The sequence below is a fragment of the Polaromonas sp. P5_D5 genome, assembly GCF_054049435.1.
The window spans coordinates 57672-100000 of the sequence record NZ_JBFUMJ010000008.1 but is presented as its reverse complement, the minus strand read 5'-3'; the positions used below and the strand labels follow the sequence as shown (position 1 = coordinate 100000).

Annotated in this window: 36 protein-coding genes and 1 pseudogene (2 of these 37 cut by a window edge); 16 read left to right on the top strand and 21 right to left on the bottom strand. The window is 62.7% G+C overall.

Going from position 1 to position 42329, the window contains the following annotated elements:
- Positions 1-817, bottom strand: the 5' end (the start) of a protein-coding gene (locus ACXJKE_RS21920) for a molybdopterin cofactor-binding domain-containing protein (protein WP_457282700.1). The gene continues 1493 nt to the left of window position 1, outside the view; the window shows 817 of its 2310 coding nt (coding positions 1-817); the start codon lies at positions 815-817; its stop codon lies off the left edge, out of view.
- Positions 818-954: 137 nt separating this feature from the next.
- A pseudogene (locus ACXJKE_RS21915) lies at positions 955-1392 on the bottom strand ((2Fe-2S)-binding protein); the annotation flags it as partial.
- A gap of 208 nt (positions 1393-1600) precedes the next feature.
- Between ACXJKE_RS21915 and ACXJKE_RS21910 the strand changes: the two are divergent.
- A complete protein-coding gene (locus ACXJKE_RS21910; RefSeq protein WP_457282699.1) occupies positions 1601-3529 on the top strand; it encodes an ATP-binding cassette domain-containing protein in 1929 nt (642 codons plus the stop codon).
- 126 nt (positions 3530-3655) lie between these two features.
- Complete coding sequence (locus ACXJKE_RS21905) at positions 3656-5353, top strand: phospholipase D-like domain-containing protein (protein WP_457282698.1); 1698 nt, start codon at positions 3656-3658, stop codon at positions 5351-5353.
- Between the two features lie 19 nt (positions 5354-5372).
- On the opposite strand, the gene ACXJKE_RS21900 is transcribed toward ACXJKE_RS21905, so the two are convergent.
- The gene (locus ACXJKE_RS21900) at positions 5373-6980 is read right to left on the bottom strand and encodes a B12-binding domain-containing radical SAM protein (protein ID WP_457282697.1); all 1608 of its coding nucleotides are present in this window, start codon (positions 6978-6980) and stop codon (positions 5373-5375) included.
- A 146-nt stretch (positions 6981-7126) separates the two neighbouring features.
- Here ACXJKE_RS21900 and ACXJKE_RS21895 point away from each other — a divergent pair, with 146 nt between their 5' ends.
- The 5 genes from ACXJKE_RS21895 to ACXJKE_RS21875 all read left to right on the top strand — a co-directional run bounded on the left by ACXJKE_RS21895 (position 7127) and on the right by ACXJKE_RS21875 (position 12850).
- On the top strand, positions 7127-9307 hold the full coding sequence (locus tag ACXJKE_RS21895; protein ID WP_457282696.1) for a thioredoxin family protein: 2181 nt from the start codon (positions 7127-7129) through the stop codon (positions 9305-9307).
- 50 nt (positions 9308-9357) lie between these two features.
- Positions 9358-10011 (top strand): thioredoxin family protein, encoded by a 654-nt coding sequence (locus ACXJKE_RS21890; RefSeq protein WP_457282695.1) that lies wholly within the window; start codon positions 9358-9360, stop codon positions 10009-10011.
- Between the two features lie 7 nt (positions 10012-10018).
- Positions 10019-10483, top strand: coding sequence for a CoA-binding protein (locus tag ACXJKE_RS21885; protein ID WP_457282694.1), 465 nt, complete (start codon positions 10019-10021; stop codon positions 10481-10483).
- Between the two features lie 74 nt (positions 10484-10557).
- Positions 10558-11340, top strand: a complete 783-nt coding sequence (locus ACXJKE_RS21880; RefSeq protein WP_457282693.1) for a hypothetical protein — start codon at positions 10558-10560, stop codon at positions 11338-11340.
- Between the two features lie 175 nt (positions 11341-11515).
- Positions 11516-12850, top strand: coding sequence for a class I SAM-dependent methyltransferase (locus tag ACXJKE_RS21875; protein ID WP_457282692.1), 1335 nt, complete (start codon positions 11516-11518; stop codon positions 12848-12850).
- A 31-nt stretch (positions 12851-12881) separates the two neighbouring features.
- Here ACXJKE_RS21875 and ACXJKE_RS21870 read toward each other — a convergent pair whose 3' ends face one another.
- A complete protein-coding gene (locus tag ACXJKE_RS21870; protein WP_457282691.1) occupies positions 12882-13106 on the bottom strand; it encodes a hypothetical protein in 225 nt (74 codons plus the stop codon).
- A 351-nt stretch (positions 13107-13457) separates the two neighbouring features.
- On the opposite strand from ACXJKE_RS21870, the gene ACXJKE_RS21865 reads away from it, so the two are divergent.
- Positions 13458-16043, top strand: a complete 2586-nt coding sequence (locus ACXJKE_RS21865; RefSeq protein ID WP_457282690.1) for a putative bifunctional diguanylate cyclase/phosphodiesterase — start codon at positions 13458-13460, stop codon at positions 16041-16043.
- Here ACXJKE_RS21865 and ACXJKE_RS21860 read toward each other — a convergent pair.
- Positions 16024-16392 carry an aminoacyl-tRNA synthetase gene (locus ACXJKE_RS21860; RefSeq protein WP_457282689.1) on the bottom strand — a complete coding sequence of 123 codons (369 nt, stop codon included), beginning with the start codon at positions 16390-16392 and terminating at the stop codon, positions 16024-16026. The two genes, ACXJKE_RS21865 and ACXJKE_RS21860, sit on opposite strands and share 20 nt — an antisense overlap.
- A 123-nt stretch (positions 16393-16515) precedes the next feature.
- On the opposite strand from ACXJKE_RS21860, the gene hemE reads away from it, so the two are divergent.
- From hemE to priA, 3 genes are read left to right on the top strand one after another with little or no spacing between them, the layout of a single operon-like run.
- Positions 16516-17625: a uroporphyrinogen decarboxylase gene (hemE, locus tag ACXJKE_RS21855; protein WP_457282688.1), complete on the top strand. Its 1110-nt coding sequence runs from the start codon at positions 16516-16518 to the stop codon at positions 17623-17625.
- Positions 17626-17661: 36 nt separating this feature from the next.
- The gene (locus ACXJKE_RS21850) at positions 17662-18003 is read left to right on the top strand and encodes a hypothetical protein (protein ID WP_457282687.1); all 342 of its coding nucleotides are present in this window, start codon (positions 17662-17664) and stop codon (positions 18001-18003) included.
- Positions 18000-20201, top strand: coding sequence for a replication restart helicase PriA (priA, locus tag ACXJKE_RS21845; protein ID WP_457282686.1), 2202 nt, complete (start codon positions 18000-18002; stop codon positions 20199-20201). Before ACXJKE_RS21850 ends, priA begins: the two co-directional genes overlap by 4 nt.
- Before the next feature lie 30 nt (positions 20202-20231).
- On the opposite strand, the gene ACXJKE_RS21840 is transcribed toward priA, so the two are convergent.
- From ACXJKE_RS21840 to ACXJKE_RS21825, 4 genes are all read right to left on the bottom strand, one after another.
- Positions 20232-20777 carry a hypothetical protein gene (locus tag ACXJKE_RS21840; RefSeq protein WP_457282685.1) on the bottom strand — a complete coding sequence of 182 codons (546 nt, stop codon included), beginning with the start codon at positions 20775-20777 and terminating at the stop codon, positions 20232-20234.
- Positions 20778-20912: 135 nt separating this feature from the next.
- On the bottom strand, positions 20913-21455 hold the full coding sequence (locus tag ACXJKE_RS21835) for a hypothetical protein (protein ID WP_457282684.1): 543 nt from the start codon (positions 21453-21455) through the stop codon (positions 20913-20915).
- A 191-nt stretch (positions 21456-21646) separates the two neighbouring features.
- On the bottom strand, positions 21647-22045 hold the full coding sequence (locus tag ACXJKE_RS21830) for a pentapeptide repeat-containing protein (RefSeq protein WP_457282683.1): 399 nt from the start codon (positions 22043-22045) through the stop codon (positions 21647-21649).
- An 84-nt stretch (positions 22046-22129) separates the two neighbouring features.
- Complete coding sequence (locus ACXJKE_RS21825) at positions 22130-22894, bottom strand: ArsR/SmtB family transcription factor (protein ID WP_457282705.1); 765 nt, start codon at positions 22892-22894, stop codon at positions 22130-22132.
- A gap of 141 nt (positions 22895-23035) precedes the next feature.
- Here ACXJKE_RS21825 and ACXJKE_RS21820 point away from each other — a divergent pair, with 141 nt between their 5' ends.
- The gene (locus ACXJKE_RS21820; RefSeq protein ID WP_457282682.1) at positions 23036-24322 is read left to right on the top strand and encodes an MFS transporter; all 1287 of its coding nucleotides are present in this window, start codon (positions 23036-23038) and stop codon (positions 24320-24322) included.
- A 5-nt stretch (positions 24323-24327) separates the two neighbouring features.
- Here the strand turns inward: ACXJKE_RS21820 and ACXJKE_RS21815 are convergent, their stop codons facing one another.
- From ACXJKE_RS21815 to ACXJKE_RS21760, 12 genes are all read right to left on the bottom strand, one after another.
- Positions 24328-25626, bottom strand: a complete 1299-nt coding sequence (locus ACXJKE_RS21815) for an RNA polymerase sigma factor (RefSeq protein WP_457282681.1) — start codon at positions 25624-25626, stop codon at positions 24328-24330.
- A gap of 6 nt (positions 25627-25632) precedes the next feature.
- Complete coding sequence (locus ACXJKE_RS21810) at positions 25633-26082, bottom strand: YciI family protein (protein WP_457282680.1); 450 nt, start codon at positions 26080-26082, stop codon at positions 25633-25635.
- 37 nt (positions 26083-26119) lie between these two features.
- Complete coding sequence (locus ACXJKE_RS21805) at positions 26120-26656, bottom strand: SRPBCC family protein (RefSeq protein ID WP_457282679.1); 537 nt, start codon at positions 26654-26656, stop codon at positions 26120-26122.
- 174 nt (positions 26657-26830) lie between these two features.
- Positions 26831-27604: a YciI family protein gene (locus ACXJKE_RS21800; protein ID WP_457282678.1), complete on the bottom strand. Its 774-nt coding sequence runs from the start codon at positions 27602-27604 to the stop codon at positions 26831-26833.
- A gap of 65 nt (positions 27605-27669) precedes the next feature.
- Positions 27670-28107: a YciI family protein gene (locus tag ACXJKE_RS21795; protein WP_457282677.1), complete on the bottom strand. Its 438-nt coding sequence runs from the start codon at positions 28105-28107 to the stop codon at positions 27670-27672.
- 173 nt (positions 28108-28280) lie between these two features.
- Complete coding sequence (locus ACXJKE_RS21790; protein WP_457282676.1) at positions 28281-29234, bottom strand: AEC family transporter; 954 nt, start codon at positions 29232-29234, stop codon at positions 28281-28283.
- A 223-nt stretch (positions 29235-29457) separates the two neighbouring features.
- Positions 29458-30519 carry a porin gene (locus ACXJKE_RS21785; RefSeq protein ID WP_457282675.1) on the bottom strand — a complete coding sequence of 354 codons (1062 nt, stop codon included), beginning with the start codon at positions 30517-30519 and terminating at the stop codon, positions 29458-29460.
- Positions 30520-30713: 194 nt separating this feature from the next.
- Positions 30714-31496: an L-fucose dehydrogenase gene (locus ACXJKE_RS21780; protein ID WP_457282674.1), complete on the bottom strand. Its 783-nt coding sequence runs from the start codon at positions 31494-31496 to the stop codon at positions 30714-30716.
- A 61-nt stretch (positions 31497-31557) separates the two neighbouring features.
- Complete coding sequence (locus ACXJKE_RS21775) at positions 31558-32838, bottom strand: L-fuconate dehydratase (RefSeq protein ID WP_457282673.1); 1281 nt, start codon at positions 32836-32838, stop codon at positions 31558-31560.
- A 75-nt stretch (positions 32839-32913) separates the two neighbouring features.
- On the bottom strand, positions 32914-33858 hold the full coding sequence (locus ACXJKE_RS21770; RefSeq protein WP_457282704.1) for a substrate-binding domain-containing protein: 945 nt from the start codon (positions 33856-33858) through the stop codon (positions 32914-32916).
- Positions 33859-33995: 137 nt separating this feature from the next.
- Positions 33996-34991, bottom strand: a complete 996-nt coding sequence (locus ACXJKE_RS21765; protein ID WP_457282672.1) for an ABC transporter permease — start codon at positions 34989-34991, stop codon at positions 33996-33998.
- Between the two features lie 20 nt (positions 34992-35011).
- Complete coding sequence (locus tag ACXJKE_RS21760; protein WP_457282671.1) at positions 35012-36550, bottom strand: sugar ABC transporter ATP-binding protein; 1539 nt, start codon at positions 36548-36550, stop codon at positions 35012-35014.
- 541 nt (positions 36551-37091) lie between these two features.
- On the opposite strand from ACXJKE_RS21760, the gene ACXJKE_RS21755 reads away from it, so the two are divergent.
- From ACXJKE_RS21755 to ACXJKE_RS21740, 4 genes are all read left to right on the top strand, one after another.
- Entirely contained in the window at positions 37092-37955 is an 864-nt protein-coding gene (locus tag ACXJKE_RS21755) for an IclR family transcriptional regulator (protein WP_457282670.1), read from the top strand.
- Positions 37956-38226: 271 nt separating this feature from the next.
- Entirely contained in the window at positions 38227-40317 is a 2091-nt protein-coding gene (locus tag ACXJKE_RS21750; RefSeq protein ID WP_457282669.1) for an ATP-dependent helicase, read from the top strand.
- Between the two features lie 408 nt (positions 40318-40725).
- Positions 40726-41112 (top strand): hypothetical protein, encoded by a 387-nt coding sequence (locus tag ACXJKE_RS21745; protein ID WP_457282668.1) that lies wholly within the window; start codon positions 40726-40728, stop codon positions 41110-41112.
- Positions 41113-41137: 25 nt separating this feature from the next.
- Positions 41138-42329, top strand: the 5' portion of a protein-coding gene (locus tag ACXJKE_RS21740) for a phospholipase A (protein ID WP_457282667.1). 14 nt of this gene lie beyond the right edge of the window; the window shows 1192 of its 1206 coding nt (coding positions 1-1192); it begins with the start codon at positions 41138-41140; its stop codon lies off the right edge, out of view.

Below are 42329 nucleotides of genomic sequence, written 5' to 3'. Positions count from 1 at the left end.
GCCGGATCGCCGCATACACCATGCCCGGCAACCGGACATCGAGGCCAAAAACAGCCGTGCCATTGACCTTGGCAGGTAAATCCAGCCGCGGGGCGCTGCGCCCTATCAGCTTCCAGTCCCCGCGGCTTTTGAGTGTCACGTCGCCCGGCGGAGTCGCTGCGGCAAATTTCGCCAGTTCACCGTAGTGGGATGAGGGACCTGAAGGGTGCGAAATCACGCCGTTTTTGACTGTGAGCTCATCCACCGGCAATTTCCAGTCCAGCGAGGCGGCCCCCAGCAGGGATGCCCTGGCCGTGGCAGCGGCCAGCCGCACCACGTCCCAGGCATCCGCCAGGCTTGAGGAACCCCCTGTCGCGTTGATGCCGAGCTCACGGGCGACCTTGCCCATCATCCACTCGCCGATCCTGACCGGAGTAGGGCGAACCCTGGGGGCGCCTTCTTTGGCAAAGTCATCGACGTCCAGTGGGTGAAAAGGCAGGCTGCCCACCAGCATCGCGACATTACCGTAAATGGCATCAGAACCCGCCTGCGCCACGGTCACCCGCTGCAGCGGCACGTCAAGCTCTTCGGCCACCAGCATGGCCAGCGCCGTGTGCACGCCCTGGCCCATCTCGCTGCGCGGCATGGCCAGCACCACACCGCCGTCCGCCCGTATCTTGACCCAGCCATTGAACACCGCGCCATCAAGCTCGGGAATGCTCGCAGGCCAGGGCTTGGCCGGGCTGCCCAGCCGGGAGCGCGCCGGCAACAGGCTCCAGCCCACCAGCAATGCGCCTGCCGCACCGGTTGCACTGAGCAGCCAGGCTCTTCTCTTCATGAGGACGTGGCCCCCACGCTTTTCGCTTCGCGTAAGGCGCTGCCCCTTTTTTGCATATTCCGGGGCTCGTTTCCTTGGGGCGGCCCGGCGGAAAATTGAGCCCTAGGTGTTGGGCCCTTGCCGCCGGGCGCCATGCCGGCCGCGCGCTTGATGGCCACCCGGATCCGCTGGTAAGTGCCGCAGCGGCAGATATTGGTCATGGTGGCATCGATGTCCGCATCTGTCGGCTTGGGGATTTTGTCGAGCAGGGCGGCGGCCGCCATCAGCATGCCCGACTGACAATAGCCGCATTGGGGCACCTGTTCGGCAATCCAGGCGACCTGCAGGGCGTGGGGCTTGTCCGGCGCACCCAGCGCTTCAATGGTCTGAATGCGCTTGCCCACCACGGCGGACACCGGGACGACGCAGGACCGCACCGCTTCGCCGTCCACCCGCACCGTGCAGGCGCCGCACGCGGCCACGCCGCATCCGAACTTGGTGCCCGTCATGTTCAGCACGTCGCGCAGCAGCCAGAGCAAGGGCATGCCGGGGTCGGCGTCGGCCTGAACGGCCCGGCCATTGATTTGCAGTTCCAAGGTCCCTCCTTCAGCGATCGAATCGCCGGAACGGACGACTATATCGGCGAGGCGTGGCAAGCGATAGGGCGCAGATGCGACACCGGCCACCCACGTAATAACTTGTATTTAACGGATGGCACGTATGTGGCCAAGGGCGGGCTTGCGGGGCCGATGAAGAGCCTATAAAGAAACCGCGTCACGGCAGGGGCGGATAATCTGCCCCCTTATGGCACTTATTACCTTACTGGACGCCCAACTCGCTTTTGGGCACGTCGCACTGCTGGATCACGCAGATTTTTCCCTTGAAACCAACCAGCGCATCGGCCTGATCGGACGCAACGGCACGGGCAAGTCGTCCCTGCTGAAAATTCTCGCCGGCCTCGAAAAACCCGATGACGGCACGCTGCAACTGCAGCAGAACCTGCGTATTGCCTACGTGCCGCAGGAACCCAGCCTGGACCCGCATGCTACGGTTTTTATAGCTGCCAGCGCAGGACTGGCGCGCACAAGGCATGTAGTTGAGCAATATCTCGCAGCCGACGAAAACACCGACCTGGACGCCCTGCAGTCGGAAATCGAGGCGCTGGACGGCTGGACCTGGGAGCAGCGGGTCGAGGAAACCCTGCACCGCCTGCACCTGGACAAGGACGCCATCGTCGGCTCGCTCTCGGGCGGTACCAAAAAACGCGTGGCGCTGGCCCAGGCGCTGGTCGCCAAACCCGACGTGCTGCTGCTCGACGAGCCGACCAACCATCTGGACCTCGATTCCATCGCCTGGCTGGAGGACCTGCTTGTCAATTTCAACGGCAGCATCATCACCATCACGCATGACCGGGCCTTCCTGGACCAGGTCGCCACCGTCATCGTCGAGCTCGACCGCGGCAAACTGAACAGCTACCCCGGCAATTTTGCCCAGTACCTGGTGCAAAAAGAAGAGCAGATGGCCCAGGAAGCCGTCATCAATGCCAAGGCCGACAAGCTGCTGGCGCAGGAAGAGGTGTGGATCCGCAAAGGTGTCGAAGCGCGCCGCACCCGCAGCGTGGCCCGCATTGGGCGCCTCGAAGCCCTGCGCGACAACCGTGCCGCACGGCGTGATGCGGTGGGCCGCGTCAACCTGGATGTCTCCAGCGGCGAGAAGAGCGGCAAGATCGTCGCCGAGCTCACCGACGTGAGCAAGAGCTTCGGCCATCCCGGTTCGGAAAAGCTCATCGTCAACAAGTTCACCGGCACGCTGCTGCGCGGCGACAAGGTCGGCCTGCTCGGACCCAACGGCGCCGGCAAGACCACGCTGCTCAAGCTCATCCTGGGCGAGCTGCAGCCCGACGTGACGAATCCGCCCGGCAAGATTCGCCAGGGTGCCAACCTGCAGGTCGCGTACTTTGACCAGATGCGCGACAGCCTGGACCTGGACGCCACCCTGGAAGACTTCATCAGCCCCGGCAGCGAGTGGGTCGAAATCAACGGCCAGAAAAAACACGTCAAGAGCTATTTGACCGACTTCCTGTTCTCGCCCCAGCGCGCAAATTCACCGGTGCGCACCCTGTCAGGCGGCGAGCGCAACCGGCTGCTGCTGGCGCGCCTGTTCGCGCGGCCGGCCAACGTGCTCGTGCTCGATGAGCCCACCAACGACCTGGACATCGACACCCTCGAATTGCTGGAAGACCTGTTGCAAAACTACGAAGGCACGGTGTTCCTGGTCAGCCACGACAGGCGCTTCCTGGACAACGTGGTCACCAGCACCATTGCCTATGAAGGTACGCCCGAGAACCCGGGCTTCTGGCGTGAGTACGAAGGCGGCGTGACGGACTGGATCACGCAATCCAAACGCGCAGCGCAGATCACCGGTGCCAACAAGCCCGCCAGCAGCCCCGCCGGCAGCAAAACTTCAAGCAAAACAAGCCCGCAGCCCAATAAGGACGAGCGCGAGCCGCTATCAAAAAAGAAGCTGAGCTACAAGGAGCAGCGCGAGCTCGACGGCCTGCCGGCGCTGATCCAGCAATTGGAGTCGCAGCAAAAAGCCATCGGGCAGGAGCTCTATGACGGAACGCTCTACACCACGAATGCCAAACGGGCGGCGGAACTCAACGCGCGCAACAGCAAGATCGAGGAAGAGCTGATGGCCGCACTGCAGCGTTGGGAAACGCTGTCGTCTTAACGCGCCGGCTTCGCGTGTTTCCGGCGCGGTCAGTGTAGTCAAGCCTCGCGCCTACAAGAAAAATAGGCGCGAACGCAGGGACCGGCGGCACCAAATACATCTCCTTACGCTAAAGTGGCCTGCACCATGCAGACCACTTCCCGCGCCCTTCCCGGCATCCGCTTGATCCCGCACACAGGCTGGCGCGCGTTGCGGGGGCTGGCCATGGCCTTCGCCGCTCTTTGGATAGCGGGTTGCGCCTCGCTACCCAGCGAGGTCGACCGCCCGGTTTCCACCGCGCTGGCCAACCCGGCCGAAACGCGCCTGGGCAGCCTGGTGGCAGCCCGTGCGGCCAAGGCCGGCACGCGAAACGATTCGGGGTTTGCGCTGGTCGGCGACGCAGAACTGGCTTTCACCAGCCGCATGACGCTGATCAAGGCGGCGCAAAAGACACTGGATATCCAGTACTACGCCATCTTTGCCGACGAAACCACCGAACGCATGTTTGAGGCGCTGCGCGAAGCAGCGGGCCGTGGCGTGCGGATTCGCATCCTGCTGGACGACTTCAACACCTCGGGTAAAAACGCGCAGGTGCTGAAGCTGGCGTTTGAAAAAAACATCGAGCTGCGCCTCTTCAACCCCCTGCCGGGCGGCCGTGGCTCGCTGATGTTCCGAATCCTGGGCAACCTCAAGGACACGGCGCGCATGCAGCGGCGCATGCACAACAAGATTTTTGTGGCGGACAACGCGGTGGCCATTACCGGCGGACGCAACCTGGGCGAAACCTACTTCGGCCAAAGCACCGGTACCAATTTTGTGGACATCGACGTGTTGGCGGCCGGCCGCATCGCGCAAGATCTGTCGCGCAGCTTTGACCAGTACTGGAACAACCCGCTGGCATACCCGGTGCAGTCGCTGATGACCGAAAAGGAAATCGACGCACTCAAGCGCAAGCCGCCGGCCCCTGAAAACCGTTCTTCTCCCGCAGGCACGGCACAGGCCGCTACCCTCCAGGCGGGTGACGGCGCGGTACCCCCCTCAACCCGGCCGGAACGGGCGACCTCTGCATTGCCGACGCTGCCGGATTCGACCGACCTGCGGCTCTTAACCTGGACCTGGGCACCCTCGGTGCTGCTGGTGGACAAGGCGTCCAAGATCGCCGCCGACGCCGACACCACTGAAGAATCGCAGGACACCACGGTCGACGGGCTGCTGCAACTGATGTCGCAGGCCAAAAACAACCTGCTGATCGTTTCGCCGTACTTCGTGCCCGGCGAACGCATGATGAAGCAGTTTGCCGACCTCCGGCAACGCGGTATTCGTGTGCGGGTGCTCACCAACTCACTGGCATCCAACGACGCGCCGGCTGCCCACGTCGGTTACGCGCGCTACCGCAAGGCCTTGCTGGAGATGGGCATCGAGATTTACGAAATGCGCGCCGAGCAGGAAGGCTCTTTCAGCAGCTTCGGCTCGGCAGCGATCGCGGGGGGATCCACGGGCGGTTCCACCGGCGGCTCACGTGCCAGCCTGCATTCCAAGGTCGTCGTCATGGACGACCGGATGCTGGTCGTGGGCTCCATGAACCTGGACCTGCGCTCGCAGCTGCAAAACAGCGAAGTGGCCATCGTCATCCGCAACCGCGCAATCTCGGCCGAAGCCACGCGGCTGATCGAACCTACGCTGGCGTCGGGCGCCTACCGGGTCGAGCTGGAGAACAGCCGGCTGGTCTGGCGCGCGCCGCAGGGCTCGCCCCTCAAGGACTCCATGATCGAGCCGGATGCCAGTTGGGGACTGCAACTGATGCTCAAGCTGATCGGGCCCTTTGCGCCGGAAGAGATGCTTTAAAGATCGGGGCTTTGGCTCATCAAGCGGCCGCTGCAGCCTTTTGAATGGCTTCCCGGTGGGCGCCCGACTCGTCCTGAAACCCTGATTTCTGGTTTACATGACGCCCCTGCCGCGCTGCGCCCTGTCTTCCGGCGTGCAGCGGCGCAGCCGGCCGGGCGGCACCCAGCAGATCGGCCAGGCAATTGGGGCGGCCGCGTGCGCCGCTGGCCAGGTAGTCGGCCAACAGTGCGCTGAGCACCTCTGCGCTGACCAGGCCCCGCACTGCGGTGAGATGCTCAAACAGCAAATCCACCAGTTTCTCAGGTGCGAACTCATGGGTTTTACCGGTGCTGGCCCAGAGCCAGTCGCTGAAATGCAGAAAATGGCCGAATGCCGAGCCCGGTGCCAGGAGCAGCTGGAGCCCCCGTGCAAAACGCCCTGAGTTGGCCAGCATTTCCCAATACCGTGCGAAGCGGTTGATGCGCTGCATGGTGACAAAGTCAATCGTGGAGCTCTGCAAAATCGTGTACGGCGTCTGCGGGTCATACGCCATGGCGAACTCCGCCGTGTGCCGGGTAATCGGAGTGCCGCGCAAGCGCTTCAGGATGCCGAACTGGATTTCATGCGGCGCCAGTTCATGCAGGCGATCAAAACCCTCGGCGAAGCTCTCCAGCGTCTCGCCGGGCAAACCGAAGATCAGGTCTGCGTGCACATGGGCCTGGCTTTCGTTCACCAGCCAGCGCAGGTTGTCCGCGGTCCTGGCGTTGTCCTGCTTGCGCGAAATGCGCTGCTGCACCTCGGGGTTGAAGCTCTGGATACCGACTTCAAACTGCAGCGAACCTGCCGGGAACTGTGCAATCAGCACTTTGAGCCGGTCGGGCAGGCTGTCGGGCACCACTTCAAAATGCACGAACAGGTCAGGCGCCATCCGGTCCAGGAAAAACTGCAGGATGCGCACCGAGTTCTCGACCTTCAGGTTGAACGTGCGGTCCACAAACTTGAAGTTGCGTGCGCCGCGCCGGTAGAGCGCGTCCATCCCGGCCATAAACGCGTCCAGATCGAAAGCCCAGGCGGTCTTGTCGAGCGAGCTCAGGCAGAACTCGCACTTGAAGGGGCAGCCGCGCGAGGCTTCGACATACAGCAACCGTTTGGCCAGGTCTTCGTCGGTGTATTCGCCATAAGGCAGGGCCAGCGCCTCCAGTGCCGGCTGCTCCCCCGCAACGACCTTCATCAGCGGTTGCGGGCCCTCGAGCAAGGCACGGCAGAGCTTGGGAAAACTCACATCGCCCCAGCCGGTCACCACATGGTCGGCCAGGCGGCAGATTTCCTGTTCGCCCGTCTCGTAACTGACCTCGGGTCCGCCCAGCACCACCTTGATGCCGGGCCTCAGGGTTTTGAGCAGGCGCACGACCTGGGTGGTTTCCACCACGTTCCATATATAAATGCCGAGGCCGATGACTTCAGGATCGAGCGCCAGCAACTCCTCGACGATCTGCATGGGCCGTTGCTGGATCACAAATTCGCGCAGCAACGTTTGTGCGCGAAGGCCGGGGCCGCCATGCAGGTCCATATTGGCCAGCAGGTACCGCAGGCCCAGCGAAGCGTGGATGTACTTCGCGTTGAGGGTGGCGAGGACAATGCGCGGCATGCCCCTATTATCTGGGCTGACTCTGAAAACGGCTGTAATAAGGTAGCGTGAAAACGGACTAACCGTCATCGAGCGATGCCCGCACGCTGTCTTGCCTCCTAGCCTTCCAGGAACTAATCTCTGCGCCACCCGCTCACACTTGCACAATGAATGCCCTGCGTTTTCCGTTTGCCAAGCTAGCCGCTACATTTTTGATAGCTGCTTGCGCAATCCCCGTGCCCGCCAGCGCCCAAAAGGCCTTTAGCGACATTCTGGGCAAAGGCACCCCGGGCACAACCGGTGCGGTGGTCACAACGGAGCAGGTCAGTGCCGAACTGCTGGCCTGGGCGCCGCAAGGCGTGGAGCCCGGCAAGCCGGTCTGGGTGGGGCTGCGGCTCACGCACCAGCCCGAATGGCATACCTACTGGAAAAACTCCGGTGATTCCGGGCTGCCGACGCAGCTCGACTGGCAATTGCCCGCCGGCATCACTGCAGGCGATATCGCCTGGCCGACGCCCAAAAAAATCCCGATTGGCACGCTGGCCAACTACGGCTATGAAAAGGCGGTGCTGCTGCCCGTGCCTTTGACCGTGGCGCCCGGTTTCGCCGCCAGGCAGCTGGACGTCAAACTCAAGGCGTCCTGGCTGGTGTGCCGCAAGGAATGCATTCCGCAAGAGGGTGACTTTTCACTGAGCATCCCGGTGCGAAGCTCGACCGCGGCCAGCGGCCAGTTGTTTCAGGACACGTTCGCCGCCACGCCCAAAACTCTGGCCGCCGGCGCCAGCCAGGTGGCAGTCGAAGGCAAGGCGATCAGCATTTCCCTGGCCGGCTTGCCCGCTGCCCTGCAGGGCAAAACACTGGCGCTGTACCCCGAAACCGGTAGCGTGATCGAGCCCGCCGCCCCCTGGCAACAGGCTTGGCAAGGCGCGGTGTGGACGGCCCAGGTGCCCCTGTCGGGCCAGCGCACCGAAAGCCCGGCCAGCATGCCGCTGGTGGTGGCCCTGGAGAACGCCGCCTATCGCATTGACGCGCCGGTCAAAGGCCCTTGGCCTGCGCCAGCGGCTGCCACCGTCGTGCCGCCGGCACTTGAAGCGGCCTTGCGCGCCAACGCGTCGGCCGGTGCGGCACCCGTGCAAACCAGCGCACCACCGGTTGGCCTCATCGCCGCCATGCTGGGTGCATTGCTCGGCGGCCTGATCCTCAACCTCATGCCCTGCGTGTTTCCGGTGCTGGCCATCAAGGTGGTGGGTTTTGTGCAGGTGAAGGACCAGGCCACGCGCCTGACCACCGGCCTGGCTTACACCGTGGGCGTTGTGGTGTCTTTCCTGGCGCTGGGTGCGCTGCTGCTGGGTTTGCGCGCAGCGGGCGAGCAACTCGGCTGGGGCTTTCAGCTGCAGAACCCGGCGGTAGTGGCATTGCTGGCGGCACTGTTCACCTTGCTGGGGTTGAACCTGGCGGGCCTGTTTGAATTCGGCAATGTCCTGCCGGGCCGGCTCGCCGGCTGGCAGGCGAAAAATCCCACCGTCAACGCATTTTTGTCGGGTGTCCTGGCCACCGCCATTGCATCGCCCTGCACCGCTCCTTTCATGGGCGCCTCGCTGGGCTATGCGGTGGGGCTTCCGGCGCTTGAAGCGCTCGCGATTTTCGCGGCCATCGGTATAGGTATGGCATCGCCTTATCTGGCGGCGAGCGCCATACCGGCCGTGGCAAGAATGCTGCCGCGTCCCGGCCCCTGGATGGTGACCTTCAAGCAGCTGATGGCTTTCCCGATGTTTGCCACAGTCGCCTGGCTGGTCTGGGTGCTGGGCCAGCAAAGCGGCATCGACGGCGCGGGTGCACTGCTGGCCTTGCTGGTGTTGATGGCACTGGCGATCTGGGCCTTTACCCTGCGCGGCACGGCACGCACGCTGCTGGCAACCTTTTCCGTGGCGCTGGGTGCGCTGGGGCTGTGGGCCATTGGCCCGAACATCACCAAGCCTGCGGCCCTGGTGTCGGCAACACCGGCAGTGGGCGGTTGGCAAGCCTGGGAGCCGGGCCGGGTTGACCAGCTCACCGCGCAAGGGCAAAGTGTGTTCGTAGATTTCACCGCCGCCTGGTGCGTGACCTGCCAGTACAACAAAAAGACCACCCTCTCGAATGCCTCGGTTCTGGCCGACATCGAAACGAAGAACGTGGCGCTGTTGCGTGCCGACTGGACGCGGCGCGACCCGGCAGTGACAGCGGCACTGAAGCAACTGGGCCGCAACGGTGTACCGGTATATGTGATTTACAAGCCCGGCCGCGCGCCGCTCGTGCTGTCGGAGATTTTGTCGGTGGACGACATGAGGGCCGAACTGGCCAAGCTGTAAAGAACCTGTTGTCGTGTTGTTGATTATTTCTTCCTGAAGGAGTTCAAGCCATGTTGAATACCCCTCTGCAGCCCGTCCGGGCACTTACCCGCCGCAACTTTTCCGGCGCTCTCGTTGCCGCCCCCTGGCTGGCGTCGGCCGCCTTTTCCGTGCAGGCGGCCACAGCAAGTGTCGGCCAGGCAGCCCCCGACTTTTCAGCCCCCGACACGGCTGGCAAGACCCGCAACCTGGGCGATTACAGAGGCAAGCTGGTGGTGCTGGAATGGACCAATCCGGGCTGCCCTTTTGTGCGCAAGCACTACAGCGGCAACATGCAAGGCCTGCAAAAGGAATTCACCGCCAAAGGCGTGGTGTGGCTGTCCATCAACTCCACGGAGGCCGAAAGCAGCGACTACCTGGCGCCGGCCAAACTGGCCGGCTGGATGGCCGAGAAACAGGGCCAGCCGACTGCGACACTGATGGACGAGTCAGGCAGGATCGGCCAGCTTTACGGCGCCAAGACGACACCGCACATGTACATCATCAGTCCGCAGGGCCAGCTGATTTACGCAGGCGGTATTGACAGCATCCCTTCTGCCCGCGTTGACGATATCAAGACCGCCACCAATTACGTGCGCCAGGGCCTGACCGAAGCGCTGGGCGGCAAGCCCTTGAGCGTAGCAACCAGCCGGGCTTATGGCTGCTCCGTCAAATACAAGGCATGAACCAGCCATGAACCCCTTGCCACCTGCGGAGCGCATGCCGCACATCCTCAACCACTGCCGCACCATCGCGGTAGTGGGCTTGTCGCCCAAGCCTCACCGCGCCAGCTTTGATGTGGCGCGCTACATGCAGGCCAATGGCTACCGCATCATCCCGGTCAACCCGAACGCCGCCGAGGTGCTTGGCGAAAAGGCCTATTCGACGCTGCTAGAGGCCGCGCAGCACGAAAAGATCGACCTGGTGAACTGCTTTCGCAACAGCGAAGATATTCCGCCAGTGGTCGACGAAGCCATTGCGATAGGCGCCAGGGCCGTGTGGATGCAGCTCGGAATTTCCAACGCCACGGCAGCTGCGAAGGCGGAAGCGGCGGGCTTGCTGGTGGTACAGGACCACTGCCTCAAGATTGACCACCGGGTGCTGCTATCCCGCGGACTGTTGCACCCGATTGCCCAAGTGGGCGCGGCTTCCGCCTGAGCTTGCCCCTGCAGCCGGCGGCAGCCCGGGAAAGCCATGCTTGCGCGGCGCGGCGCAGCCGCTGAAAATGCCCCATGTCCTTGCGCACGGCACCCATCTCCCTTCCCGCACCAGCCATTTCTCCTTCCATTTTTTCATTCTTCCGCCCTCCCTTGCTGCTGGCCCTGGCTGCATTGGCCGGGTGCGCCAGCCAGGCGCCCACGCACAAGGGCGAAGCACAGGCCGCCCCGATGGCCGCCAGCGAGATCGGCCAGTCGGACGTGAACCGCATGGCCACCCTGGGCACGCGCGATAACCTGGAGGGTTTGCTGCGCCTGGCCGACAAGCTGTACCGGCGCAACCCGGCGGAATGGCGGAAAACCAGTACGCTCGGGCGCGACGCGGCCCTTGCCCAGCTGCGCGTGGCGGTCGATACCCGTACGCCCTGGCCCGAACTGCAGGGCAAGCGCGACATCGCCGCGCTGTCGCTGGCGCTGGGGCCCGACTTCAAGGGCGACCGCGTGGCGGCGTTCATTTATGCCAGCGCCGACATGGTGGTCACGGCCCACGGCGGGAAAACAGCGTATTACCTGACCGACAGCCTGGATGCGCAATACATCTACAACGCCGCCCGCAACATTGAAATCGCCGTATGGATGCTGTCCAACCGGCGCAATGCCGCAGGCCAGCCCTTGCTGCTGGCCGATGAAATCACCGAGCGCGAGCGCAACCTGAGCTTTGAGCGCGAGTTCGGCAAAATCATTGGCCGGCTGGATCTGCTGGCCTCAGTGCTGACGGAGAAGTACCGGCGCGCGGTGATCACCTATGTTCAGAACTTGCTGGGCGGCACGTTCCTCCAGTTCTTGCCCGTCAGGTAGGTTCACCCCCTTCTCGGCTCACTGCGTGTAGCCGGATCCCCCCTTGCAGGGGGCGGCCGCTGCGGCCCGGCAAAGCCGGTTCCGCGCGGCCACTGGATGGGAGAGAGGTTTCCGGCGCGGGGCGATCCTGGGCGGAGACAATAGGCTTTTGCCAATCGTTTTTCCGGAAGCCTCCATGCCCGACAACTATTTGCCCGAAGTCAGAAACCAGTATGAGGCGCTGCCTTATCCGCCCTGCAATCCGCAGGACGACCACAAGCGCCTGGTGCGGACCTGGCTGGAAGATTTGCCCATGATCAATCACTATTGCTTTGCGGGGAAGCAGTCGTTCCAGAATGGCTTTCGTGCGCTGGTGGCAGGCGGCGGCACCGGCGACGCCACCATTTTCCTGGCCGAGCAGTTGCGCGACACCGACGCACAAATCGTGCATCTCGACATGAGTGGAGCCAGCATCGCACTGGCGAAGGAGCGCGCGCAGATTCGCGGGCTGGCAAACATCACCTGGGTTCACGATTCATTGCTGAACCTGCCGGCCCTGGCGGCAGAGCTCGGCACCTTCGACTACATCAATTGCAGCGGCGTGCTGCACCATCTGGCCGATCCCGATCTGGGATTCAAGGCGCTGCGCAGCGTGCTCAAGGACGATGGCGCCATCGGACTCATGGTGTATGCCACCACGGGCCGCACCGGCGTGTACCAGATGCAGGAACTCATGCGCCTGGTCAACGGCGACGAGGCGGATGCGCAGCGGAAAATCGCCAACACGCGCGACTTGCTGGCTAGCCTGCCCGCCACCAACTGGTTCAAGCGCAGCGAAGACCTGCACCACGACCACAAGATGGGCGACGCAGGCATCTACGACCTGCTGCTGCATTCGCAGGACCGCTCATACAGCGTGGGCGAGCTGTTTGACTGGCTGGGCGGCGAAGCGCATGGCGCAAAGAGCGGACACGGCATGCACCTGGAGTTCACCGATGTACAGCGCGGCCTTTCGCCTTATTTGCCGCACATGGTGCTGGGAAGCAAGCCGCCGGCCATGGCCGCGGCATTGCGCAAACTGCCGCGGCGCAAGCAGTACGAAATGGCCGAACTGATGGCCGGTACCCTCATCACCCATTCGCTATACGTCACGCACGGTGACACTTGCAAGGCGCCCTATGGCGATGCGGAATACGTGCCGTTTTTCTACCACGAGCCCCTGACCGGCGAACTTGCCGCGCAGGTGTTCGGCAGCAACCGGGGCCAGCCCTTCATGCTCAGGCACCAGCATTCAGGCATCGCGGTCATGGTCAATCCCGGAAAATACGGCGCGAAGATTCTTTCGCTGGTGGATGGCCAGAGGAGTTTTGGCGAAATCTTCGACCAGTTCCGCGCTGCATGGCAAGGCAAGGCCGCGGCACCCGACAATGCCACGCTGTTTGCCGACTTCGCCGAATCCTTTGGCACACTGGCTGCCCTCGACAGGCTGCTGCTCAGGCATCCCTCGGCCGGCCCGTTAGCGGCCGGATAAGCATCCCGTCAGGGGTCCGGCCGGGCGGCACTCATGCGGCCGAGCCGGACAATTTGGGTGCCGCCAGGGGCTCTGTGGTCTGCAGATCCACCACCAGCACAAGCTCTCCGCCAAACCTGCCGATGCCCAGGCCACTCATCAGGCGTTGTTCTTCCTCGGCTGTGGCCATGCGCAGGAAGCACAGGGCCTGTTGCTTGCCGGCGTGGGAGGCCGGCAGGATATTGAGCTGGGTGACGGAGCCAAAACGGGAACACATGTTTCTCAGGACCGTTTGCAAAGTGTCGATATCGGGGCATTGCTGCAATTGATCGAGTTCAAGAGGGGGCATTTGTGCTTCGCTGAAGAGGAAAGATCACGAAAATCGGGAAACCTGAGGAGGCAGGAGCGATGGGCGATGAGAGGTGTTGCAGCATGCAACGCGCTACCGCCAGGTACGGTGAGGCAGCGACAGAGAGCAGCGTAGGACAAATTCGCTTCCGGGTACGCAACAGAACGTTTTGCAACGCTTTATGGTCAACACTTGCAAATCTCACACGCCGCTGACGCTAATTCACGGCGCTATGCATCAGCATCAAAGGCTGTAGTTTGAAAAGCAGGTGTTGCTCCCGTGTCCGTTTCCACTGTCGATCCAGCGTTTGCGCTGCACGTCCTGCCGCAGGGTGGCGAAGAGCACGATGCCACGCGTCCAACCAACGCCGACCGGCTTACCCGGCTGGCGGCCCGCTCCTGCGCCACGCCGATTGCCATCATGGTGGCGATGGAAAACGGGCAGCCGGCTTTCAGGTCGGGCACCGGCTTCGCTCCGCATGAGCGTGAAGGCCTGGTGACGCTCTGCGTCGCCACGCTGGAAAACCCGCCGCGCCAGCCGCTGATACCTGCCCGTTGTGCTCCCGGCATCAACTTTTACCGCGGTGTGCCGCTGGCCGGCGGCGACGGCGTTTTGCTGGGCGTACTGGCCGTCATGGACAGGGTTCCGCGGAACCTGGACGCAGCGCAAGAGGAAGACCAGGACACGCTTGCCGGATTGATCGCTGCGCAACTGAACCTGCAGCAGCATGCGCTGCGAACCGCAGGGGCAGAAGGACATGAGGAACCTGGGGACAGCGCAGCCGGTACGGCCGGCCAGCAGACCGAAGAAGACGCCCAGCGGCTGGCCACCCGCCTGGGCATCACGCTGGAAAGCATCACCGAGGGGTTTTACACGCTGGATCCGCAATGGCGCTTTACCTACCTCAACCGGGAAGGCGCGCGGCTGCTCCGCCGACCCAGCAAGGACCTGCTGGGCAAAAGCATCTGGAAGGAATTTCCGGGCGCCATCAACACCTCGTTTTCCGAGCAGGTCCGGGCCGCGGTTGCGGGCAACTACCAGGTGGAATTTGAAGCGCTCTATGCACCGCTGGACAAATGGTTCGAGATCCGCGCGTACCCGTTTCCGGACGGAGTCGCCATCTACTTTCGCGATATCAGCGAACGACGCAAGGCCAGGGAACAGCTCATGCTGCTGGAGACAAGCATCTCCCGCCTCAACGATATCGTGCTCATCACGGAAGCGGTACCTTCCGGAAAACCGGGCTTGCGCATCATCTTTGTCAACAACGCCTTCGAGCAACATACCGGTTATAGCCCGGAAGAGGCCCTCGGCCATTCGCCGCGCCTGCTGTGCGGGCCGTTAACCCAACGCAGCGAACTGGAGCGCATCAGCGCCGCCTTTCAGAAAGGCGAACCCGTCCAGGCCGAACTCATCACCTACAAGAAAAACGGCCGGCACTTCTGGATGGAAGTCGACATCGTGCCGGTCGCGGACGACGCCGGCGTTTTCTTTACCCATTGGGTTGCGGTGGGGCGCGACATCACGCGCCGCAAGGTGGCGGAGAGTGAAATCAAGCACCTGGCCTTCTACGACCCGCTGACGCAGCTGCCCAATCGCCAGCTGCTGATGGACAGGCTGCAAAAAGCACTCACCCACAATTACAGGCACCCGCGCGAAGCCGCGCTGATGTTCATCGACCTGGACAATTTCAAGACGCTCAACGACACCATGGGCCACCAGAAGGGAGACCTGTTGCTGCAACAGGTGGCCAAGCGCCTGGCGGCCTGCCTGGAGCAGCCCGACACGGTGGCACGGCTGGGCGGGGACGAGTTTGTGGTCATGCTGGAGGACCTGGGCCAGGATCCTCGCGAAGCGGCCGCAAAAGCTGAAGCGGTGGGCACGCGGATTCTTGCCGCGCTGAGCGAGCCCTACAGCCTGGCGGGCTACCAGCACTACAGCACCTGCAGCATCGGCATTACCTCGTTCAACCAGACCCTGGACAACATCGGGGACCTGCTCAAGCAGGCCGATCTGGCCATGTACCAGGCCAAGATGTCGGGGCGCAATACCATCTGCTTTTTCAACCCGGCGATGCAGGCCGCCGTCACCGCCAGCGCCGCGCTGCAGTCGGACTTGCGCCAGGGCCTGCGTGAAAAGCAGTTCCTCCTGTACTACCAGCCGCAGGTGGGGCGTGACGGGCGCATGACGGGCGTCGAGGCGCTGTTGCGCTGGCAGCACGGCGGGCGTGGCCTGGTACAGCCGTCCGAGTTCATTCCGGCGGCTGAGGAGGCCGGACTGATATTGCCGCTGGGCCAATGGGCGCTCGAGACAGCCTGCCGCCAGCTCGCAGCGTGGGCCCATCGTCCTGAAACCGCAGCCTTCAGCGTGGCCGTCAATGTGAGCGTGCGGCAATTCCGGCACCCGGAGTTCGTGGACCTTGTCATGGCTGCGCTCAAGGAGACGAAAGTCAGCCCGCACAAGCTCAAACTGGAGCTGACCGAAAGCCTGCTCGCCGAAAACATGGATGTCACCATCACAAAAATGGCCCGGCTCAAGAAGATGGGCGTGACCCTTTCCATTGACGATTTCGGCATGGGCTATTCCTCACTCTCATGCCTGAAGCGCTTGCCGCTGGACCAACTGAAAATCGACAAGTCTTTTGTGGAAGACATCCTGCGCGACCCTAACGACGCTGCCATCGCACGCACCATCATTGGCCTGGCGCAAAGCCTGGGGCTGGGCGTGGTGGCGGAAGGCGTTGAGACCGAAGCCCAGCGCGACTTTCTGTCGCGCCACGGTTGCGACTGCTACCAGGGCTATCTGTTCTGCAAGCCCCTGCCCATCGACGAGCTCGAAGCCTTCATCAAGACACTTCGGATTTAACGGTGACGGCAGGCAAAGGCGCGGCCTTGTGGTGTTCCAGCCGGAAGATCACCTCCTTGACGATGCCGTACATCACCGCGCGGTCGCGGCCAGGGTGGTCCGCGAAATGCACCGTCGTGGACCCGAGCGTCGCGCCCCCGGCGTCATAGCTCACCGTGATGCCGTAGGCCGTCATCAGCGGGCCACAGGCACGCCAGTCGCGCGTCCACTGCGGCAAAGCCTGATTGCTGTCCCAGAGGGTGCCTGCGCTTTCGTAGCATTCCTCGATGTGCGCATGGCCCAGCAGTTGCGCAAGGTGCCGCTCCTTGGCGATGCAACTGCGGAAATACTCCTGGTCGTTCATGCGCATGAAACACCTCTTTCGGACCCGGCGGGGCCCATGAGGCCATGGTAAATCCGAACCCGCACAAGTGCCACCCCTGCGGATATCCCGCGATGGGAGGGCCCGCCTCACACCTGAGACAATCAGGGCATGTTCGCACCCCTTCAAAACGACACCTTTTTGCGCGCCTGCCTGCGCCAGGCCACCACCCATACTCCCGTCTGGCTGATGCGCCAGGCCGGCCGCTATTTGCCCGAGTACCGCGCCACGCGCGCCCAGGCCGGCAGTTTCATGGGCCTGGCCACCAACACCGACTACGCCACTGAAGTCACGCTGCAGCCGCTGGAGCGTTACCCGCTGGATGCAGCCATCCTGTTCAGCGACATCCTGACCGTGCCCGATGCCATGGGCCTGGGCCTGTCGTTTGCGCTCGGTGAAGGCCCGCGCTTTGCCACGCCGGTGCGTGACGAAGCTGCGGTGGCCAAGCTGGAAGTGCCTGACATGAACAAGCTGCGCTATGTTTTTGACGCCGTCACGTCGATCCGCAAGGCGCTGAACGGCCGCGTGCCGCTGATCGGCTTTTCGGGCAGCCCCTGGACGCTGGCCTGCTACATGGTCGAAGGCGCAGGCTCCGACGACTACCGCCTGGTCAAGACCATGCTGTACCAGCGCCCGGACCTGATGCACAAAATGCTTGCCGTGAACGCCGACGCGGTTGCCTCCTACCTGAACGCACAGATCGAAGCCGGCGCCCAGGCCGTGATGATTTTTGACAGCTGGGGCGGCGTGCTGGCCGACGCAGCCTTCAAAACCTTCAGCCTGGCCTACACGGCCCGCGTGCTGGCCCAGCTCAAACGCGAGCACGAGGGCGTCAAGATCCCCCGCCTCGTCTTCACCAAAGGCGGCGGCCAGTGGCTCGAAGCCATGGCGCAGCTCGATTGCGAAGTGCTGGGACTGGACTGGACGGTCAACCTGGCCAGGGCGCGCGCGCTGGTCGGTGAAAACGGACCACATGCCAAAGCCTTGCAGGGCAACCTGGACCCCAACGTGCTGTTTGCCAACCCGACCCAGATAGAAGCCGAAGTGAAAAGCGTGCTGGACAGCTTTGGCAAGCCCCATATTGATGCCAGCAAGCCTGGACCGGCCCATATTTTCAACCTGGGGCATGGCATCAGCCAGCACACGCCCCCCGAAAGTGTGGAAGTGCTGGTGCGCGCAGTACACGCTCACTCTCGCAGCATGCGCGCCGCTGGTACCTAAACTTTCCGCCTACGTCCAGAAAAGGCCACTGGACGAATGATTTCAACCATGGCTAGCACAAAACCGGGCGATGGCGCCCGGACTTATGCACAAAATTCGTGTTGCGGTGCCGCAATGGTGAACGCAGGCGGCATGCTTCGCTATCAAAGCAATAGCGGACGTAAGTTGTTGATTTATATAGAGACTTTAAATTGCTTTTTTTCCGGGCAGTTTAAGAAAAGCCTTGATTTACAAGGCTTCGCGACGCGCCACGGCAAGCTATCAACAAAGTTATCCACAGAAAATCTGGAAATCTGTAAAGCGATGGTAAATCAAGGACTTAGCGCACTATCTGGATGTACTTCTCAAGAAGTAAACACATTTAGTTACTCCAAATGAGCTATTGGCTTCAAGTTGCCGTTGCCGCGCCCGCGCACAGTTCCATTGGCGGGCCACTGACCTACCAAAGCGAGTTGCCGCTTGCTGTGGGTGCCCTGGTGCGCGTGCCGCTGGGTAAACGCGAAGTCCTTGGGGTGGTGTGGGAAGTCGTACCTGACAGTGGAACGCTGCTGGAAATACAGACGCGTCATGTCACCGGTGTGCTGGAAGGGCTGCAGCCTCTTTCGGCGACCTGGCAAAAACTGGTGACGTTCACCGCCGCTTATTACCAGCGCTCCCTGGGCGAGGTGGCGCTGGCGGCATTGCCGCCGCAACTGCGCGACCTGAGCAATGTTCAGCTGGCGCGGCGGCTCAAGCGCCCGGTTGCGGACACCAGCGGCCCGCAGGACACCGCGGCTCTGATGCCGCTCAGTGCGCAGCAGGCTCTTGCCCTGGCTGAATTTGACAACGATACCCGGCCCGCGCTGCTGTTCGGCGCCACCGGCAGCGGCAAAACCGAGGTCTACCTGCGCGCCGCGGCCCGCGTGCTGGAGCAGGACCCCACAGCCCAGGTGCTGGTGATGGTGCCCGAGATCAACCTCACGCCCCAGCTGCAATCGCGCTTTGAAGCGCGTTTTGCCCACCTGGGCAAAGAGCGCGTGGTGGCCTTGCACAGCGGCCTGACCCCAGCCCAGCGCCTGAAAAGCTGGCTGGCGGCCCACGCCGGCCATGCGCGCCTGGTGCTGGGCACGCGCATGGCGGTGTTTGCCTCCATGCCGAATCTGCGCCTGCTGGTGGTCGATGAGGAACACGACCCAAGCTACAAGCAACAAGAGGGCGCACGCTATTCCGCCCGCGACCTGGCGGTCTACCGCGCCAAGATAGAGACCGAGGACGCCACGCATGACCATGGTCCTTGCAGGGTGCTGCTCGGTTCGGCCACGCCATCATTGGAGAGTTGGCAGGCGACACTGGCGGGCCGCTACCAACGCCTCACGATGAGTGAACGTATCGGTGACGTGGCCCCCACGCTTTTCGCTTCGCGTAATGCGCTGCCCCCCGAGGGGGCCAATTTTCCTAGGGGCGGCCCGTCGGAAAATTCCTCAGCGACGAGCTCTTCAGGAGGCCTGCCCACAGTTCGGCGCGTGGACATGAACCACCAGCCCAAGCACTGCGTGATTGCGCCGCCGCTGCTGGATGCCATCGCGCAGCGCGTAGCCCGTGGCGAGCAGTCGTTGATCTTTTTAAACCGGCGCGGCTATGCGCCTGTGCTGGCCTGCCACGACTGCGGCTGGAAAAGCGAGTGCCCGCACTGCAGCGCCTACCGCGTTTTTCACAAGATAGACCGCACCCTGCGTTGCCATCACTGCGGCTTCACCGAACGTGTGCCGCGCGCCTGCCCGAGCTGCGGCAACATCGACATCGCGCCCGTAGGACGCGGCACCGAACGGCTGGAAGAACATTTGGCCGAATTACTGGCCGGCGTGAAGCGGCCAGACGGCGAGCCGCCGCGCATTGCCCGTATCGACGCTGACACGACGCGGCTCAAAGGGGCGCTCGAATCGCAGCTGGCCAGCGTGCATGCGGGCGAGGTCGACGTGTTGGTCGGCACGCAGATGATCGCCAAGGGCCACGACTTTCGCCACATCACGCTGGTGGCGGCCATCAACCCTGACGGGGCGCTGTTCTCCAGCGACTTCCGTGCGCCCGAGCGCCTCTTCAGCCTCTTGATGCAGGCGGGGGGCCGCGCCGGCCGCGACGCGCGCCACAGTGAAGCCAGCGAGATGTGGGTGCAAACCTTCCATCCCGCCCATCCGCTTTTTGAAGCATTGAAAAAGCACGACTACCCGGGTTTTGTCGCGCAGCAGCTGGCCGAGCGCGAAGCGGCAGGCATGTCGCCCTTCGGTTTTTCAGCGCTGGTGCGCGCCGAGGCACGCGCGCAAGACGTGGCGCAAGGATTCCTGAACGCAGCAGCGGCCCAGGCCGAGGCGCAACAACTCACAGGGCACGAACAGGTCACCGCTTACCCGGCCGTGCCAATGACGATACAGCGCGTGGCCAATATCGAGCGTGCGCAAATGCTGGTTGAAAGCCCTTCGCGCGCAGCGCTGCAGCGCTTTCTGTCGGCCTGGCAGCCGGTGCTGTTTGAAACGCGCCAGCAGGCCGAATTCAAAAGCCTGATCCGCTGGGCGATTGATGTGGACCCGATTGCGATTTGATGGATGGTGGGCGGTTCGTTGGGCGGCGATTCAGTCCTTGCCTGTCCAAGGTGGGAGTTCGCCGCCGAACTCCTTGACAGACCGTTCGTTGAACTCGTCTCGCTCACGAATCTTCGAGCGCACGAAGGCGACAGCCTCTTCTGGCGACATGATTTGAACCAAGTTGCCGAGCTTGTGACGATTACCAAGGATGCCTCCCGGCTGAGTCTTTGAAGCTCCGTCGGCCGTGACCAAGATGGCATGGTACTTGGCAGCTTCGCACACGATGCGGATGTCGTTGCGCTGATTCTCATCCTTAGGTCCCTGTGGGAACAGAGCGGTCTGAACCTTCTCAAACAGCGGATCGTTCTCCGGAACCGGAGGTGTTGCGGTGTAGATCTGCTCGTTGGCTTTCTTGACGCGGAGCGGATCTCCATCCGCCTGTGCCTCGTCGTGGGCGACAGAGGAGATGTTGATCAGAATTACCTCGTCTGCGTACCACCGTTCGAGTAGATTTACCGCACCAAGCTTTTGCCGAGCATTGATGAGGTTCGTGTCGATTTGGAGTACAGGGATGTATAGCATGCGACGTTCCATTCTCTGCTTCCTCATTCCGCGCCTAACGTCGAAGTTGACCGGCATGCAGCGGCATTGCGCCACGAGGCGTCGGGGGAAGCGTGCACCTCGCGGCGCAATGCCGCTGCGTGTCCGTGTCGAACGACCTGTTAAGTCTCATCTGCTCACCTTTATGGCGCGTACCGCGCTTCGGATTGATTCGGCACTGGAGGGCATAGCTCCGCACTCAAGCACCAGCTTGTGAAACTCGTCGGATGCGTCATGCGGTTCGAGACGTTCCGAACGGACTACCGCTCGCGCCTTCGGGATCAGATCAAGAACATCTCCCCCAGTCAAGTAACCTGAGAAGCGCGCAGCTTCTTTGAACTCCGCGATAACCGCAGCAGGAAGATTTGGTCCGCACACAAAGTACTCGAGATACTTCATGAAGTGGGGATGCGCCAGGATCTCTGGTCCAGAGGTCCCGTTCTTCTCGAATATGTCCTGGCGGGACTTGCCACGGCCACCGGGATTCCGCTCCGGGTCGGTAAAGTACAAGCGCCGAACTTCGGAAACCGCGCCGCGCTTCAGCAAAGTTTCGGTTAAAGCGACCATCGGCATGATCGATGCGCGAAGGTCCTCATGCACCCTGGAGTGGAAGTGAATTTGAGCGAACAGCTCTTGCTCTCGACTCGTCAGCTCAATGTCGGGCGACCGCATGGTGAGACCTAACTTAATGTACGCCGCAAAATACGACGACCTAACTTGATAACTTCAATCTCGGAAGCATCAGGCATATGACTTTGACCTCTCACGTAATGTATGACGCGAAATGCGACAGGACAAGCTGGCGAATCTAACCGCAAAAACCAAGGGACACGTCCTCTCGATTGAAGAGATTGGGCGTTTGCTCACTGGAGGGCCGGCGATTGAGCGACCGCATTGACGATGAGGCCTGTGCAGCCAGACTGCGTGCATGCGTACCAGCGGTTTTCAGTGAAGCTGCAGCCCCCGTCCAGGCTATCTTTGACAAACAAGCAGTCGATGAATTGGCATTCAGTGAAGCTGCAACCTGCAAATGAGGCGCCGCGAAAGATGCATTTTCTGAATTTGACATTCACAAATGTGGCGGTGTTGAACAAGCTCCAATACCACTCCGATTCTTCGACGACGCAGCCCACGAGAACGCCGCTGAAACCGCTACCTTCTATATCAAGCTTGCTGAAGTTGCAGTATTTGAACGACCCCTCGTCCCAGCCTTTGGGCAGGGAGTCTTGGTCAAAGTCAGTGCTCTCAACGTAGAGTGTCATGGAAAATCTGGCAGAAGTGGATTTGAGTGAAGCGCCTGACGTAATGTATGCCGCAAAAGGCTGTGGCATGAACGGGCGCCGAGTTCAGGCGGCTGCGCGCCGTTGCTCCTGCCGCGCTGGGAAGGTCTCTCCCTCCGTCACTTGCCGCCAGTCCTCCTGCCCCATCCAGTCGCGCAGCGCCACCGCACCTTTAGGTGTGATCTCCAGCGCGCGCATACCCTGTCGGCGCAAGAGCCAGCCGCGCTCCAGGCTGTGGTTGCAGATCAGCGTGCCGAGTTGCCCGGCGACATGAAAGCGGCGCTCGCTCCAGTCAAGGCACGGGCGGCAGTAAGGCCGTTTGGTGTTGATGCTGGTGGGCGAGGTTGACAGCTCAATGCCCAGCCGCGCCAGCACGGCGCTGGCCTTGGCGGTGACGTGGCCGGCCTCGCCGTCAAACGTGATGGCGCCATCGGCCACCAGGTGGTGCGCGATGGCCACGCCGAGACGGCCGGCGATGTGGTCGTAGCAGCTGCGCGCCATGCGCATGGCGGCGTCTTTGGGGCCGGGCACTACGGCGCGGCGTGGCGCAGGCGCGTTCTGTGAGGCCAGCTGCGTGATGCCTTCCAGCACGCGTGCCACATCCACCGAGGCCAGGCGGTGGTAGCGGTGCCGGCCATGTTGCTCCACACACAGCAAGCCACCCTCCACCATCAGGGCCAGGTGGCGGCTGGCGGTTTGCGGCGACACGTTGCCGACACCGGCCAGTTCGTGGGCTGTGAGCGAGCGGCCGTCCAACAGCTCCATCAGCATGGCGGTGCGGGCCGGCTCGCCGACCAACGAGGCGATGTGTGCGATTTGGTTGGTATTCATCATGGTTTAAGACCTTCTGAGTACCAACCTTAGCAGCATCGAAAATCCCATGCTTCGCTCCGGGGCGAAGCATCGCACACCCTCTTCGCCGCACCATGGAGGCCATGCGGCAAGCACTGTCGCCCCCTCAAGGAAACTCCCATGGAAACGTCCGCGTCCCCCACCCTCCAATCGTCGGCGCCGCGCGCCTTTTTTGGCGCCACCGTGGTGCGCGCCGCCTTTGTACTGGCCATCTTCGGCTGGGGTATTGGCTTTTACAGCCCGGCGATTTTTCTGCACGCGGTGCTTGCGCGCACCGGATGGGCACTGCCCTTGGTGTCTGCCGCCGTGACGTTTCACTTTTTGTTCGGCGCGGGCGTGGTGGCCTACCTGCCGCGCATCCATGCCCGGCAGGGTGTGGCGGCCACTACCGCCGCAGGGTGCGCAGCGCTGGCTGTCGGCCTGTTGGGCTGGGCGCTGGCTGTGCAGCCCTGGCAGTTGTTTGTGGCCGCCATGCTGACGGGCGGCGGCTGGGTCACCATGGGCGCGGCGGGGATCAACGCCATCATCTCGCCCTGGTTTGTGCGCGGCCGGCCCATGGCCTTGGCCAAGGCCTATAACGGTGCCAGCCTGGGCGGCGTGATTTTCTCGCCGCTGTGGGGCGCGCTGATCGCGGCGATGGGTTTTACCGCCGCCACTCTACTGGTGGGCGCAGCCATGCTGGCCGTGGTGGTCTGCCTGTGTTTTTACGTGATCACGCAAACGCCGGAACGCATGGGCCAGCAGCCTGACGGTGACGCACCGGGCACGCCGGTACGCAGCGTCACCTCTGCGCATGCCAAGCCCTTGCCGGGCCGCCTGTTGTGGCGCGACCGGAGCTTTCGCACACTGGCTGCGGCGATGGCGCTGAGCATGTTCGCCCAGGCGGGCTTGATCACTCATTTGTATTCGCTGCTGGTGTCGGCCATGGGGGCTCAAGGCGCGGGCCTGGCGATGGCGTTGGCTACCGCTTGTGCCATCGGCGGCCGTACCATCGTCGCCAAATGCATGCCGGTCGGTGCCGACCGCCGGCTGGTGGCCAGTGTGAGTTACGCGGTGCAGATTGGCGGCTCGCTGCTGCTGGCCTCTGCGGCGGAACACCAGACCGCGTTGATCCTGCTGGGCGTGGTGCTGTTCGGCGTTGGCATCGGCAACGCGACCTCGTTGCCGCCGCTGGTGGCGCAGGTGGAATTCGTCAAGGAAGATGTGCCGCGCGTGGTGGCGCTGATCGTCGCGATGTCGCAAGGGCTGTGGGCACTGGCGCCTGCGACTTTTGCACTACTGCTGGTCACAGGCAATGGGAACCCAGCGCACTTCGGTGCGGGCACCGGCTTTTATTTCGGTGCGACGGTGCTGCTGCAACTCGCGGCCATCGCCTGCATGCTGGGCGGCCGCAAGCCGGCAGCCTGAGCGCCTCAGGAAAGGCGCGGCGTGGCGTCGGGCTTGCAGGCTTCAGCGCGCGCCAGCAGCAGTTCGCGCTCACGCAGGTTGCGCGTGAGCGAGGCGGCGCGTTCGAACTCCGCATGGGCCTCTTCGATTCGGCCGAGCTTGAACAAAAAGTCGGCGCGTACGCTGGGCAGCAGGTGGTAGTTTTTCATCAAGGGCTCGGCCAGCAGCGCATCGGCCACCTCCAGCCCCGTCGCCGGGCCAAAGGCCATGGCCAGCGCCACGGCGCGATTGAGCTCCACCACCGGCGAGGGCATGAGCTGCGCCAGCGCATCGTAAAGCGCGGCAATGCGCTGCCAGTCGGTGTCCGCACCGGTGGGCGCACGCGCATGGCAAGCGGCGATCGCGGCCTGTAACGCATACGGCCCCAGCGCGCCGCCTAACGCCTCAGCGCGTGCCAATGCGGCAAAGCCGCGGCGGATCAGGATATGGTCCCAGCTCGCACGGTTTTGTTCCAGCAGCAAGATGGGCTCACCCGACGGCCCGGTGCGCGCCTTGGCGCGCGAGGCCTGGATTTCCATCAGCGCCACCAGGCCATGAACCTCAGGCTCCTGCGTCGCGAGTTCGGCCAGCACACGCCCCAGCCGCAAGGCCTGGTCACACAGAGCGGGCCGCATCCAGTCGCCGCCCGAGGTGGCCAAGTAGCCTTCATTGAAGATCAGGTAGATGACTTCAAGCACCGAAGCCAGCCGGGCTTCGCGCTCGGCAGGGCCGGGCACCTCAAAGGGCACCCGCGCCTCGGCCAGGGTGCGCTTGGCGCGCACGATGCGCTGGGCCACGGTGGGTTCGGGCACGAGGAAGGCACGCGCGATCTCGTCGGTGCTCAGGCCGCCCAGCAGCCGCAGCGTCAGCGCGATGCGCGCTTCGGTGGACAGCACCGGGTGGCAGGCGGTGAAGATCAGGCGCAACAGGTCGTCGCCGTAGTCGTCGGCGCCGTCGTCCCCGTCGCCGGGATCGTCTACATCGGCAAAGGCCATGTCCTGCTCCATCTCCATTTCGCGGCCCAGCTCTTCGTGCTTGAGCGCGAGCAGCTTGCGCCGCCGCAGGTAGTCGATGGCGCGGTGCTTGGCCACCGCCATGAGCCAGGCGCCCGGGTTGTCCGGCACGCCCGTCTTGGGCCAGCGCTCCAGCGCGGTGACCAGCGCGTCTTGCGCGATCTCTTCGGCCAGGCCCACCTCTTGCACCATGCGTGCAACCTTGGCGATGACCTTGGCCGATTCGATGCGCCAGACGGCGTCGATGGCACGGTGGGTTTCATGCGACGCCATGCGGCTTCAGGCGCCCTTGCCTTTGCTGGTACTTTTGCTTTTCCCGCTGGGGGCCTGCTGCATCTCGACGAAGCCGGCGGCGGCTTCCTGCACGTCGGGCGGGAAGTCCGACATCTCCTGCACCTGGCGCACTTCGATGATTTCGTTCTCGCCGCCCGGGCAGCGCGTTGCCCACTTGATGGCTTCCTCGCGCGAGGCCACGTTGATCATCCAGTAGCCGCCCAGTACCTCACGGGCTTCGGCAAAGGGGCCGTCGCTGACATGGGCCTTGCCGCCCGGAAAGCTCACGCGCGCGCCCATGGAGGGCGGGTGCAGGCCGTCCAGCGCGAGCAACACGCCGGCTTTTTGCAGTGCTTCGTTGTATTTCATCATCGCGGCGACGGCGTCGGCGCTGGGCATGGTGCCTGCGTCGGCAGTTTCGTAGCCCTTGGGGATCATCAGCATCATGAATCGCATTTGAATACTCCTTGAGTGTGGGGCGGGTGAGCCGGGCTTACTTTTCTGCAGCAGCCTTCAGGTCGGCCAGGCCGGCTTCGAAATCCTTGCCCACCATCTTGTCCATATCGAAGAAGACATGCATGACCCTGGCCATCAGGGGCGCGGGGCCGGCCATATCCCAGCTGACCAAGCTGCCACCGGCTTGCGGCTGGAGAGTGAACACCACCTTGTTGTGGGCTTCGAAAGGTTTGCTGAAGTTCAGGTCTATCTTGACCAGGGAAGACGGTACGGACTCGGTGATCAGCATGTCACCCGTGCCGACTTCCTTGCTTTCCCAGGCGTAGGCAGAACCTTTGCCGGTGGCCGGGCCGCTGAAGCTGCGCTTCATGGCGGCGTCCTTCTTCTCCCAGGGCGACCAGGCGGCCCACTGTTTGTAGTCGTTGATCAGCGGAAAGATTTTTTCGGGTGGCGCCTGGATGGTGGTCTGGCGCTGGACGCGGAAGGTGTCGGGCTTGTTGGAGGCCAGTATCAGCACGGCCACGATAAACACCACAATGGCGACGGCTGCAATGATGGCGATGGTCTTGAACATGTTCTATTCCCTTAAGTTGGTGTTCGTTCACTTCGATGAATGGGCGAGCGCCGGGTTTATCGGGCCTCTCCGGCCCCAAAAAAACGTCTGCTCACTGGTACGACGAACGAAAAATGCGAAATCGACACGCCCGGTGAAAAAAATTTCAAATATTTTTGACCGAAGCCCTGAACGTTAGGCCGGGGCGAAATCTGCCGCCTCATATAGCAACCGGATCTCGACCTCAACCTCTTCCGTATCGCGAAACGGAAAGGGGTAACTCAGCGCCCAGTCCACCGCAGCCTGCAGCGAACGCGCCCGGATGATCCAGAAGCCGGCCAGCAACTCCTTGGCTTCGGCGAACGGCCCGTCCATCACGCTGGGTTTGCCTCGGGTGAACTTCATGCGGGAGGCGCTGGCGCTGGGCTTGAGCCCTTCACCCATGAGTAGCACGCCAGCCTTGACGGCATCGTCGTTGTGTTGGGCCATGCGCCCCAGCCACTGGTTGTCGGGCACGATGCCGGCTTCGGCGCGGTCATTGGCCTTGAGCAAAATCATGAAGCGGCGGAACCCCTCGGGCAGCGGCGGCGCGCCTTCCCCGGCGACGCCGCGCAGGCCGCCGGGGCAGCCACCCTCGCGGATTTCCAGCGAGGTATTGCCATCCGCATCCTCTTGAGGCCAGCGCTTGAGCCATTCCAGTGCGTCATCCCTGGAAGCCGCCTCAATCATGGTGAAACCGGCGATCAGCTCTTTGGCTTCGGTGAAGGGGCCATCGATGACCGTGGGCTTGCCACCGGAAAACCGGATGAGCGCGCCCTTTGAGCTTGCCTGCAGGCCCTCGCCGCCCAGCAGCATGCCGGCCTTGGCGAGTTCTTCGTTGTAGGCGCCCATGGCGGCCAGCAGTGCGGGGCTGGGCAGCTCGCCGGCTTCAGTGCTCGCGTCGGATTTGCGCAGGATCATGTATTGCATGCGTGGAATCTCCTTGGAACCCGGTTTTTACCTCAAACACGGGCCCGGCAGCCGGACGCCCGTTTTCAGGACTTTTCGCCGGACTGCGCCTCCACCTGCCGGCGCAGGCGTTCTTCGGCTTCGCGAAGCTCGGGCGTGAATTCCGCGCCAAAGTCTTCAGCCGAAAACACCTGGCGGATTTCAATTTCGGCCTCGCTCTCAGGTGGCAACGGGCAGCGCTTGACCCATTCAATGGCCTCTTCTTTGGACGAGACCTGCAGCATCCAGAAACCGGCGACCAGTTCTTTGGTTTCGGGAAAAGGCCCGTCGATGACGGTGCGCTTGCTGCCGGAAAATCTGACGCGCGCGCCTTTGGAACTGGGATGCAGCCCCTCGCCCGCCAGCATGACGCCGGCCTTGACCAGCGATTCGTTGAACTTGCCCATGTCGGCCAGCAGTTGTTCACTGGGCATTTCACCGGCTTCGCTGTGTTTGTCGGCTTTGATGAGAACCATGAATTTCATTTCGGACTCCTTGAAGTTGCGTTAGTTGCGTTGGGAGCGGAGAGCCCGGACAACCCAGGCAGAAAAATCCTGCTCTTACCGGTACGACGAACAGAAAGAGCGGAATCGACAGCGCGGGGCCATCTTTTTTCAGGTTTTTTTGTAACGACAGCCGAAAAGGCCTGGTACCTGGCTCAGGTCAGCAGGGTCACTGCTGCCGAAAAGCTGAAAAAGGCCAGCACCGTCGACAACAGGATGATGCGCGCGATGCGGCCGTTGTCCGCACCGAAACGCTCGGCCAGCAACGCCACATTGCTGGCGCTGGGCAGCGCCGCCACCAGCACGATGACGGTCAAAGCAAAAGGCTGCAAAGGCACGCCCACTGCGATGGCGCCCAGCCCGACGAGGCCCACCAGTACCGGGTGCACCACCAGTTTGATGAGAGCAACCGGCACATACTCCTTCAGGGGTGTGGCTGCCGTGCTGTTCATCTGCGAACGCGCCAGCACCGCGCCAATGGTGAACAGCGCTACCGGCGAGGCCGCATCGGCCAGCAGCCCGACGGTCTGCATCACCGGCGCGGGCAACATCACACCCAAGCCGGACGACAGCGCGCCCAGCACGATGGCCCACGGCATGGGATTGAGCGCCACGCCCTTGAGCGCATTCTGCGCGGCGACCTCGGCGCCATGAATGTCGGCCGAGTCCAGCCGCGACAGCGCGATGCACAGCGAGCTTGTCACCAGCAAATCAACCAGGATGGTGACGATGGCCGGTCCGGCGGCCTGCGCACCCAACAGCGCCACCAGCAGGGGCACACCCATGAAGCCGGTGTTGGGGAAGGCCGCCACCAGCGCGCCAAAAGACGCATCGTTCCATGCAATGCGGCCCTTGCGCGTGAGCATCACGGTGAAAGCCACCATCAACAGAGCACACACTAAATAGACGGCCACCAGGCTCGCGTCCAGCAGCTGCGCAATCGGCGTGCCGGCGCCAAAGCGGTACAGCATGCAGGGCAGTGCGAAATACAACACGAAGGTGTTCAGGCCAGGAATGGCCAGCTGCGGGAGCAGGCCCCGGCGTGCGGCAAGGTAGCCGCACAGCACCAGGGCAAAAAAAGGAAAGGTGACGAAAAGAATGCTGAGCACGGCGCTGATTGTCGCCCACGCCCTTGCATACGGGTGCGTAGCACGGCCCCGCTAGCACGCCGATTGAGCATAAAAAATAGCTGCGGCGCAGGCAGCGCCTGCGCAAGCAGCTATATTTTTAATAGCAAAAAGTGGCTGGCCAGCTGGTCCGCGTCAGGTGATCCCGATCTGAACCTGCCGGCCTGCCGCCGAACGCATGGAACTCGCCCGGCAGCGTTGCCCTTTAAAAGCTGTGCGCGATACCCGCGTAAACGGTTCTTTGCCCCTGGTTGACCGCCGGATTTCCCGAAATCCCCCCGTCCACCCCGAAGTTGGCACCACTGGAGTTGCTGACGCTACCGAATGACGCGTACAGCAGCGTGCGCTTGGACATGTTGTAGTCCGCACCCACCATGCCCAGCGTGGCCTTGCCGGCCACCCGGTCAGATTTGACGTGGAAGACCGAACCGATCAGCGTGAGCGCCGGGGTCACATCGTAGCGAACGCCAACCCAGGCATGCTTGAGCTTGGACGCGGCGGTGAGGGCCGCGTCGGGTGCGGTGATGTAGTCGTAGGCTGCATAGAGCTTGGCCGGGCCGAACTTGTAAGTGCCGCCTATGATGGTTTCCTTGGAGGTGCTGAAAACATCCGTGAAGGTGGCGGTAGCATTACGGCGCTGGGAATAGATGGCGCGCAGCATCAGGTCCTGGTTCGCATAGGTCATCGATATGCCTTCGCCGCGGTTGGCCTTGCTGTTTCCAGCCTGTTCGCCAAACGAGATTTGCCCGGTGGCGCTGAAGCCGCCCATATCAGGCGTTGAATACTCGACCACGTTGCTGGCACCGGGCCAGCTGCGGCCCCTGACCAGGGTGGCGCTGCCCACCCACTGTTGGCCAGTCGGGTCCAGGTCCCACACGTCGTTGCTGATGAACAGGTTCTTGCCAAGACGGAAGCTGCCCCAGCTGGCGTTGGACAGACCGACATAGGCGCGGCGGTTGAACAATGCCGAGCCGACCGAGCCGTTTTTCAGTTCAAACCCGCTTTCGAGAAGGAAGTTGGCCGCCAGCCCGCCGCCCAGGTCTTCCTTGCCCTTCATGCCCCACATGCTGGTGCCCCACTGGTTGCTGGCCACCATGGCTTTGGAGAAGCTGGCATTGGCCACCGGGTCATACACATTGTCAATATAGGCCAGGCCGGATACGGCACGTCCGTACAAGGTGACGCTGGACTGGGCCGAGGCCAACTGCGGCGCCAGCACGGCCGCGCAGGCCACGCCGAGGTACACACTACGGAAAGCAGCTTTCATGATTTGTCTCTCTTTGCTATGGTTAGGTTGAGTCAGTTAAAAAGTCCGGATATGCCCATTCGCCGGCATGGCTGCCCAGAGCGAACCCGGTTCGGGCGGGGAAAATCTGCGGCGAGCTTCATCGCGCTTTTCAGGGCTCGGTAGCTGGCAACGCCGCATGGCGTTTTGGCCGTATGGATGTCTGTTCATGACGGTCAGCCGACAGGTAAGGCGCGGTCCAGATGCACATAGCCGCCATCGGGATGAATCCACTGGCCCGTCGTGTGCGAGGCGCGATCGGACAGCAGGAACACCACCGTGTCGGCAATTTCGCGGTCGGTCGTCATGCGCTGGCCGAGGGGAATCCGGGCCGTGATGTCGGCCAGCGCCGCTGCAGGGTCGGCAAAGGTCTTGAGCCACGTTTCATAGAGCGGTGTCATGACTTCGGCCGGCAGCACCGCATTGACCCGCACGCCATGCGGCGCCAGCGCGGCAGCCCATTCGCGTGTAAGCCCCAGCTGGGCCGCCTTGGCCGCGACATAGCCGCTGGTGTTGCCCTGCCCGGTGAGCGCCGTCTTGGAGGAAATGTTGACGATGGCGCCGCGCCTGGCCTTGAGCTGGTCCAGGCACAGGTGCGCCATCAGGTAGTAATGCATCAGGTTGGACTGCAGCGAGCGCTTGAAGGCCTCGGGGCCGGCCTCCAGGCCGACGCTGTCGTTGACGCCGGCGTTGTTGACCAGCGCATCAATGCCGCCGAATTCGGCCACGGCGCCCTGCACCGCGGTCCGGCAGGCCGATTCGCTTTCAAGGTCGAGCTGGAAAAACCCGTGGCGTGCACCGAGATCCCGCAAGGCCGCGGAAAATTCCGGCAACAAGGGGCTGCGGCCGAAGATCACCGGCACGGCGCCTTCGCGTGCCAGCTGCAGGCTGATGGCCCCGCCAATTCCGGCGCCCCCGCCGGTGACAATGACAATCTTGTTTTGAAGGTGCAAATTCATCAAGGGCTCCGGTGTCAGATGTTGGTTATGGTCAGGCTCAGCCGAGGGTGTGTAGCGGCCATCAGCCCTTGAAGGCGTACTGCGCCAGCGATTCGCGCTTCATCTCAATCGAATAACCTGGCCGCTGCGGCGGCATGTAGGCGGCATGGCGAATCACGCAGGGGTCCACGAAATGCTCGTGCAGGTGGTCCACGTATTCGATCACCCGGCCTTCCTTGGTACCGGCGATGCAGAGGTAATCGATCATCGACAGGTGCTGCACGTATTCGCACAGGCCGACGCCGCCGGCATGCGGACAAACCTTGAGCCCATATTTGGCCGCCATCAACATCACGGCCAGCACCTCGTTGACCCCGCCCAGGCGGCAGGCGTCGATCTGCACCACGTCAATGGCGCCCTGCATGATGAGCTGCTTGAACATGACGCGGTTCTGGCACATCTCGCCGGTGGCGACCTGCATGTCGCCCTTCACCGCCTCGCGGATGCGGCGGTGACCCTCGATGTCGTCGGGGCTGGTCGGCTCCTCGATGAACCAGGGCTTGGCAAAGCCCAGGTGGCCCAGCCACTCAATCGCCTCGTTGACATCCCACACCTGGTTAGCATCAATCATCAGGGTGCGGTCGGGGCCGAGTACCTCGCGGGCGACGCGCACCCGCCGGATGTCGTCCTGCAGGTCGCGGCCCACCTTGAGCTTGATGTGCGAAAAGCCGGCGTCCACCGCCTCCTGGGCCAGGCGCCTGAGCTTTTCGTCGTCATAGCCCAGCCAGCCGGCGGAAGTGGTGTAGCAAGCGTAGCCTTCCTGCTCGAGCGTCTTCAGGCGCGCGTCCTTGCCGGCGGCCTGGCGCGTCAACAGTGCCAGCGCTTCGGCCGGCGTGATGCAGTCGGTGATGTAGCGGAAGTCGATCAGCCTGACGATCTCTTCCGGGCTCATGCGGGCCACCAGCTTCCACACCGGCAGGCCCTCCTGCTTGGCCCACAGGTCCCACACGGCATTGACCACCGCGGCTGTCGCCAGGTGGATCGCGCCCTTGTCGGGGCCGATCCATCGCAGCTGGCTGTCCGAGGTGATGTAACGCCAGAAGCGGCCCATGTCTTCGGTCACCCAGTCCATGTCGAGGCCGACCACCAGGTGGCGCATGGCTTCTATGGCGGCGCAGCAGACTTCATTGCCACGGCCGATGGTGAAAGTCAGGCCATGGCCTTCAAGCCCCGGCTCGCCGGTTTCCAGCACCACATAGGCCGCCGAATAGTCCGGGTCCGGATTCATCGCGTCCGAGCCGTCGAGATGCCGCGACGTGGGAAAGCGCACATCGACGACACGCATGGATTGGATAGTGCTCATGAATGATTGCCTGGGGACTGCTGTTTGCCTGGTGAAGAAGCGCTTCAGCGCGTGGCCCTGAGGCCGCCGCACCCATCAGTCATACAGAACCGCAGCGATCTTGGGATCGTTGATGGTGGTCTTGTCGTAGTAGTAAAAGCCGGTATCGATGATCTTGGGGAGCTTTTCGCCCTTGAGGGACTTGACCGCCGCCTCCACCGTCTTGTAGCCAATGCCGACCGGGTTCTGGGTGATGGCGCCGGCCATCGAGCCATCCATGATGGCGGCCTTTTGCTGCTTGCCGGAGTCGTAGCCGATGATCACCACCTTGCGCTTCATTTCCCTGGCGCCGTTCAGCGCGCCGATGGCCGAGCCTTCGTTCGCGCCGAAAATTCCCTTCAGGTTGGGGTTGGCCTGCAGGATGGACTTGGTGATCTCGGTCGATTTGAGCTGGTCGCCGCCGCCGTACTGCACGCTGACGATCTTGATGTTGGGATAGGTTGACTTGATACGGTTGACAAATCCGTCGGTGCGATCGATGCCGGTGCGGCTGGTCTGGTCATGCACCACCAGGGCGACATCGCCGCTTTTACCGATCAGCTCGGCCATCTTGTCGGCAGCGAGGGCGGCGGCGGCCACGTTGTTGGTGGTGGTCGTGGTTACCGGAATATCGCTGTCCACGCCCGAGTCAAAGGCGATGACCGGGATCTTGGCGGCCTGGGCTTTTTTCAGCAGCGGGATCGACGCCTTGCTGTCCAGCGCGGCAAAGCCGATGGCCGACGGCTTTTTGGCCAGCGCCGCCGCGAACATGTCGATCTGCTTGTCTACCATGCTCTCGCTCTCGGGGCCTTCGAAGGTCACCTTGACCTTGTAGTCCTTGCCGGCCTGCTCGGCGCCGGCCTTGACGGCTTGCCAGAACTGGTGCTGAAAGCCCTTGGAGATCATTGGAATGTAGATCTCGTCGGCGGCCAGCGCCGTCGTGCTCAAGGTGGAAGCCAGGCCAAGGCCCAGCGCAAGGCTCAAAAGTGTTCGTTTCAAAATCATGGTCATCTCCGGATCGTTATGGGTGTTGCAATGAAATATCAGAAATCAAACGTTGGCAGGGCCTGGGGTTTGGGTTTCTCCTTCGTAAGAACTGCACGCAGGCGGATAGCGGCTGAAACCGCACTTGCTTTCATTTACTTGCGCTTTCGCAAAATATCGGCATACACCGCCACGATGATGATCAGGCCCGTCACCACCGTCTGCCACTCCTGGGCCACCGACATGATGCGCAGCCCGTTGGTCAGCACACTCATGATGAAGGCGCCGATGATGGTGCCCAGGATCGTGCCCGCCCCACCGCTCAACGAGGTACCTCCGATCACGACGGCGGCAATCGCGTCCAGCTCATAACCCTGGCCCAGCGCCGGCTGCGCGGAATTCAGGCGCGAGGCGATGAGCAGCCCGGCCACGCCGCAAATCGCGCCGCTGAGCGTGTAGACAATGATCTTCCAGCGGTCCACATTCACGCCCGACAGGCGTACCGCCTCTTCGTTGCTGCCCAGCGCGAAGGTGTAGGTCCCCAGCACCGTCTTGTTCAGGATCAGGCTGGATACCACCGCCACCACAAACAGGATCAGCACCGCATTGGGGATGGGCAGATCGGGCAGGAAATAACCGATCAACGACTCCTGGGAAATGACCGAGAACTCCGGCGTGTCGTTGAAATAGATTGGCTTGGATTGGGTGATGACCAGCGACAGGCCTTTGAGCATGAGCATCATGCCCAGCGTGGCAATGAAAGGCGGGATCTTCAGCTTGGCAATCAGCACGCCCGAGGTGAAGCCAGAGAACGCACCGAAGAAAATGGCGGCCAGCACGCCCAGGTAGAAGGGCAGGCCCCAATAGGTCAGCACCACCCCGGCCATGACGGCGCAAAAGGTCATCAAGGTGCCCACCGACAGGTCGATGCCCGAGGTGATGATGACAAAGGTGCAGGCGATGGCCAGCACGCCGTTAACCGCAGTGGCCTGCAAAATGCCCACCATGTTGTCGGTCTGCATGAAACTGGACGAGGCCATGCTGAAGAAAATCAGCAACCCCAGCAAGCTGGCAAATGCCAACAGCTTTTGACGGGTGTTGCTGCTAAAAGCTGCAGTTTTGAAACCTTGCAGCAACTTGGAGACGGTCATGGATGGTGGTTCCGGTATTCTTAGAAGGCAGCAGCGGCAACCGTGCCGGAAACGGTAGCCGTGGCTTCGCGCTGGGTGGCGAGCTGCATGATTTTTTCCTGGGTCGCGTCCCGTGCCGCCAGCTCGCCGGTGATGCGGCCCTCGCACATCACCACGATGCGGTGGCTCAGCCGCAGCACCTCGGGCAGTTCGGAGGAGATCATCACGATGGCACGGCCCTGCGCCGCCAGCGCATTGAGCAGCTTGTAGATTTCACTCTTGGCGCCCACGTCAATGCCGCGCGTAGGCTCGTCAAAAAACAGGATCTCGCAGTCGCGCACCAGCCATTTGGCGACGACGATTTTTTGCTGGTTACCCCCCGACAGCAGCGCCACTTTCTGCAGCGGGCTTGGGGTCTTGATGCCCAGTTGCGCGATCAGCTTCGCAGCCGTGTCCTGTATGGCCGCGGGCTTGAGAAGAAACCCGAAGCTCAAGAACCGCCGCAAGCTCGACAGCACAATGTTGGTCTGCACATCCATGCCGGTGGCCAGACCGAAGTGCTTGCGGTCTTCCGACAGGTAGCCGATGCCGTGCTCAACCGCGTCGGCCGGGCTATGCACCCCGATCTGGCGGCCCCTGACCCAGATCTCTCCCGAATCCCTTTTGTCGGCGCCGAACACGGCACGCGCCACTTCGGTTCGGCCCGCGCCCATCAGGCCGGCAAACCCGAGGATTTCGCCCTTGCGCACGGTGAAGCTGACATCCTTGATCGTACGGCCGCGATTGAGCCCGCGCACCTCCAGCACGGTCTCCCGGCCCTGACCGGTTGCCGGCGGCCTCTCGTCTTCAAGCAGCGCGCGCCCGACCATCATGCCGATGATGGTGTCCATGCTGGTGGTGGCAGTCGGCACGGTGCCGATGTACTGGCCGTCGCGCATCACTGTCACGCGGTCCGAGATGCGCTTGAGCTCGTCCATCTTGTGCGAGATGTACACGATGCCGACGCCGTGGCGCTTGAGCTGGCCGATGATGCGGAACAAGTCGTCGATTTCCGCATTGTTCAGCGCGGCAGTGGGCTCGTCCATGATCAGCACGCGAGAGTCGAACGACAGCGCCTTGGCGATCTCCACCATCTGCTGGCGCGCCACCGTCAGGTCGCAGACCAGCGTGTGCGGTTCCAGGTTCAGGTTCAGGCGGTCGAATATCGCTTTCGTGTCACGGGCCATCTTCTCGGTATCGATGAACAGCCCCAGCCGCCCGAGCGGCTCGCGTCCGATGAAGATGTTCTGCGCCACGCTCAGATGGCTCATCAGGTTGAGTTCCTGGTGGATGATGCCGATGCCCAGCGCCTGCGCAGCGCGCGGGCTGGCAATCTCGACCGCCTGACCGTCGATGCTGATCTCGCCCGCATCCTTCTGGTAGACCCCGGCCAGTATCTTCATCAGGGTCGATTTCCCGGCGCCGTTCTCGCCCATCAGCGCATGCACCTCGCCTGCGGCAACCTCAAGCCGGGCGTTGTGCAACGCGCGCACTCCCGGAAAGGATTTGCACAGGTTGCTGATGCTCACAAGAGGTGTCATGGGCGGTTCCGGACAGGCGCGGTGCTCGCTCAGATCGGCGCGATGTCGTTGACCGTGGCCCGACGGCCCGTCGACCGGCCCGGAGTACGCCCAAACCAGGCGCTGCAGCAACGCCCGGAATCACCCGGGGCCAGGCAAACCGGTGTACGGGCCTGGCCGACGCCTTGGGCGGCCGCGCAGATCGATACTGTTTTTCCTTCCAAACTTCCTGGGTGCATGACAAAAACCTTTTTGCGTTGACGGAACCGTTCAATGAGGCGAAGGCACCAAAATCAGGAAACTTATTGTTACAAATGGTTCATTGATGAACAATCTATTCACTTATGGATTGAAGCGGTGTGAATCATAGAAATTTGCTCATCTTTCCAAGCCCCGGACTTTCCCTAGGTCAAGATTTAATTTATTGATGAACATTAAGTGCAAAAGTAAATAAATCTAAAACAATGAAGGCGAAAGTCTTCGCGAGCGCCGCGTGCCATATCAAGAGCGCTGCGTTACATATCAAAATTGCAATGCCTTTGACCTCACCCACCCTGCCGCCATGACACAAAAATATTCCGTTCTCCCGACGAATGACCAGAACACGAACGACGCCGTCGTCACCGCATCCCCGCCTCTTGCCGACGACCGCTACCGGGCACCGGCGCTTGACAAGGGCCTGGACATCCTTGAGTTGCTGGCTCGCCAGCCGCAGGGCCTGACGCGCGCGGAGATCGTCAAGGAAATGGACCGCAACGCGAGCGAGATCTACCGCATGCTGGAGCGGTTGGTGGCACGGCAATATGTCATGCGCTCGCTCTCGGGCGACCGCTACTCGCTGAGCCTGAAACTCTTCACGCTGGCGCACATGCATCCACCGCTCAACCGGCTGGTGACCCAGGCCATTCCCATCATGGAGGCCTTTGCGCACAAGGCTGAGCAGGCCTGCCACATGGGCGTCTATGACCAGGGCAACGTGCTGATCACCGCACAGGTCAACGGCCCCGGCACCTGGAGCATGACGATCCGCGTGGGCGTGCATGTCGGGCTGGTCGATACCGCCTCGGGCCGGGTGTTGCTGGCTTTCGCGGATGCCAGCCAGACTCAGCAAATGCTGACCCAGCACACCGCACTCGAAGGCGAAGTGCCGATCGGGTCCGATGCATTGGCTGCCGCCCTCGGTGTCATCCGGGAGCAAGGCTATTTCGAGCGCGACAGTCTGCAGTCTTTCGGCGTGGCCGATATTTCCTGCCCCATCTTCGGGCCCGACCACAGCGCCCTGGCCGCGTTGACCTGCCCTTACGTGCGGCGCATAGACCGCCACGTCGGCCCCGACCAGAAAACCGTGCGCCTGCTGCTGCAGCAGGCAGCCCAGGCACTGTCGTTGACGCAGGGTGGGTTCGCCCCGGCGAGCCGGAACGCATGAAGCCGCGCCTGCTCCTATGCTATTGATTCGATAGCTGCCAGCGCAGACCAGCACTGCGCTGCAAGCATTTATTGCTTGAATCCGGGGCTTGTGGTGGTTCCGTGCGGGCGCGGTCTTTTTTCATCCAGCTAAAGCGCCAGGCATGAAACCTGCGGTGCGGTCCAAACCGAGCTACAGGCTCCAAAAGGGCAGCCGCTATGATTTGCCGTTCCCTGGCTGTCCCTGACAGGGCCGGTCCCGCGCATTTTTCCCCTTGGAATCGATTGTTTTCATGACCCACGGCCTGAACCTCGCCCAACAAGAAGCCGTGAACTACCTGCATGGTCCCTGCCTGGTACTGGCGGGCGCCGGTTCCGGCAAGACGCGAGTGATCACACACAAGATAGGCCGGCTGATCCAGTCAGGGCTCAAGCCTGAGCAGATTGCCGCGATCACCTTCACCAACAAGGCCGCCGCTGAAATGCGCGAACGGGCCAAGGCGCTGATCGGCAAAAGCGCCAAGGGCGTGCTGGTCTGCACCTTCCACGCACTGGGCGTGCGCATGCTGCGCCAGGACGGCGCGGCGCTGGGCCTCAAACCCCAGTTCTCGATTCTCGACAGCGACGATGTGACCAGCATCATCAAGGACGCCGGCGGCAGCACCGATGCGGCCACGGCGCGGCAATGGCAATGGACCATCAGCCTGTGGAAGAACATGGGCCTCAATGCAGCAGAAGCCATGGTGCAGGCCAATGGCGACGAAGAGCGCGCCATCGCCCGCGTGATGGCGCACTACGAAGAGCGCCTGACGGCCTACCAGAGCGTCGACTTCGACGACCTGGTCGGCCTGCCGCTCAAGCTGCTGCGCGAGCACGACAGCGTGCGCGAAAAATGGCAGCAGTCGCTGGGCCATGTGCTGGTCGACGAATACCAGGACACCAACGCCACGCAGTACGAGATGCTCAAACTGCTGGTCGGTCCGCGCGGCCGCTTCACCGCCGTGGGCGACGACGACCAGTCGATTTACGGCTGGCGCGGCGCCACGCTGGACAACCTGAAAAAGCTGCCGCAGGACTACCCCAACCTCAAGGTCGTGAAGCTCGAGCAGAACTACCGCTCCACCAGCGCCATACTGCGCGCGGCCAACAACGTGATCGGCCCCAATCCCAAGCTGTTTCCCAAGACGCTGTTCAGCGAGCTCGGCGAAGGCGAGCCGGTGCGCGTGATCGATTGCGACAGCGAAGAGCACGAAGCCGAACGCGTGGTGGCCCGCATCCAGAGCCTGCGTGCCGAAGGCAGCTTGCAGGCAGAAGGCGGGCAGTACAAGGAGTGGAAAGATTTTTGCGTGCTGTACCGCGCCAACCACCTGGCCAAGCCTTTCGAGAAGGCCTTTCGCAAAGCCAACATTCCGTACAAGGTCTCGGGCGGCCAAAGTTTTTTCGACCGTGCCGAGATCAAGGACCTGTGCTGCTGGATGCGGCTGCTGGTCAACAACAATGACGACCCGGCGTTCATGCGCGCGGTGACCACACCCAAGCGCGGCATCGGCCACACCACGCTGGGCGCACTCGGCACCTTCGCGAGCCAGTCGAAGCAAAGTCTTTTCGAAGCGCTCTTCAGCAACTCGCTGGGCTCGGTGCTGCCGGCCAAGGCGGTGGGTTCGCTGCACGAGTTTGGCCGCTACCTCAACGACCTTGAGTACCGCGCCAAGCGCACTGTGGGCGCGGAAGACGCGCGCGTTTTCCTGAACGACTGGCTCAAGGAAATCGACTACGAGAAGCACCTCTACGACGGAGAAGACAGCGAAAAGCTGGCCGCCGCGCGCTGGACCAACGTGATGGATTTCTGCGACTGGGTGGCCCAGCGCTGCGGCGGGCAGATCGATGACGCCTCAGGCGCCGTGGTGGCCGCCGAAACCAAAACCATGCTCGAAGTGGTGCAAACCATTGCCCTGCTCTCCACCATCAGCGAACGCGAAGGTGACCAGAACGTGGTGACCCTCTCTACCTTGCATGCCGCCAAGGGCCTGGAGTGGCCGCACGTGGTGCTGGCCGGCGTGAACGAAGGCCTGCTGCCCTTCAAGCTGGAAGACGATGACGGAGTCAACACCGACAGCATCGCACTGCGCCTGCAGGAAGAGCGCCGCCTGATGTACGTGGGCATCACCCGCGCGCAGCGCACGCTGGCGGTGAATTGGCTGCGCAAACGCAAGAAGGGCCGCGACATGATTCCCGGCGCACCCAGCCGCTTCATCGCCGAGATGGCGCTGGACAAGGCCTCCGCGAAGGAAGACCCGCGCGAAAAGATCAAGGCCTTGCGTGCGGAGTTTGCGAAGAAGTCAGCGGACGGGATTGCGGCGGCAGCGGCGGCAGAGACGCGCTAGCGCTGCCCTGTTCCGTGGTTAATTCGGCGCGAGATCAGGTGCCGGGCCGCATGAAGGCGTTTTCAGTGCTGTGGTTACAAACCGTTTCAGGCCACGGGTTTTTACCGGTGCTTTACCTGATTGAGATGTATTCGTGAGATAGTGCGCAAGCTCCACGGCCTGCGCGTTGCATCAACCCCGCACTCGCGTGCCCGAGTTTTCCGTTTCACCCCCTGCACTGCAGCCTTGGCCGCTCCGTCCGCCTTGCTGCGTTGCTACAGCCCGTACCGCACGACCAGGCCGTGCACTCACTTGTTCATGACTTTGCTTTTTCTTCGACCCGCTTTTTTTTTAATCGCCGCTTGCGCAATATCCACTAGCGCTACGGCCCAAACGAAACCTGCCGCCGCTTGCCCGGCCGCCACGGAGATGAAGGCCGCACAACTCCATGGCCTGTGGGCCGTGCGCTTTGACCGCCCACCTGCCGGCTTGCCGGCCCGCGCCACCATGCTGCTGGAACGGCATGCCGAATTCGCCGAAAGCCTGGCCGGCATCGTGAGCCGCGACCTGGGGCCGGCCGTCGGTTCCAAAGCCATTGCCGGACATGCGGCCAAGGCCGCATTGGCCGGTGACCTGGAGGGCGGCATGTTGCTGCTCGACGAGTCCTCCGACAATGTCAGCATCACCGGCACCTGGAATGGCGAAATGGTCGAAGGTTCTTGTGGCAAGGCCTTCAAGGGCACCTGGAAAGACACCAGCAGCAGCGCCCCGGACAATGCACCCGATGTGCCCTTCACGCTGACCCGGCTACCCTGAACAGCGCAATTTTCAAGACCGAGCCATGCCACTGAAATCTCTCCATCCTGCTGCTGCATCGCTTTGCACGGTGCTTCTGGCCCTCCTGGGTCTTGGCACCACGGCTGCGGCGCATGCACAGGCCACGCCGGCAAACCGCCCATCCAGCACAGGCTGGCAAACCTGCCAGGCCATGAAGGGCGACCCTGCGGCGCAGCTCACCTGCTTCCAGCAATGGGCCGATGCGCAAACGCCCGCCAACACACCGGCGCCCAGCCTGACCACAGCGCCGGCCAATGCCCAGACCGGCCAGCCGGCCACCCCGGTGCTGCTGCTGCCATCACTGAACACCGAAGCGCCGGACGGCAAGCCGATCGGCTGCAAAAACACCAGGTACTCGGAACTGTCCCGCTTCTGGGAACTGCAGCGCGGCACCGACTGCGATACGTTTTCGCTGCGCGGCTACCGGCCAATCACGCTGGCCGTCTCCACCGCCGACAGCGTGAACACGCAACCCTCGTCACCCGCCGCAGGGCATACCGCGCTGACCTCTGTGCCCTATATGCGCACTGAAAACAAAATCCAGCTGTCGGTGCGCACCAAGGTCGCCAAAGGCCTGCTGAAAAGCGGCGACAACGATGACGACGACCATGACTCGGTCTGGTTCGGCTACACGCAGCAAAGCTATTGGCAACTGTTCAACGGCAGCATCTCGCGGCCGTTTCGCACCACCGACCACGAACCCGAGGTGATCTACATCTACCCGCACCAAATCCCGCTGGCCGGTGGCTGGAACTACCGGCTCTCGGGCCTGGGGCTGGTGCACCAGTCCAACGGCCAGTCGCTGCCGCTGTCGCGCAGCTGGAACCGCGTCTACCTGATGGGTGCCGCCGAGAAAACACTGGGCCAGGACTCGGGCCTGATCCTTCAGGGGCGTATCTGGGACCGGCTCAAGGAGTCCTCGGGCAATGACGACAACCCCGGCATCGAAAACTATGTGGGCCGCGCGGAAGTCACGGGCAGCTGGCAGATCAACAAAGCCAACACGGTGGGCGTCACGCTGCGCCACTCGTTGCGCAAGGAAGCCCGCGGCTCGGCCCGGTTTGACTGGATGATGGCGCCGGCCTCGTCGCCCAACTACACCGGCTTGCGCTACCACGTGCAGCTTTTCAGCGGCTACGGTGACAGCCTCGTGGACTACAACCGAAAGCGCAATGTTCTGAGCATCGGCCTGAGCC

Excerpts from the sequence above, each read along its gene's own strand:
- ACXJKE_RS21910 (WP_457282699.1), top strand. The coding sequence starts at position 1,601 with ATGGCACTTATTACCTTACTGGACGCCCAACTCGCTTTTGGGCACGTC.
- ACXJKE_RS21905 (WP_457282698.1), top strand. The coding sequence starts at position 3,656 with ATGCAGACCACTTCCCGCGCCCTTCCCGGCATCCGCTTGATCCCGCAC.
- ACXJKE_RS21900 (WP_457282697.1), bottom strand. The coding sequence starts at position 6,980 with ATGCCGCGCATTGTCCTCGCCACCCTCAACGCGAAGTACATCCACGCT.
- ACXJKE_RS21895 (WP_457282696.1), top strand. The coding sequence starts at position 7,127 with ATGAATGCCCTGCGTTTTCCGTTTGCCAAGCTAGCCGCTACATTTTTG.
- ACXJKE_RS21890 (WP_457282695.1), top strand. The coding sequence starts at position 9,358 with ATGTTGAATACCCCTCTGCAGCCCGTCCGGGCACTTACCCGCCGCAAC.
- ACXJKE_RS21885 (WP_457282694.1), top strand. The coding sequence starts at position 10,019 with ATGAACCCCTTGCCACCTGCGGAGCGCATGCCGCACATCCTCAACCAC.
- ACXJKE_RS21880 (WP_457282693.1), top strand. The coding sequence starts at position 10,558 with ATGTCCTTGCGCACGGCACCCATCTCCCTTCCCGCACCAGCCATTTCT.
- ACXJKE_RS21875 (WP_457282692.1), top strand. The coding sequence starts at position 11,516 with ATGCCCGACAACTATTTGCCCGAAGTCAGAAACCAGTATGAGGCGCTG.
- ACXJKE_RS21870 (WP_457282691.1), bottom strand. The coding sequence starts at position 13,106 with ATGTGTTCCCGTTTTGGCTCCGTCACCCAGCTCAATATCCTGCCGGCC.
- ACXJKE_RS21860 (WP_457282689.1), bottom strand. The coding sequence starts at position 16,392 with ATGCGCATGAACGACCAGGAGTATTTCCGCAGTTGCATCGCCAAGGAG.
- hemE (WP_457282688.1), top strand. The coding sequence starts at position 16,516 with ATGTTCGCACCCCTTCAAAACGACACCTTTTTGCGCGCCTGCCTGCGC.
- ACXJKE_RS21850 (WP_457282687.1), top strand. The coding sequence starts at position 17,662 with ATGATTTCAACCATGGCTAGCACAAAACCGGGCGATGGCGCCCGGACT.
- priA (WP_457282686.1), top strand. The coding sequence starts at position 18,000 with ATGAGCTATTGGCTTCAAGTTGCCGTTGCCGCGCCCGCGCACAGTTCC.
- ACXJKE_RS21840 (WP_457282685.1), bottom strand. The coding sequence starts at position 20,777 with ATGGAACGTCGCATGCTATACATCCCTGTACTCCAAATCGACACGAAC.
- ACXJKE_RS21835 (WP_457282684.1), bottom strand. The coding sequence starts at position 21,455 with ATGCGGTCGCCCGACATTGAGCTGACGAGTCGAGAGCAAGAGCTGTTC.
- ACXJKE_RS21830 (WP_457282683.1), bottom strand. The coding sequence starts at position 22,045 with ATGACACTCTACGTTGAGAGCACTGACTTTGACCAAGACTCCCTGCCC.
- ACXJKE_RS21825 (WP_457282705.1), bottom strand. The coding sequence starts at position 22,894 with ATGAATACCAACCAAATCGCACACATCGCCTCGTTGGTCGGCGAGCCG.
- ACXJKE_RS21820 (WP_457282682.1), top strand. The coding sequence starts at position 23,036 with ATGGAAACGTCCGCGTCCCCCACCCTCCAATCGTCGGCGCCGCGCGCC.
- ACXJKE_RS21815 (WP_457282681.1), bottom strand. The coding sequence starts at position 25,626 with ATGGCGTCGCATGAAACCCACCGTGCCATCGACGCCGTCTGGCGCATC.
- ACXJKE_RS21810 (WP_457282680.1), bottom strand. The coding sequence starts at position 26,082 with ATGCGATTCATGATGCTGATGATCCCCAAGGGCTACGAAACTGCCGAC.
- ACXJKE_RS21805 (WP_457282679.1), bottom strand. The coding sequence starts at position 26,656 with ATGTTCAAGACCATCGCCATCATTGCAGCCGTCGCCATTGTGGTGTTT.
- ACXJKE_RS21800 (WP_457282678.1), bottom strand. The coding sequence starts at position 27,604 with ATGCAATACATGATCCTGCGCAAATCCGACGCGAGCACTGAAGCCGGC.
- ACXJKE_RS21795 (WP_457282677.1), bottom strand. The coding sequence starts at position 28,107 with ATGAAATTCATGGTTCTCATCAAAGCCGACAAACACAGCGAAGCCGGT.
- ACXJKE_RS21785 (WP_457282675.1), bottom strand. The coding sequence starts at position 30,519 with ATGAAAGCTGCTTTCCGTAGTGTGTACCTCGGCGTGGCCTGCGCGGCC.
- ACXJKE_RS21780 (WP_457282674.1), bottom strand. The coding sequence starts at position 31,496 with ATGAATTTGCACCTTCAAAACAAGATTGTCATTGTCACCGGCGGGGGC.
- ACXJKE_RS21775 (WP_457282673.1), bottom strand. The coding sequence starts at position 32,838 with ATGAGCACTATCCAATCCATGCGTGTCGTCGATGTGCGCTTTCCCACG.
- ACXJKE_RS21765 (WP_457282672.1), bottom strand. The coding sequence starts at position 34,991 with ATGACCGTCTCCAAGTTGCTGCAAGGTTTCAAAACTGCAGCTTTTAGC.
- ACXJKE_RS21760 (WP_457282671.1), bottom strand. The coding sequence starts at position 36,550 with ATGACACCTCTTGTGAGCATCAGCAACCTGTGCAAATCCTTTCCGGGA.
- ACXJKE_RS21755 (WP_457282670.1), top strand. The coding sequence starts at position 37,092 with ATGACACAAAAATATTCCGTTCTCCCGACGAATGACCAGAACACGAAC.
- ACXJKE_RS21750 (WP_457282669.1), top strand. The coding sequence starts at position 38,227 with ATGACCCACGGCCTGAACCTCGCCCAACAAGAAGCCGTGAACTACCTG.
- ACXJKE_RS21745 (WP_457282668.1), top strand. The coding sequence starts at position 40,726 with ATGAAGGCCGCACAACTCCATGGCCTGTGGGCCGTGCGCTTTGACCGC.